Here is a 57671-nt window from a genome sequence, read left to right on the forward strand (position 1 = left end):
GAATTTTGTGTTAGTATAATACCGGAAACTTTGTCATTAACAACAATAGGTTCTAAAAAAATTGGAGAATTAATTAATATTGAAATTGATTTATATACTCAAATGACTGTAGATACAACAGAACGTTTAGTAAAAAATCACATTATTGATAAATATAAATAATTTAAATATTTTTTATAACATTTTATTTTTTATGCATGGAAGTTACACGTGAAAAATTATTTTCTATTTTTTATATCAAACATATTAGTTGATAACTTTATTTTAGTAAAGTTTCTTAGTTTATGTCCATTTACCGGAGCTTCAAATAAATTAGAAACTTCAATAGGTATTAGTTTGGCTACTACTTTTGTAGTTTTTATATCTACTATTTTTTTATGGTGTATTAACTTTTTAATTCTATCTCCTTTTAATTTAATTTATTTGAGAATTATTATATATATGTTGATAATTTCATTTTTTGTGCAATTTTTAGAAATAATTTTACGTAATACTAGTCCTTTTTTATATCGTATACTTGGTATTTTTTTACCACTAATTACAACTAATTGTGCGGTTTTAGCAATTCCTTTATTTTGTTTATATGAAAATTATACATTTTTTGAATCAATTATTTATGCTTGTAGTGCTTCTTTAGGTTTTTCTTTAGTTATTATCATATTTTCAAGTATTAGAGAACGTATATTATTATCTGATATTCCTGTTATATTTAATGGTTCTCCTATTATCCTTATTACTATAAGTTTAATTTCTATTTCTTTTATGGGTTTTAAAGGTTTAATAAGAATTTAATTATGTTTATAATAATTATTTTAGTTTTTTCGATACTGTCTTTTTTGTTAGGTTTAATACTATCATATACTGATTATATTTTTCCTGTAAAAACAGAAGCACTTGTAAATAAAGTTAATGATATATTACCTCAAAGTCAATGTGCACAATGTGGATATTCGGGATGCTATCCTTATGCAAAAGCAATAATAAATAAAAATGAAAAAATTAATAAGTGTGTTCCTGGAGGAGATGATTTACTAATTAAAATGAGTAAATTATTAAATTTAGATAAAAATTCAAAAGATGTAAATAATCATAATGCATCATTTGTATATACAAAAGTAAAGATTGATGAAATAAATTGTGTAGGATGTTCTAAATGTGTTTTATTTTGTCCAGTAGATGCAATAATTGGAGCTCCTAATTTTGTGCATACAGTAATACAAAATTCTTGTACTGGTTGTAATATTTGTATATTACATTGTCCCACTAATTGTATTAAAATAGTTGAAGAATAATATATTATGTTAATAATAAAACTTTTTTTAAAAAAATTATGGAATAATTTTAAATTTAATGTAATTAATAAAAAAAAAATATAATTTTTCAGGTGGAGTTAAATGTTTACCAATAAATCAAGACACAAATAAATATATTATTAACTATGTTCCTTATCCTACAAAATTTTTTATTTATGTAAAATATAATACTTTAAAAAAAAATATGTTAAGAGTGAAAATTAATCAAAAAGTATTATGTGGTGAACCTTTGACTTTTGGTGATTCATCAAGTGTTCCTATACATTCACCTACCTCTGGCTTGATTGAAAATGTAGAATTTTATTCTAAACACGTTGATTTAAATCAAGAAAACATCAAAATTACTATTATATCTGATCATTTAGAACAGTGGATTAGATTAAAAAAAATTAATAATTATAAATTATATTCACCTAAAAGTTTAATAAAAATTATCTATCAATTAGGTATAGTAGGTCTTGGAGGTGCTCAATTTTCTTCTGCTAAGAAGTTAATATTAAGTATCAATAAAGTACATACTTTAATTATAAATGCTGTTGAAAGTGATCCTTATATAACTGCAGATTATTCTTTAATGCATAATTATTTTAATGAAATATTTATAGGATGTGAAATTATATCTTGGATATCTAAAGTAGAAAAAATTTTAATTGTTATTCAAGAAGATAAAATTGAACTTATTTCAAAAATTCAATTACTAATTGAAAATAAAAAATTGTTCAAAATTTGTATTTTGAAAAAAAAATATCCTGGAGGTAGTAGTAAAATAATTATTAAATCTTTAACAGGAAAAGAAATTCCTAATGGAAAACATGCTATAGATATAGGATATCTTATTTTTAATATTTCTACTGTATATGCTATTAAAAGAGCTGTTATTAATGGAGAACCGTTAATTCATAGAATTATTAGTTTATATGATTATCAAAATAATTTATCAAAAAATTTTTTAATTAGAATAGGAACTCCTATAAATTTTTTTTTAAATTATTTAAAAATTGATAATAATTTAAATTATAAAATTTATCTAGGAGGGATGTTTATGAAAGATTTACTAACTAATTTAAATTATTCAATATCAAAAGATATGAATTCTATTTTAATAAAAAAATATAAAAAAAAAAATAAAAAACTGATTAATTATTCATGTATTAATTGTGGTTATTGTGTTCAAGTATGTCCAATTAATTTACTTCCTCAAAAATTATATTTATATTCTAAAAATAATAATCATAAAGATGCAAAAAAATCTTATATTATGGATTGTATTGAGTGTAGAATTTGTGAAAAAGTTTGTCCTAGTAATATTAATTTAGTTAAATATTTTAAAAATGAAAAAAAACAACAAAATAAAATAAAAATAGAAATCAATCAAAAAAAAATATTTTTTGATCTTTTTCAATTACGAGAAAAAAGAATTTTAAGTCAAAAAGAAAATATCTATAAAAATAAAAATTATTTTAATCATTTAAGTTTAATAGAATCTAATATTTTAGAAAAATTATCAACAAAAAAATTGATTAGCAATAAAGAAATTGAAAAAAATATCAGAAAAGAAATACTACGATCGTCAATAAAACGTGTAAAATTAAAAAATAAAATTTTATAATTCTAACTTTAAAACAATATAAATATGAATCTTTCTATATATAATAATTATACTGTAAAAGAAATTATGTTTTTTGTGATTATAGCCTCTATTCCAGCTATATTTACAGAATGTTATTTTTTTGGTTTCATTATATTAATACAAATATTATTATTTATAATATTTTCTTTAATTTTTGAAATAATTATATTGAAAATACGTCAAAAAAATATTAAAAATAATATATTAGATAATTCATCAATTGTAACTTCAGTTTTGTTGGGTTTAAGTATTCCTTGTACACTAACTTGGTGGATGATAATTATTGGTGCTTTTTTTTCTATTGTTGTTTCTAAACATTTGTATGGTGGGTTAGGACAAAATATATTTAATCCAGCTATGATTGGATATGCTGTATTATTAATATCTTTTCCTTTATATATGAGTTCTTGGAATAAAGAAAATACTAATTTATTTTCTTTAAATGATTTGAAAACTTCAATAAATAAAATTTTTTTTAAAACAAGTAAAAGTGATTTTTTAATTAGTAGTGATCCTGAAGATTTTACTGAAGCAACTCCTTTAAATGATCTTAAAAATAAATCTTATTATAATTATGATATTTCTTTAAAAAATTTAACATCACAAAACAAAAAAATAACTGTTTTTTCAGCTTATAATTATATTAATATAAGTTTTTTATTAGGTGGTTTTTTTTTATTATATAAAAAAATTATTTGTTGGCGTATTCCATTTAGTTTTTTATTTTCTTTCTTTTTTTTATCAGTGATTAATTTTTTATTTTCAATAAATCCTATTGTTTCTCCATTCTTTCATCTTTTTTCTGGTGGAACAATGATATGTGCATTTTTTATTGCTACTGATCCAGTTACTACCTCTTATAGCAATATAGGTAAAATTATTTTTGGTTCAATAGTTGGCTTATTAGTTTATATAATTCGAAATTATAGTGATTATCCAGATGGAGTGGCATTTTCAGTGTTATTTGGAAACATGTTAGTCCCATTAATAGATAATTTTTTAAAAACATCTGGATATGGTCATCGAGATATATGAAACATTTTATAAAAATATTAAAAAGTTCATTTATAATGAGCATTTTTTCTATTTTATCTTTATGTGTTGTTGAATATATAAATTATATTACGAAAAATCAAATAACAAATCAAAAAGAACAAGAAAAACAAATTTTTATTCAACAAGTCATACCACATGATCTTTATAATACTTACAAAGTAAAAAAATATTTAGTAAGTAATTCATTATTAGGAGATGCAAAAAAACATAGTTTGTGGATGCTTTTAAAGAACGAAACAGTAAAAATTGCTATTGTTGAAAGTACTGCTCCAGATGGATATTCTGGTTCAATTTATATATTAGTAGCAGCATACTTAAATGGAAAAATTATTGGTGTAAGAGTATTATCACATAAAGAAACTCCTGGAATTGGAGATAAAATTGATTTATCTATTTCTAATTGGATTACTAAATTTAAAAATTTAAGTGTTAAAAATGTTGAAGATAATCATGTATTATTAAAAAAATATGGCGGTGAAATCGAACAATTTACTGGTGCAACCATTACACCTCAAGCAGTTACAAATGCTATAAAAAGAACAGTAATTTTCATTAAGAAAATACCATTAATATTTTCTTTAGAGAGATAATAAATATATGAAATGGAATGATTTTTTTAAGAAAAGATTATGGTATAATAATTCTTCTTTAGTACAACTTTTAGGTTTGTGTCCAGTTTTAGCCATGACTACCAATGTAGTAAATTCAATCGGATTAGGTATTGCTACAACATTTATATTAACTATTACGAATACTATTATTTCTATGTTTAAATATATAATACCAAAAAATATTAGAATTCCTATTTTTATGTTAATTGTTTCTTCAACAGTTACTTGTATAGAAATGATACTGCATGCATATCAATTTAATTTATATAAATCGTTAGGTGTATTTATTCCATTAATTGTAACAAATTGTATTGTGATTGGTAGGGCAGAATCTATAGCTTATCAAAGTTCTATTTTAGTTTCTTTTTTTGATGGATTATTAACAGGTTTAGGATCAACATTAGCAATGTTCTGTATGGGTTCAATAAGAGAAATATTAGGCCATGGAACTTTTTTATTTGGGATAAATAAAATTTTTAATATTTTAGAAAATAATTACTTTTTTACTATATTAAATAGAAATGAAATAATGATTTTAGCTGTTTCTCCGCCAGGCGGTTTTTTAATTTTAGGTTTTTTAATTGCTTTTAAAAATTTTCTAGATAAACGAAAAAATAAAAAATATGAATGCAAAAAAACGTTATAAAATTTTATCATTATTCCAAAACAATTATCCAAATCCCAAAACAGAATTAATTTTTTCATCAAATTTTGAATTATTAATATCATTAATTTTATCTGCTCAGGCAACTGATATAGTAGTAAATAAAACAACTCGTGTTTTATTTAAAGTAGCTAATACGCCTGAAAGTATTTTACAATTAGGTATAGAGCAATTAAAATATTACATTAAAAGCGTTGGTTTATATAATACTAAAGCTGAAAATATTATTAAAACATCTTTTTTATTATTTCATAAATATCGAAATGAAATTCCTAATAATCGTGTTAAACTTGAATCTTTACCTGGTGTAGGAAGAAAAACAGCAAATATTATTTTAAATTTATTATTTAATAAAAAAACTATTGCTGTAGATACACATGTTTTTCGAGTTTCCAACCGAACTGGTTTTGCTATAGGAGACAATGTTATTAAAGTTGAAAAAAAATTAATGAAATTTGTTCCATCTATATTTAAAAGAAATGTTCATTTTTGGTTTGTTTATCATGGACGTTATATTTGTCAGGCAAGAAAAATACAATGTAATATTTGTTTGATAAGCAAATTTTGTGAATTTACGAATAACAAATTTATAATATAATATATGAATATATAAGTGATTATTGTAAGCGTTGTTTTACCTCTTCCAATTAGATCGTATTTTAACTATATATTACCATCTTCTATGGAACCTATAATTGGTGCTCGTGTTATTGTGCCATTTCGTTCAAAAAATGTTATAGGTATTATTATTTCAATTAATACTATAAAAAATATTAACATTAAAAACTTTAAATTTATTAAACGTATTATTGATAATGAGTCAATTTTTAATGTTTCATTATTAAATATTTTAATATGGTTGAGTAAATATTATCAATATCCTATAGGAAGTATATTTTCTTTAATTTTACCAAATATTTTAAGTTCTAAAGATATAGCATTAAGTAAAAATAAGATTTTTTTAAAAGATGATATAAATAAAGTTAATAAATTTATAATGAATAAAGTTTTTTTTGTAAGTAAAAAAAATTTATTTAAAATACGTCAAATATTAATCAAAAATTTTTTTATATCTTGGCTGATATCAGAAAAAAATTTATATACAAAAATAAAATTTTATTTAGGACTCTTTAAAGAAATTTTAAAAAAAAATTTACAAATTTTAATTATTGTACCTTTTATTAAAGATGTATATAGAACATTGTTTTTTTTAAAACAATATTTTAATATACCAATCGATATTATCCACTCTAATTTAAGTGACGAGATATTTTTTAATGTATGGATAAAAACTAAAAATGGACAAAATGCTATTGTTATAGGAACAAAAACAAGCATTTTTTTTCCTTTTTTAAAATTAGGTTTAATTATTATTTATGAAGAACACAATTTAATTTATAAAAATATAAAAAAATTTAGATTTAATATCAAAAATATAGCAATATTTCGAGCATATAAAGAAAATATACCTATTATTTTAGATTCAAACACACCTTCTGTAAAAACATTATATAATGTTGTTCAAAAAAAGATTTTTTGGATAAATTTTCATAAAAATCAAAGTTATTCAAATTTTCAACATCAAATTGTTAATTTAAAAAAAGAAAAAATAAGGGCTGGTTTGTCAGATACTTTAATTAATAATATTTTTGAAAACATAAAAAATAATTTTTCAGTTTTATTGATTTATAATTCTTCTAATTTTATTTTTTTAGGTTTAATTTGTAAACATTGTAGTTGGGTTCCTAAGTGCAATATTTGCGATGGTTACTATGAAGTTAATGAATATAGTAATATTGTATTTTGTAAATATTGTTTAATTAATTTTAGAAAACCATTATTTTGTTATAATTGTAATTTTTCTCCATTAACTGTATTTAATTTTGGTATAAGAAAAATTAAAAAAGATATAAAAAAAATATTTCCTAATATACCATTATTATTTTTAATAAGTTTAAAAAATAATATAAAAAAAATAACACATTTAAATTTTTTAAATTTTTCTATTGCTCATTTTGGAATTATTATTGCTACAGAAGAAATAGTGCAAAATTACTATTTTCCTAATGTACGACTAATTGGTTTAATTAATATTGATCATTACTTTTTTTCTTTAAATTTCCGTAATATTGAATATTTTGCTCAATTTTATTTTAATCTTATTAATTTAATACAAAAAAATTCAAAATTTTTAACTATATTGATTCAAACATCTATCCCAAATAATCAAGATTTAATAAATATATGTAATAAAAAATATTTATTTTGTGCTAGTAAAATATTAACTTTAAGAAAAAAGTATTTTTTACCCCCATGTAGTTATCAAGTTATTTTATATTTTTACAGTAAAGATTTTAAACAAAGCTACACGTTTTTTAAATTTATATATATTTTTTTAAAAAAACAATCTAAAAAAGATGGTATTTTATTATGGTTTGTAGGACCAGATCCTGTATTTAAAAAATTTAAAAAAAAATATTTCTATAAATTATTAATTCAATGTTCATCACGTATTTATTTACATAAAATATTACGAATGTCACTTGAAGCTTCAAATTATTTTACTATGTTTAATTATGTTAAATGGTTTATAGAGTTTGATTTGATTTAAATCAAAAATTTTATATATCTTATTTATTGATGTTCAAAAAAAAATGCAATAAAATATTAAAATAATTTAAATTTTTTATTTATTAACAAGGTTATTTAATGAATTATTTCAATTTAATCGACGAATTAAGACAAAGAAATTTAATCTACCATATTACCAATGAAAGTATCTTAAAAAAAAATATTGATCGTAATTTTATTTCACTTTATTGTGGTTTTGATCCCACTGAAGAAAGTTTACATGTAGGTCATCTTTTACCTTTAATCACTCTTAAACGATTTCAAATAATAGGTCATACTCCTGTTGTTTTAATTGGAGGCGGAACAAGTTTAATTGGAGATCCTAGTTTTAAAGAAAAAGAACGTTTATTAAACTTTAGTAATAACATTGATATATGGACAATTAAAATAAGCAAACAAATATCTTCTTTCTTAGATTTTAATTGTGGTAAAAATAGTGCAATTATATTAAATAATAAAACATGGTTTGAAAAAATTAATATTTTATCTTTTCTACGTGACATTGGGAAACATTTTTCCATTAATAGTATGATTAATAGAGAATCAGTAAAAAAACGCATAAAAACAATTGGTCAAGGAATTTCTTTTACAGAATTTTCATACAGTTTATTGCAAGCATATGACTTTTTTATGTTAAATAAAAAAAATCAAGTTTCTCTTCAAATCGGAGGATCAGATCAATGGGGTAATATTTCTTCAGGTATGCACTTAATCAATCGTATATTAAAAAAAGAAGTTTATGGTTTAACACTACCTTTATTAATACAATCTAATGGTATTAAATTTGGGAAAACAGAATCTGGAACTATTTGGTTAGATCCGCAAAAAACAACTCCGTATAAATTCTATCAGTTTTGGAAAAACATAGATGATTCTAATGTTTATAATTTTTTAAGATTGTTTACTTTTTTAGATTGTAATGAAATTAATGATAGAGAAGCAAAAAAATATAAAAATGATCAAATTATTAATGATAAATCTTATTTAGCTAAATATCTTACTTGTTTAGTACATGGTGAAGAGAATTTATTATCCGTAGAAAGAATTACAAACATACTTTTTTTAAAAAATATTAAGAATATAAAAAAATCTGATTTACAGCAACTTAAAAAAGATGGTATACCTTTTATTGAAGTATATAAAGTGAAAGATCTTCCAGAAGCATTAGTTTTGTGTTCATTAGCTCAATCTAGAACTCAAGCAAAAAACATGATAATATCTAATTCTATATCTATTAATACGAATAAAATTATAAATAAAAATCATGTTTTTCATGATAATGAAAAGTTGTTTAATCAATTTACTTTACTTTCAAGAGGTAAGAAACATCATTGTCTCATACATTGGAAATAAATTCAAATATCTATTAGTTAATCGAAAAACTTTCTCCACAACCGCAAAATTTATCTAATTTTGGATTAGAAAATTTAAATATTTGATTAATGTTATTTTTTATAAAATCAATTTTAATACCATCTACTAATGGAATGTCTTTTTTATCAATTTGTATTAAAATATTTTTATGAATAAAAGCTATGTTGTTTGCTTCTGATATATTCTTACTATTAATTAATTCCATGATATACCTAAAACCTGCACATCCAGATTTTTTTACAGTTATTTTTATTCCTTTATTATCTGTATTAAGATTAATTAAAAATAATATTTGTTTTATAGCATTTTGAGTAATTTTAATTCCTTTCAATTTATATTGATTAAATAGATAAGATTTGTTTTGTTTTTCTTTCATTTTTTCCTCTTTTATTAAATTTAATAAAAATAATATTTTTTAAATAAAAATGTAAATTATACTTATATTGTTTTTTATTTAAAGTTTGTTATTTTGCATATCATTATTTTTAAAAGTTTAATATTTTAATGTACAAATAATAAAGTTTTTAAATTATTTTATACTAATCATCTATAATATAAAGATATTTAAAAAAATATTGAGGTGAGACAACTATATGCAAAATCCAAAAGAAAAAATGGATTTATCGCAGTTTATTTTATCATTAATATTTATTATTGCCATAAGCATTGCAAGTTTTTTGATAATAAAACCATTTATGTTAGGATTTTTATGGGCTAGTACAATTGTTATTTCAACTTGGCCTCTTATGTTAAAAATACAAAAATTTTTAGGAGGTCAACGTTTAATTGCTGTTATTAGTATGATTATTATTTTGTTATTGTTATTTATTATTCCTATAGTACTTTTAGTAAATAGCTTGATTGCAACAAGTATTCCTCTTATCCATTGGTTTAGTTCAAATACTTTAGAATTTCCAGAATTAATTTGGCTTAGAGATATACCATTGATTGGAAAAAAAATTTTTATTAGTTATCAAGAATTATTAGATAGTGATGGAGCCGAATTAATTAAAGAAGTTAAGCCGTATATGGGTCGTACCACTGAGTTTTTTATTTTGCAAGCTAAAAATTTTGGATTATTTGTAATGCATTTAACTTTAATGTTGTTATTTAGTATCTTACTTTATTGGAATGGTGAAAAAATTAGTAATTTAGTACGTCAATTTGCATCTCGTATCCATGCTAAAAATGGCGACGCTATTATTTTACTTACAGTAAGAGCTATCAGATCAGTTGCATTAGGAGTTGTAGTAACAGCATTAATTCAAGCTTTTTTATCTGGTATCGGTTTGTTAATTTCAGGTGTTCCATATTGGACACTATTAATGATTTTAATTGTTTTTTCTTGTTTAATACAACTAGGTCCATTGCCTATTTTAATACCATCCATTATATGGCTTTATTGGCATAATGATACAACATGGGGGACATTGTTATTAATTTGGAGTTTTTTTGTGTTCATATTAGATAATATACTTCGACCTTTTTTAATACGAATGGGATCTGATTTACCGACGTTTTTGATTTTATCAGGAGTCATAGGTGGTTTGTTAAATTTTGGAATGATTGGATTATTTATTGGTCCAGTCGTTTTACTAATATTATATAGATTAATAATATTTTGGATATATGGTATTTCTATAAATTCATTTTTAAATAATATAAATATAAAATAAAATATGAATTAACACTTTTAAATTTTAAGTTGTAAAAATATATCAGTTAATTTAATCTAAAAAGACAGAATAAGCAATTTTAAAAAATAAATAAAAAAATTATGATATTATAAAAAATAATATAATTACGTTTAATATTTACTGAACAGAATATTAATAATCTTGTATAATTGTATGATTTTTAGGATTTTGTTTTCATTTTATTTCCTATTTTAAGCTTCTTTTGTTATGTTTAAAGTATACTATTATACTTCTTTTCTCTAATTTTATAATATTTTATTAAATATAATAAATTTATTAGAGATAAGTTTATGATTAATTAGTTTGTCGTGATTTTTATCACATCTTGATATTCTTTTTAGGATAAAAAATTCATTTAGAGAATAAAATGAAAAAAACAGATGAACTACGTACAATACGAATTGATCCATTAATTACTCCTTCTGAATTAGCAAAAAAATATGCTATTACTTCAGAAATTATGGATAATGTTATTATAACAAGGAAAAATATTGCCCGCATCATGACTGGTCAAGATTTACGTTTACTTGTTGTAATAGGCCCATGTTCTGTTCATGATCCTATAGCTGCAGTTGAATATGCTGATCGATTAAATGAGTTACGTAAAAAATATCAAGATCGTCTTGAAATTATAATGCGCACATATTTTGAAAAACCAAGAACAGTAGTAGGTTGGAAAGGATTAATTTCAGATCCAGATTTAAATGGTAGTTTTAGAGTGAATCACGGACTTTCTGTTGCTCGTAAATTATTATTAGATATTAATACTTTAGGAATGCCTGCTGCAACAGAATTTTTAGACATAGTAGTAGGTCAATTTATTGCAGATTTAATTAGCTGGGGTGCTATTGGTGCAAGAACTACTGAAAGTCAAATTCATAGAGAAATGGCTTCTGCACTTTCATGTCCCGTAGGATTTAAAAATGGAACTGATGGTAATATACGTATTGCAATAGATGCTATTAGAGCTTCAAAAGCTCGTCATTTATTTTTTGCACCAAATAAAGATGGACAAATGACTATTAATCATACTAGTGGAAATCCATATGGACATATTATTATGAGAGGTGGTAAATCTCCAAATTATCATTCTGAAGATATTGAATCAGCAATAAAATATTTACGTGAATTTAACTTAACTGAACATTTAATGATTGATTTTAGTCATGGCAACTGCTTAAAAGAACATATTCGTCAAAAAGATGTTGCAACTTCTGTTGCAAAGCAAATTTCATTAGGATCAAAAAATATATTTGGTGTAATGATTGAAAGTTTTTTAGAAGAAGGTTCTCAGATGGTATTAAAAGATAAACCATTAATATATGGTAAATCAATTACTGATTCATGTTTAAATTGGGAAGACAGTGTTTTAATTATTAAACAATTAGCAGATGCAGTAGATACTCGTTTTTAGCTTATATGCTAGTCAAAATTTTGACTAGCATGTTTTTATTAAGTTAAATAAATTCAATTTTATAAAATTAAATTTTTTATAAATTATTTAAAATAATCTTTAAAAAAAGGTTCATCAGAATGCCTGTAATAAGATTTTGTGATGGAAGTAAAGAAATTTATGAGCATTCTATTTCATTAAAAGAAATTTTAAAACATAAAAATCCTAATATAATTCAGTCTCTTATTTCTGTTACTGTTAATGGTAATTTTTCAAATTTAAATACTTTAATTACAGAAGACGCTTTTATATCATTTTTTAGAAAAAATGATCTTTCTGCATTAAATATTATTAGACATTCGTGTATACAACTCTTAAATTATTCAATTAAAACATTATGGCCATTATCTAAAATTGTAGAAGGTAAAATCATAAATAATGGTTTTTATTGTGATATTGATACAAAAAATAGAATTTTAGAAAAAGATCTTATTTTAATAGAAAAAAAAATGAAAGATCTTTTAAATAAAAAATATGATATTTTAAATAAAAAAGTATCTTTTGATAAAGCTTTAAAGGAATTTAAAAAACAATTACAGACATATAAAGTTGATTTAATAGAAAGTAATTTTTTCAAAAATGATGTAATTTCTTTGTATTATCATGAAAACTATATAGATTTTGATATTGGTATGCAGGTTTTTAATATAAAGTTTTGTAAATATTTTAAATTACAAAAAATTGGAGGCGTTTATTGGAAAGGTAATAATAAAAATAAAATGTTACAACGTATTTATGGTACTGCTTGGTCAAATCAAGAAGAATTAGATCAACATTTAAATTATATTAATGAAATAGAAAAAAGAGATCATAGAAAAATTAATAAATATTTAAAATTATATCATATGCAAGATGAGTCACCTGGTATGGTTTTTTGGCATAATAATGGTTGGATTGTTTTTAATGAATTAGAAAGTTTTGTTCGTGAAAAACTAAAAGAATATAACTATAAAGAAGTAAAAACGCCGTTATTAATAGATAAATCAATATGGGGGAAAAGCGGTCACTGGGATAATTACAAAGACGCTATTTTTACTACTTCATCAGAAAATAGAGAATATTGTATTAAACCCATGAATTGTCCTGGACATGTTCAAATTTTTAATATTGGATTAAAATCTTATCGAGATTTACCTATTCGTATGGCGGAATTTGGAAGTTGTCATAGAAATGAATTTTCAGGGGCTTTACATGGTCTTATGAGAGTTCGTAATTTTACTCAAGATGATGCTCATATATTTTGTACTCAAGAACAAATACAATTTGAAATAAATAATTGTATTAAAATGATATATGATTTATATAGTATATTTAATTTTAAAAAGATTATAGTAAAATGTTCAACTCGGCCACAAAAACGTATTGGTGATGATTTAATTTGGGATAAAGCAGAAAAAGATCTATCTGATGTTTTGATTAAAAACAATTTAGAGTTTGAATATCAAACTGGAGAAGGTGCTTTTTATGGTCCTAAAATTGAATTTGTTTTACAAGATTGTTTAGATAGAAACTGGCAATGTGGAACAATTCAGCTTGATTTTTACTTGCCAATTCGTTTAAATGCATTTTATATTAATGAAAATAATGAAAAATCTATTCCTATTATAATTCATCGAGCTATATTAGGTTCAATTGAACGTTTTATTGGAATACTAGTAGAAGAATGTGCTGGTAAATTACCAACTTGGTTATCTCCAACACAAGTTGTAGTAATTAGCATAAAAAGTATTCATTCTACTTATGTACAAAAAATAGTTAAAAAACTTAATTCAATAAATATTCGTGTTGAAGCAGATTTAAGAAATGAAAAAATAGGATTTAAAATTAGAGAACATAGTTTACGTCACATTCCATATATATTAATTTGTGGTGAAAAAGAAATTAAATATAACACAGTGTCTATTAGAAATAGAAACGGAAAGCATTTTGGAATGATTGATCTTGATTTTTTTATTAAAAAACTACAAAAAGAGATATTTACTCGTAGTTTTTTTCAAATGGAGGAATAAGGTATTAAAGTCGGAAAAAGAACTCAATTAACAAGACCAAATCGTATTAACAGTGAAATTCGTTCAATTAAAGTACGTCTTACAGGTGTTAACGGCGATCAATTGGGTATCGTTAATTTACGTGAAGCTTTAGAAAAAGCTGAAGAACTAGGTTTAGATTTAGTAGAAATTAGTCCTAATGCAGAACCTCCAGTTTGTCGTATTATGGATTATGGAAAATTTCTTTATGAAAAAAGTAAATCTTCTAAAGAACAGAAAAAAAAACAAAAAGTTATTCAAGTCAAAGAAATTAAATTTCGCCCTGGAACTGATGAAGGAGATTATCAAGTTAAATTACGTAATTTAATCCGTTTTTTAGAAGATGGTGATAAAGTTAAAATCACTTTACGGTTTAGAGGTCGTGAAATGGCTCATCAAAAAATAGGTGTAAATGTATTAAATAGGGTAAAAAATGATCTAATTGATTTAGCTGTTATTGAATCATTTCCATCTAAAATTGAAGGTCGGCAAATGATAATGGTTTTAGCACCAAAAAAGAAATAGTGATTTTAACTGGATGTATTCAAGAATAAAGATATAATTGCTTTTTTATAATTTAAAAGAAACATTATATGCCAAAAATTAAAACTTTAAAAAGTGCAGCAAAACGTTTTAAAAAAACTGCATCTGGTAAATTTAAACGTAAACAAGCAAATTTACGTCATATTTTAACAAAAAAAACAACAAGTAAAAAACGCCATCTTCGTCCTAAGATTTTAGTGTCTAAAGGAGATATGCATAAAGTTAAATTATTTTTACCTTATATATAAATTTATTTTTACTAAAATTGTATGAACAGGGGAGCGTATCAATGGCTCGTGTAAAACGCGGCGTGACTGCTCATGCTCGTCATAAAAAAGTTTTAAAACAAGCAAAAGGTTATTATGGAGCTCGTTCTCGTATTTACAGAGTAGCATGTCAAGCAGTAATTAAAGCTGGTCAATATGCTTATCGTGATAGACGTCAAAGAAAAAGACAATTTCGTCAATTATGGATTACAAGAATTAATGCTGCTGTTCGTCAAAGTCAACTTTCTTATAGTAAGTTTATTTATGGATTGAAAAAAGCTTCTATTAATATTGATCGTAAAATATTATCTGATATTGCTATATTTGATACTAATTCGTTTAATATTTTAATTAAAAAAGCAAAAGAAGCATTACTTTAATAAAAGAAGCATTAATTTAATTCAAATAAATTATTTCTAGTAAAAAAAGAAGGGGAAATTCATCTCCCCCTCAACTTATAAAATAGTTATTTTTAAATTTTGTATGATATTTTTTAGATGAAATAATCAATATATTTTATATTTTTAAAAATTCAATAAAACAAGCTTCCTTTAAGGAAGCTTTTTAATATCTTGGTAATATAAAATGCAATTAAAATATTAAAGAAAGAGTTAAAAATGTTAATGTTAAAAAAATTATGGGTTGTTATTACAAGTGAAATTAACAATGCTAATAGTATAGAAATACTAGATAAATTAAAAATTAAATACTTAGGTAAAAATGGTATCTTTAATAATTATATGCGAAATTTAAAAAATTTTTCTTTTGAAGAAAAAAAAGAATACAGTATTATTATTAATAGAATTAAAAAAAAAACAATATCTAAAATTTATGAAAAAAAAATTGAATTAAATAAATCTATTTTAAAAAAACGTATTGAAAATGAAAAAATTGATATATCTTTACCAGGTCGACGTTTTGAAAATGGTTCAATTCATCCTATAAATCATACTATTAATTGTATAAAAAATTTTTTTTATCAATTAGGATTTCAGTCAGTTAATGGTTTTGAAATAGAAGATGAATATCATAATTTTGATGCATTAAATATGCCTAAAAATCATCCTGCACGTGATAGTCATGATACCTTTTGGTTAGATAAGAATAGATTATTAAGAACTCAAACCTCTACTATGCAAATTCGTATTATGAAATTAGAAAAACCTCCAATGAGATTTATTTTCCCTGGAAAAGTATATAGAAATGATTATGATTCTACACATACACCTATGTTTCATCAAATAGAAGGCTTGATAGTTGAAAAAAATATTAATTTTTCTCATCTGAAATGGATTATATACAATTTTATATATAATTATTTTAACAAAAAAGTTGTTCTTAGATTTCGGCCTTCTTATTTTCCTTTTACTACGCCTTCTGCCGAAGTTGATATTATGACTGATTCTAAAAAATGGTTAGAAATTTTAGGTTGTGGTATGGTGCACCCCCTAGTTTTGAAAAATGTTAATATTAATTCTAATGTTTATTCTGCTTGTGCATTTGGATTAGGAGTAGAACGAATGACTATGTTACGTTATGGTATTTCAGATATTCGAACTTTTTTCGAAAACGATTTAAGGTTTATAAAACAATTTAAATATATTTAGTGAGATAAAATGAAATTTAGCGAAAAATGGTTACTTGAATGGGTTGATCCTAAAATAGATATCGTACTTTTAAGCAAACAAATTGTTAATTCTGGCATAGAAATCGAGTCTATTGATAAAATATCTCCATTATTTAATGGTGTAGTAGTTGGTAAAATAGTTTCTTGCACTGTACATCCTAAATTAAATAATTTAAAAATAGTTAAAGTTGATATAGGAAAAAAAAATTTATTAAATATTTTATGTGGAGCTTTAAATTGTCGCAATAAAATAAAAGTAGCAGTAGCTACTATTGGAAGCATATTACCTAATAATATAAAAATTACTTTAAAAAAGTTTGATGATGAAAATTCTGAAGGAATGTTGTGTTCTTTTTTTGAATTAGGTTTATTTAATAATAATAACAATATTATTGAATTTCCCAAAGAAACTCCTTTGGGAATGGATGTTAATGATTATTTTTTATTAGAAGATAATATTATAAAAGTAAATGTTCCACCTAATAGAGCAGATGCATTGAGTATTTTAGGAATGGCTCGGAATATAGCAGTTATAAATAATTTAAATATATCTCCATTAAAAGAAAAATATAATCCGATTACAAGTCAAAAGAAATTACCAATTTATGTTCATACTGAAAAAAAAGATATTAATTTTTTTGGAAGAATAATTAATAATATAAATATTAATATTGACACTCCATTTTGGATGAAAAAAAAGCTTTTTATGTGCGAAATGTTATCAGATAATGTGATAATTAATATTATTAATTATATTTTAATTGAAATAGGTCAACCATTAAATATATTAAACGCAGATGAAATAGATACATGTATTCAAATCAGACAAACGAATAAACAAGAATTTTTATATTTAAAAAATAATCTTAAAATAATATTAGATCAAGAAATGTTAGTATTTTCTGATAAATCAAAAATATTGTTTTTACCTGGTAATTTAAATTCTGATTTTTTGGAAGTTAATCAAAATACAAAAAATATATTTTTAATGTCATATTCAGTAGACAAAGAATCTTTATTTAATATTACAAAAAAGTTTGGTTCTAATAAAATTCTTAATTATTATAACCATGGTATTGATTTATCTTTACAAAAATATGCAATTGAATATGCTACAGAATTAATTATGAAAATATGCGCTGGAAATTCAGGCAATATTACATATTATATAGATAAAACTTCTTTAACGAATAAAAATAGAATTAAATTATATTATGAAAATGTTAATAAAATAGCTGGTTTTTTTATTGATTCTAAAATTATTTTAAATATTTTATTTCGTCTTAAATATGAAATAAAGGAAAATCAAGATTATTTAAATGTTGTACCACCCACTTGGAGATTCGATATATTAATAGAAGAAGATGTAATAGGTGATATTCTTCGAGTGTATGATTATAATAAAATTCCCTTAACTTCATTAAAAGAAAATTTTAAGTTTTTTAAACAAACAAATGATTTTCAAAAAGATTATATGTTAAATCAATTATCTACGTTACTTATACATAAAGGTTATCATGAAATAATTACTTATCCATTTATTGATCCAATTTTTCAAAAAAATATTTTTTCAATAAATGATAAAGAATTACTTATTTCTAATCCTATTTCTAAAGATTTTTCTTCTATGAGAAGATCATTATGGCCTGGTTTGATTAAGACTCTTTCTTATAATATAAATCGAAAACAAGATAGTATTCGTTTATTTGAACGAGGATTATGTTTTTTAATAGATGATAAAAAAAAACTTGGAGTCAACCAAAAAATGTTTTTAGGAGGAATAATTAGTGGATTTTATACTAAAGAAAATTGGTTTTCTAAAATAAGAAAAGTAGATTTTTATGATTTAAAAGGTGATATAGAATCTATATTAGAATTAATATGTGGTCTAAATCATTATGAAATTAAAAATGAAATAGTATTAGGATTGCATCCAAATCAAAGTGCAAAAATTTTTTTAAATGATAATTTTATTGGTAGTTTTGGTAAGATAGATCCAGTTTTAGAAGAAAAGTTAGATTTAAATAACAATATATTTTTATTTGAATTACTAATTGATGAAATTTTTGATTTTAAGAAACTCAACAAATTTAAAGTTAAAAAATGTTGTAAATATCCGAGCAGTCGTCGTGACATTTCAATATTAGTATCAGAGAATATTTTATATTCAGATATTATTAAAACATGTAGAGATTGTTTTTTAGATAAAAAAATAAATATTAATCTTTTTGATATTTATTCATCTAATAAATTTTCCAATAAAAAAAGTTTAGGAATTAGTTTTACTTTTCAAGATGAAAGAAAAACTTTAAAAGAAAATGAAATTAATTTAATGCTCGATCATTGTATAAAAACGTTAATAAATAAATTTCAAATTATTTTAAGGAAATAAATTTATGGTATTAACAAAAGCTAAAATTTCAGAAAATTTATTTGAAAGGTTAAAGTTAACCAAACGTGCTTCAAAAGATTTTGTAGAATTTTTTTTTGAAGAAGTAAGAAAATCTTTAGAAAATGGAGAAAATGTTAAATTATCTGGATTTGGCAATTTTCAATTAAAAAACAAAAAAGAACGTCCAGGGAGAAACCCAAAAACAGGTGAAAAAGTTATAATTACAAAAAGACGAGTTGTTACTTTTAAAGCAGGTCAAAAATTAAAAAATCGTGTTGAACATTGTTTTTTAAAAGCTAAATATTAATATTTTTTATTTAATTTTTTAAAAGAAATATAATATGAAACTTAGTAATTTTTCTTTTGAGGTACCAAAATCATTAATAGCATTTTATCCTTCTTGTATACGTAGTCAGTGTCGTTTACTGGTGATCAATGGTCATACAGGTAAAATAGATCACAAATTTTTTTTCAATATTATTAATGAAATTAATTCTGGTGACTTAGTTGTTTTTAATAACACAGAAGTTTTACCTGCTCGTTTATTTGGATTTAAAGAAAGTGGTGGAAAAGTTGAAGTTTTACTTGAAAAAGTATTAAACAATAATAATATACTTGCATATATCAAATCATCCAATCCAGTTAAAGTTAATTCAAATATTTTTTTTGGAAAATCTAACGAATTTAAAGGTTGTATAATTAATTATAAAGATCCATTTTATGAAATAAAATTTAATAATAAAATTTCATCTATTTATATTTTTAATAAAATTGGACACATACCATTACCGCCTTATATTAAAAGAAGTAATGTAAAATTAGATTCAAATTTATATCAAACCGTATATAAAAAACACTTAGGTTCTATTGCTGCACCAACTGCAGGTTTGCATTTTGATTTACCTTTATTACAAAAGTTATTTCAAAAAAAAGTCAATATTGGTTTTGTAACTTTACATATAGGAAGTGGTACATTTCAACCTGTTAGAACTATTCAAATAGAAAAACATATAATGCATACCGAACGAGTAAATGTTTCTTCAGATTTAATTGATAAAATTAAAATATGTAAAAAAAATGGAGGTCGTGTAATTGCAGTAGGAACTACCACATTACGAGCTTTAGAAAGTGCATATAATTCAATTTCTTGGCATAATAGAACAAGTTATTCAGATAATACTAATATTTTTATATATCCCGGTTACCAACACAACGTTGTTGATGCATTGATTACTAATTTTCATTTTCCAGAATCAACATTAATAATGTTAGTATCTTCTTTTTTAGGTTATAAAAATACTATTAATGCTTATTATGAGGCAATTAAAAAAAAATATCGTTTTTTTAGTTATGGTGATGCAATGTATATTACATATAATAAATTAGCTCCTTATGAGAAAATAAACAAATTCTAATTAAAAATAAAATTTTATTTATATTATGGTAAAAAAATGAAATTTCAAGTTATAAGTCAAGACAAGCAAGCAAGACATGGGGTTTTTTATTTTAACAATAGACGTATAGAAACACCTGTTTTTATGCCTGTTGGAACATACGGAACAGTAAAAAGTCTCAGTACTGAAGAAATTAAAAATACTGGGAGTGAAATTATTTTAGCTAATGCATTACACCTATATTTAAGACCAGGACAAGATATAATTAAACTGCATGGTAATTTACATAGTTTTATGAATTGGAATGGTCCGATACTTACTGATTCTGGTGGTTTTCAAATTTTTAGTCTTTCAAAATTTTGTAAAATTAATGAAGAAGGAGTGATTTTTAAAAATCATATTAATGGTAAAAAATTTTTTTTAACACCTGAACTTTCGATGGAAATTCAATTGAATTTAGGATCAAATATTATTATGGTTTTTGACGAGTGCATTTCTTATACCGTAGATTGGGAAAAAACAAAAAATGCAATGGAAAAATCCTTAAATTGGTCTAAAAGATGTCGAATATATTTTGATTTACATAAAAAAAATAATCATCTTTTATTTGGTATTATTCATGGAGGAATATATCCAAGTTTACGAGATATGTCTTTAAGTGAATTAGTTAAAATGAATTTTGATGGATATGCTATAGGTGGTTTGGCAGTAGGAGAATCTAAATTTGAAATGTATAAAATATTAGATCATATCACTCCTCAAATACCAATTAATAAACCAAGATATTTAATGGGAGTAGGAAAACCAGAAGATTTAATAGAAAGTGTATATCGTGGTGTAGATATGTTTGATTGTGTTCTTCCTACAAGAAATGCAAGAAATGGACATTTATTTGTAACTAATGGTATAATAAAAATTAGAAATAAAAAATATAAAAATGATTTATCTGTATTAGATGAAACATGTCTTTGTTATACTTGTAAAAATTATACGCGATCATATTTGCATCATTTAGATTCTTGTAATGAAATTTTAGGAGCTCGTTTAAATACTATACATAATGTACATTATTATCAAAAATTAATGTTGAATATAAGAAATGCAATTAAAGAAAAAAAATTTCATGATTTTATGCTGAATTTTTATAATGAGAAAAAATAAACTTATATTTATCAACATATACTAAGGAATCTTATAAAATGAGTATTTTAATTGAAAATGCTAATGCTGCAATTAATCAACCAATAGAGACTAGCTCTTACTCTTTTGTTATTATGTTAGTTGTTTTCTTGTTAATTTTTTATTTTATGCTTTTTCGTCCTCAACAAAAAAAAGAAAAAGAACGAAAAAATCTTATGAAACTAATTTCTTTAGGTGATGAAGTAATGACAACTAGTGGTTTATTAGGTCGTGTAAAAAACATCACAGAAAATGGATATATTTTATTAGAACTTAACGATACAAATGAGGTTTTCATAAAAAAAGATTTTATAGTTTCATTGCTTCCTAAAAACACTTTAGAATCTTTAAAAAAAAGCAAATAATTAAACAGTTTTAATTAAATATTTTTTAATATAAAAAAGAAAAATTTGCTATTTTTAAAAAAATTTTTTCTAGTTTTTTTAATAAAACTAATCTATTGTTTTTAATTTTAAGATCGTCATGATTTATTTGAACTTGGTTAAAAAAGTTATTTATAGGATTTTCAAGTTTTTTCAATCTTGATAAAATTATTTTATAATTTTTTTCTATAAATAATTTTTTTGTATCATTTTTAAATTTTTGTATTGATTTAAGTAGGTTTTTCTCTTCTTCTTTTTGCATTAAATTAATATTAATTTTAATATTGTTTAAATCTTTATTATATATTTTTAATAAATTAGATACTCTTTTAATTATTAAAAAAGTTGATTGTGAAGATTCTTGTTTTTTAAAATCTGATATTGCCATAATCCTTTGATCTATATCTAAAATTTCTGTTGTTTCAGAAAATAACACTGATTGAATAACTTTGGTATTATATCCCTTTTTTTGATAAAATGATAATAGTCTTAATTTAAAAAATTTTATAATCTTATTAGATATTAATATATAATCTAAATTTATTTTATTATAAATTTTAAGACTATTAAAAATTAAAAAATTTAAATCTAAATTTATTTTTTTATTAATAATAATACGTATTATACCTAGTGTCATTCTTCTTAAACCGAATGGATCTTTATTTGATAATGGTATTTGATTAATTGAAAACATACCACATAAAGTATCTATTTTATCAGCAATTGATAATATGCATCCAATTATACTAGATGGGAGTGTGTCTTCAGAAAAAGACGGTAAATATTGTTCTTTGATAGATAAAGCAATTTCATATTTTTCTTGATTTTTTAAAGCATAATACATTCCAATTATTCCTTGTAAATCTGGAAATTCGCACACCATATCTGTAATAAGATCACATTTTGATAAAATTGCAGCTTTTGTTAAGTTCGCTTTATTGCTATTTGGGGATATTATGTTTACAAGAGATTTTAATCGCATAGTTTTATCATATAATGTTCCTAAATTTTTATAAAATAAAACTTTTTTTAATAATGGCAGATAATCTAATAATTTTTTTTGGTTGTCTTTTTTTAAAAAAAACAATATATCAGATAGTCTGGATTTCATAACTTTTTCATACCCATATATAATATGACTGTTATTTTTTGGTGTAATATTAGTTATAAAAATAAAATTTGGTAAAATTTTTTCATCTTTGTATATTGTAAAACATTTTTGTTGTTTTTCTATGATATAAATCAGAATTTCACTAGGTATACATTTAATATAATCTATTTCAAAAGTACCTAAAAAAGCTTTTGGAGATTCAACTATTGAATTTATTTCCTCTAGCAGTGAATAGTTTATTTTAATATATCCATTCATCTTTTTAGCAATTTCTTTTATTTCTTTTTTAATTTTTTCTTTACGTGCCTCATATTCAGCAATTATGTAACTATGCTCAAATAATATAAATGGATATTCTTGAACATGATTAAGATATATTTTTTTTTCTTTATATGAAAGATGATTGTGAAGTTTATTTGTAGAGTTAATATTAAAAATTTTATTGTCAATTTTTCTATCATCTAACATCATTAAAATATTTCGAATAGGACGAAAGAATTTACTATTATTTTCATCCCATCGCATTAAATTTTTGACATTAATTTTTTTTAATGCTTTTTCTGTCATTTTAGGAAGTAATATTTCAATTTTTTCTTGTTTTTGTTTTTCATAATATACAAGCCATTCACCTTTTTCATTTTTTAATTTTTTTGCTATATTTAATTTAATTCCAAGATGATTAGCCCAAGAATGTGCAAATTTTGTTGGATTTCCATCTTCATTAAAAGCGTTTTTTAAAGAAGGCCCTTTTTTAAGAATTATTTTTGTTTTTTCAGAAGTATCAATATCTAAAATTTTTAATGCTAATCTTCTAGGAGTAGCGAAATAATCAATTTTTTTGTATTTGATGTGACATGATTTTAATTCATTAATGAAGTTTTCATAAAATAAAATAATCAAGTTATGTAATATTTTAGCGGGTAATTCTTCTGTTCCTATTTCAACTAAAAATGTTTGTTTCATTATTTTGCTCTTTTTAATTTAACGAAAATTTTAATTTTGTATTGAATCTAAATATTTTTTGGCTATGTTTTTAGTTATTTTTCGAATCTTTAAAATATAATTTTGTCGTTCACTAGAAGATATGGCTTTTCTAGAATCTAATAAGTTAAATATATGATTTGCTTGTAATATTTTTTCATATCCTACTAATAGTAATGGTTCTTTTAAGTTTATTAAACTATCTGCTTCTAATATATATTTATCAAAATATTCAAATAATAAATTAATATTTGAATATTCAAAATTGTATTTTGATTGTTCTATTTCATTTTTTTTAAAAATATCACCATAAGTAATGGTTTGGAAGTTGTTTGAATCCCAAGTTAAATCATATACATTTGATTTATTTTGGATGTGCATTGCTATTCTTTCTAATCCATAGGTAATTTCTATAGTTATAGGATTACATTCTATTGCTCCCACTTGTTGAAAGTAAGTAAATTGGGTAATTTCCATTCCATTAAGCCAAACTTCCCATCCAATACCCCATGCACCTAATGTTGGATTTTCCCAATTATCTTCTATAAAACGTATATCATTATTTTTTTCATCTATTTTAAGTAAGTTTAATGATTCTAAATACATATTTTGAATATTTTCGACAGGAGGTTTAATAATAACTTGAAATTGGTAGTAATTTTGTAAACGATTTGGATTTTGTCCATATCGACCGTCCGTTGGACGTCGACAACATTGTATATAAGCTGCTTTAATAGGTTTACTTCCAAGTGCACCAAAAAATGTTACATTATGGAATGTTCCTGCTCCTATTGGTAAATCTAATGGTTGAAAAATAGTACATTCTTGTTTTTTCCAGTATTTTTTCAGCGTTTGAACCAAGTTATAAAAAGTATTCTGATAATTTTGCATTCTATACCTTTAAGAAGCACATTGTTTTTATTATGATATATATATTATATATAACTATATTATATATAACTATATTATATATAATGATATTTATAATCTATATATTTTATAAAGAGTTTTTGAAAAATATAATTTTCAACATTTAAGGAGAATTTTAAACATGATTAAAATTAGTAAAGAAGCTCTTTTAGTACGTAGTGCTTTATTATCAAAAGGACTAGAAAATCCTATTTTAAAAGAATACAATGATATAAAAGAAAAAGAAAGAGAATTATTAATTGCTAAATATATATATAAAATCATGTGTGTTTTAAATTTAGACGTAAAAAATGATAGTTTAAAACAAACTCCTACTCGAATATCAAAAATGTATAATAATGAAATTTTTTCAGGTTTAGATTATAAAAATTTTCCGAAGATTACTTTAATAGATAATATAATAAAATCTAATGATATGATTCTTATTCGTGATATTATATTAATAAGTACTTGTGAACATCATTTTATCACTATATACGGGAAAGCTACTATTGCATATATTCCTAAAAAAAAAATTATCGGATTATCAAAAATAAATAGAATTGTACAATTTTATTCAAAACGACCACAAATTCAAGAACGTTTGACTAAACAAATCTTAGTAGTCTTACAAATTTTACTTGAAACTAAAGATGTTGCAATTATTGTTCATATGGATCATTTTTGTGTTAAAGCACGTGGTGTATGTGATGTTAATAGTGTTACAATTACTTCATGTTTAGAAGGTTGGTTTAAAACAAAAAAAAGTGTTCGTGATGAATTTTTCTTAAAAAATAATATGTAAAATAAATATATTTGATTGATTAAAACGTTATTTTTCAGTATTATATATTTTAAATTTACAAAAATTTTAATATTTGAATTAATTTTTATTATCATAAAATTTAATGGAAAATAATATGAAATATATTGGTGCTCATGTTAGTTCTGCTGGTGGTTTAGAAAAAGCAGTATTTCGAGCATTTCAATTAAAATCTACAACTTTTTCGTTTTTTACTAAAAATCAGTTGCAATGGTCTTCAATTCCTTTAAATACAATAGATATAGATAATTTTAAAAAAGCTTGTATTAAATATAATTTCTCTTTTAAAAAAATTTTACCTCATAGTAGTTATTTAATTAATTTAGGTCATCCTGATGATCATTTATTAAATAAATCTCGTGTAGCATTAATTAATGAAATAAATCGTTGTGATGAATTGGGATTACGTTTTTTAAATTTTCATCCAGGTAGTCATTTAAATCAAATTTCAGAAAAAAATTGTTTATCAAGAATTTCTGATTCAATTAACATAGCTTTAGATAAAACAAAAAATGTAGTAGCTGTTATAGAAAATACTGCAGGACAAGGTACTAATGTTGGATATCGTTTTGAGCATTTATCTGATATTATCAATAAAATAGATGATCAATCTAGAGTTGGAGTTTGCCTTGATACTTGTCATATGTTTTCAGCAGGATATGATTTAAGAACAAAAGAAAATTGTGAAAATACATTTGATAAATTTTTTAATTTAGTAGAGTTGAAATATTTAAAAGGTTTTCATTTAAATGATTCGAAACGAGATTTTAATAGTCGTATTGATCGACATGAAAGTTTAGGATTAGGAAAAATTGGAACATTTGTTTTTGAATGGATTGTTATGAATAAAAATTTTCAAGAAATACCCATGATATTGGAAACTAGCAATCCTAAAATATGGGATAAAGAAATTAGCTGGTTAAAATCATTAAAATAAATTAATATTTTTATGTATACAGAGGATATATTATGTTAGTTATTAATGCAGAAATAAGAGAAAAAAAAGGAAAAAGTTTTAGTAGAAAATTACGTTTTAAAAATAAATTGCCTGGTATTTTGTATGGTTTAAATAAACATTCTATATCTTTGACATTAGATCATAATTCTGTTTTTAATCTTCAAAAAAAAATTGATTTTTATAATAAAACATTGTTATTGTTAATTAATAATAGAGAATATAAAGTTAAAGTACAATCAGTTCAACGGCACGTATTTAAATTAAAATTATTACATATTGATTTTTTATATATTTAATTTTTTTTAAAATACTATAGTATAGTTGATAAAACTTTTCTAAAAATTAACATTGTTGGATGAAATTGTATTAATATCAATCCAATAAATCCGCATGTTAGGATTATTAATGATATATATCCAATGTTTTTTTGAAAAATATTCATATTATCTTTGTTTTTTATTTTTCTTATTTTCCACCATTTTAATGATAACCACACTCCGATCCAGATTAAAATAGCAATAATTAATAGGAACCATTTAAAATTATTATTGTCAGAATTTGTAGGTATATTAATCGTTACACCTGCAATAATTCCAGGGAAAAAATATACTGGAGGCCATAATATACAACCTATTAAACTAGGTAAAATAAATTTTTTTAATGGTAATTTTAACATACCTGAAACCATAGGAACCAGTGGTCTAGTTGGACCTATAAAACGGCCAATTAGTATTGTCAACATACTATGTTTATGCAATAAAACTGTAGTTTTTTCAAGTATTTTATGATGTTTTTTTAAAAAAGAAAGATTATATAGCCAATTTTTAAAGTATAGTCCAATATAATATGATAACCAATCTCCTAATAAACATCCTATAATTCCAGCCATCCAACAGGGGTAAAAGAGTAATTTCCCATTACCGATGAATGTACCTAATGTTGCCATGAATACTATTCCAGGAAGTAATAGTCCAATCAATGCAAGAGATTCTAAAAAAGAAACTATGCCTACTATACATAGTGAATATATTAAAGAATGTGTTATTAAAGTTGTTAACCAATATTCCATAAATATCCATTTTTTATTTTATATTAATTTTAATATATTATTTTTTAAGTTTTCTATTTACACTTTATATTTTTTTTTAAAAAATCTCAAGAAAATATTTTAAATTTTATTATTAACAGTTAATAAATTTAAAAATTTTTTTGAAGATAAAAAATTATGTATTAGAATATCATTATGATAGTAAACTCGTTATAATAAAAAATTTAAAAATAAAGAAGAATAACAATGAGAGTGTTTTTTATTTTAATTTTATATTTATTTTCAATTTTTTTTTCAAATTGTTTTTCGAAAAATTTTGAAATTGATAAAATTGTTGCTGTTGTAAATAATCAAGTTATATTAAATAGTGATATCAACCAAATTCTTTTTTATCTAAAACAAGAAAAAAACATTATTACGGTACCTTTAAAAATTAATTTTTTAACAGATAAAATATTAGAGAAATTAATTATAGATACATTGATTTTAGAAGAAGCAAAGAAATTCAATATTATAGTTTCTAATGATCAAGTAGATAATATGCTTAGAAATATTGCTTTTAAAAACCATATTACTTTTGATGAATTTAAAAAAAATATTATCAAAAATAATACCAATGATTTTTTTAATTATGAAGATTATATAAAAAATATTAAAAAATCATTGAAAATTAAAATATTACAAGATTATATATTAAAAAATAGTATTCATATCACTAAAAAAGAAATATATTTTTTACTACATAATAAAATAAAAGAACAAAACGATCTTAAAAAAGTTAGTTTAAAGTGTATTGTTTTACCTTTTTTAAAAAAAGAAAATTCTAAATTAATTAAAAATAAAAAAATACTAGTTAATAATCTATTTAAAGTTATTAATGATAATTCTAATTTTGATGATTTTTATGAAAATTTCAAGAAAAATAAAAATGTTTTTTTAACAGAAAATATATCATTAAAACCTTTAAAAGGTTTAAAAAAATTATTTTCTAATAAATTATATATTTCTAAAAGAAATGAAGTATTAGGTCCTATTTTAGGTAAAAAAGGTTGGTATATTGTAAAAGTTGAGAATATTAAAAATAATAGTTTAAACAAAACTAACAAAACTACCACTGAATTTCATATTCAGCACTGTTTAGTACATCCTTCAACTATTTTAAGTGATGAACAAGCAAAAAAAGATATTTTTGCAATTTATAATGATATAAAAACAAAACATTATAGCTTTGAATATGCTGTAAGCAATTTCTCTCATGATATTAATTCATCTCATAAAAAAGGCGATTTAGGCTGGATTTCAAATAAATCATTTGATCGTTCTTTTAAAAATACTTTAAAAAATCTAAATGAAAATGAAATTAGCAAACCAATTAAATCTAAATTTGGATGGCATATAATTAAATTATTAAAAAAACGTCGAATAAATGAGCATTGGAAATTAGAAAAAGAAAAAATCTATGAAACTTTATTACAACGTAAAATAAAATTAGAAAAAATTAATTGGATTAACAAACTCAAAAATTCATCATATATAAATATTTTTTAAATTATTAAATTGATCATAAAAATTTTAACAAATTCTATAATATTAAAATTAATAAAAATTTAAATGAGAAAACATATTCCCCTAAAAAAATTTAGTCAAAATTTTCTTATAGATTCTTCTATAGTTAAAAAAATAGTTGAATTTATTAATCCGCAATTAAATGAAATATTAGTTGAAATTGGTCCAGGACTTGCTGCATTAACTCGACCTGTTTGTAATTTAATAGATGAATTAATTGTAATTGAAATCGATAAATATTTATTAGAAAGATTAAAAAAATGTTCATTTTACTCAAAATTGATAATATTTTATCAAGATGCTGTAAAATTTAATTATTTAAAATTGTTTAATAAAAAAGATAGATTAATTCGGGTTTTTGGTAATTTACCATATCATGTCGCTACGTCTTTAATATTAAATTTATTTAAAAATATTAAAATTATTAAAGATATGAATTTTATGTTACAAAAAGAAGTTGCTGAACGCTTAGTTGCCCTACCGGGAAGTAAATCATATGGTCGTTTGAGTATTATTGCTCAATATTACTGTAATATAAAAATATTATTAGACGTTTCACCGAAATGTTTTAGACCAGTTCCTAAAGTAGATTCAATATTTTTAAATTTAACGCCTTATACTAATTTTTATCCTTATTTCACTCATAATGTAAAAGTTCTTAGTTATATTACAAATTTAGCTTTTCAAAAACGTAGAAAAATATTAAAAAATAGTTTAGGGAAATTATTTTCTGAAAAAGTTTTAACAACATTAAATATTAATCCACAAGAAAGACCAGAAAATATTTCTATATTGCAATACTGTCAGTTATCTAATTACATCATAGAAAATAATATATATTGCAAGTCTATTTCTATTTGAATATATATTACTTATACTTTAAGAGAAATAAAATGAGCATTTATTTTATTAGTGATATTCATGGTTGTTATAAAGAATTAAAACTACTTTTAAAAAAATCACATTTTAATATTAATAATGATTATTTATGGATTGCAGGTGATTTAGTTTCGAGGGGAAGAAATTCATTAGAGGTTATGAGGTATTTATATTCTATAAAAGATAGGATAAAAGTAGTACTTGGAAATCATGATCTAAATTTAATTGCAGTTTATTCTGGTATTCAAAAAAATAAAAAAGAAAATTATTTCGATGATTTTTTATCTGCTCACGATAGTGATCAATTAATTAATTGGTTACGTTCTCAATCTATTTTAAAAATTGATAAAAAACAAAAAATTATTATGGTACATGCAGGAATAAGTCCTCAATTAAATTTACAAGTAGCTCAAGAATGTTCTTTAGAAATTGAAGCATGTTTATTAAGTAATAATTACCCTTTATTTTTAAAGTCTGTTTTAAATAACAAAATAAGTTATTGGGATTCTAATTACAAAAAAATTGATCAATTACGATATGGTATTAATGTTTTTACACGTATAAGATATTGTTATCCTGATGGAAAGTTAAATCTTACATGTAAACAATCTCCTAGCATCGTTAAATATCCATTATTACCATGGTTTCTTATATCAAATGAATATATAAAAAAATATTCTATTATTTTTGGACATTGGTCATCTTTGAAGGGAACAAATGTACCATCTCAATTTTTTCCATTAGATCATGGGTGCTGTTGGGGTGGAGAATTATCAATATTACGATGGGAAGATAAAAAATATTTCCATCAATCTTATCAAAGATGAATACATAACATAAATATTTAATGACTATCTATCTAACTAATATTTCGAAACAGAAATCATAATCATGTTGGCTATCTTTAAAAAAATTTTGCTTAAATATTGTTTTCCAATTTTTAAATAATTTGTATTTTGGAAAATAAGAATCTCCAATAATATTACAATTTACATGAGTTAAATATAATTTATTAGCATAAAACAACATTTGTTTATATATTTTACCTCCTCCAATAATCATGATTTCTTCATTTTGATTATATTTTGAGTATACAGTGGAGATTATAGCATTATTAATTGAATTTACCCATATAACATTTTTGTTAATTATTTTTTTTCGACTAATAACTATGTTATTTCGCGCAGGTAAAGCATTGATGAGAGATTCCCAAGTTAAACGTCCCATAATAATATTTTTATATATTGTGTTTTTTTTAAACCATTTTAAATCTTCTGGGAGTTTCCAAGGTATTTTATTTTTGTTACCAATAACTAAATTATTAGAAATAGCTGCTATTAAACTAATTTTCATGTCATTAAAATTTTTAAGAGTTATAAATATGTTTTACAACATATTTATAAAAAGTATTTTATTTAAAATAAGTTTAATGTTTTAAATTTATTTTTTTATGAATTTCTTGTAATGATATAATATTTTTTATTGGGTCTTCATTCAACGCCATTACTGTAGCGAATGCACCATTAATAGTTGTATCATAGTGAACCCTATATTGTAAAGCACTTCGGCAGATTAATTTTGCATCCTTCATACCTTGATGACATGATGTTGTATTTACAATATATGCGTACTCTCCATTTTTCAAACGATCTTGTATATGAGGTCTACCTTCATATACTTTATTTACTAATCTAGAAATAATTCCAGATTTTTTTAAGGCTTTAGAAGTACCTCTAGTAGCATCAATTTTAAATCCAAACTTTTGTAATTTGACTGCTAAATTTACAATATTTTTTTTATCATTATCTCGTACTGATAGCAATACACGTCCTGATTTTTTCATGTTAGTATGAGCGCCAAGCATAGCTTTAGAAAATGCTTCTGAAAAATTTTTTCCAATGCCCATTACTTCCCCTGTAGATCTCATTTCTGGTCCCAATATAGGATCAACACCTTGAAATTTGTCAAAAGGTAAAACAGCTTCTTTGACTGAAAAGAACGATGGAATAATTTCTTTTGTGAAACCTTGTTCGTCTAATTTTTTACCACACATAACACGTACAGAAATTTTTGCAAGTGCCAATCCTGTCGCTTTTGATACAAATGGAACTGTTCGAGCAGCTCTTGGATTTACTTCAAGAATATATATTTCATTATTTTTAATTGCAAATTGGACATTCATTAATCCCTTTACAGATAATTCAAATGCTAATTTTTTAACTTGTTTTCTAATTTTATCTTGAATTTTTCTTGTTAATGTATATGCTGGTAAAGAACATGCTGAATCTCCAGAATGTACTCCGGCTTGTTCAATGTGTTCCATAATACCTCCTATTAATACTGTTTTTCCATCACAGATAGCATCAACATCAACTTCTGTTGCATAATTTAAATATTGATCTAGTAAAATTGGAGTAGTATTTTTTTCTTTTAGTGTTGTTTTAAAATATTGATCTAATTCAGATGGTTCATAAACAATTTCCATTGCTCTACCCCCTAATACATAAGATGGTCGAACCATAATAGGGTAGCCAATTTGAAATGCTTTTTGATGAGCTTCTTTTAAATTTAAAACAGTAGCGTTTAAAGGTTGTTTTAAATTTAATTTTGTTACAATTTTTTGAAAACGATTACGATCTTCTGCTTTATCAATAGAATCTGGTTTAGTTCCAATGATTGGTATTCCTTCTTTTTCAAACGCCTTTGCTAATTTTAATGGTGTTTGTCCACCATATTGAATAATTACTCCGTAAGGTTGTTCGATTTTAACTATTTCTAAAACATTTTCTAATGTAATAGGTTCAAAGTAGAGTCTGTCAGATATATCATAATCTGTAGATACTGTTTCTGGATTACAATTAATCATAATTGCTTCAAAACCATCTTCTCTTAATGCTTGTGCAGCATGTACACAACAATAATCAAATTCTATTCCTTGTCCTATTCTGTTAGGACCCCCTCCTATTATAATAATTTTTTTATTATTCTTTGTCGGATTTGCTTCACATTCATCTTCCCAGGTAGAATACATATACGCTGTTTCAGTGGAAAATTCAGCTGAACATGTATCAATTCTTTTATAAACAGGATGTAATTTTAATTTATATCGAAGATTACGTATGTCATTTTCTTTTTTATTTGTTAATATTGCTATGCGTAAATCTGAAAAACCTTTTCTTTTAATAAAATATAAAAATTTATAACTTAACCCGATAAATCCATTTTTTTTAATTTTTTCTTCTAAAATAATTATTTCTTGAATTTGTATGAGAAACCAAGGATCAATAGATGTTAATTCAAAAACATCGTCTATAGACATTCCTAATCTAAATGCATCACCGATATACCAAATTCTGTCTGCACCGGCTTCTTTTAGTTCATGTCTAATTTTTATTAAACATTTTGGATCTGATATAGATATTTTAGAATTGAAGCCACTTACTCCAATTTCTAATCCCCGAATAGCTTTTTGGATTGACTCCTGAAAGGTTCTTCCTATTGCCATTACTTCTCCAACAGATTTCATTTGAGTAGTCAATCTATCATTACATCCTAAAAATTTTTCAAAATTAAATCTGGGTATTTTAGTTACTATATAATCTATTGATGGTTCAAAAGACGCTGTTGTATTTGTACCTGTAATATCATTAGCAAGCTCGTCTAATGTATATCCTACTGCTAATTTAGCAGCAATTTTTGCAATTGGAAATCCTGTAGCTTTAGATGCTAATGCAGAAGATCGAGAAACTCTAGGATTCATTTCAATAACTATCATGCGACCATTTTTTGGATTAATTGCAAATTGTACATTCGAACCTCCAGTTTCTACTCCGATTTCTTCTAAAATAGCCATAGATGCATTTCGCATAATCTGGTATTCTTTATCAGTTAAAGTTTGTGCTGGAGCTACAGTAATTGAATCCCCGGTATGAATTCCCATAGGATCTAAATTTTCAATAGAACATACAATAATACAATTATTGTTTTTATCTCGTACAACTTCCATTTCATATTCTTTCCAACCGATTAATGATTCATCAATTAATAATTCAGTAGTAGGAGATAATTTTAATCCTCTTTCACAAATTTCTTCAAATTCTTCTTGGTTATAAGCAATGCCGCCACCACTTCCACCCATGGTAAAAGAAGGTCTAATAATACATGGAAATCCTACATTTTTTACTACAGATAATGCTTCTTTAATATTATGTGCAATACCACATTTTGCAGTTTTTAGATTAATTTTTTTCATTGAATATTCAAATAATTTTCTATCTTCTGCCTTATTAATTGCATCAATCGTAGCACCTATAATTTTAACATTAAACTTTTTTAGTATTCCTCTTCGATTTAGTTCTAAAGCACAATTAAGTGCTGTTTGACCCCCCATTGTAGGAAGCAATGCATCTGGACGTTCTTTAATTATAATTTTTCTTACTATTTTCCAGTGAATAGGCTCAATATATGTAGAATCTGCCATATATGGATCAGTCATAATAGTAGCAGGATTTGAATTAACAAGAATAATTTTATAACCTTCTTCATGTAATGCTTTACATGCTTGTGCACCTGAATAATCAAATTCACATGCTTGTCCAATTACAATAGGACCTGCACCGAGAATTAAGATAGATTTTATATCAGTAGATTTAGGCATTTTTTTTCCCTAATTAATTACTGAGTTTTGTTTGATTAAGTAATTTTATAAAATGATCAAATAAATAGGATGCATCATGTGGACCAGGGCTAGCTTCTGGATGCCCTTGAAAGCTAAAAGCTAGTTTATCAGTGAGAGATAATCCTTGTAGAGTACCATCAAAAAGTGAAGTATGTGTTATAGAAATATTATTTGGCATCTCTTTTGTATCAACAGTAAAACTATGATTTTGTGACGTAATAATGACACGATTTGTTTTGAGTTCTCTTACTGGATGATTACCTCCATGGTGACCGAATTTCATTTTAATAATATTAGCTCCACTAGCTAATGCGAGTAGTTGATGTCCTAAACATATGCCAAACATTGGAATATTAGCTTTTAAAAAATCTTGAATAGATTTAATTGCATAATGACACGGTCTTGGATCACCTGGTCCATTAGATAAAAAAATTCCGTCAGGAGATAAATTTAATACTGTTTTTGAACTTGTTTTAGCAGGTACTATAGTTAAATAACATCCTCGATCTACTAACATACGTAATATATTTCGTTTGACACCAAAATCATATACAATAATATGGAATATATTTTTTTTTTCAGAACATGTTTTTTTTTTGTTAATGTTAAAACTACCCTGATTCCAATGATAAATATTTTTAGTAGTTACTTTTTTAGCTAAATCTAATCCTTGTAAACTTAAGCAATTTTTAGCTTTTTCATGTGCTATAATATAGTTTTCTTTTTTATTTTCTATAATACACCCATTTTGTGATCCCTTTGTTCGTAAAATTCTTGTTAATTTTCTTGTATCAATATCAGATATTGCGATAATATTATTTTCTTTTAAATAATCAGAAAAGCTTTTTTCACTACGAAAATTACTCGATATAGGAGACATGTCACGAATGATTAAACCTCTTATGTGGACTTTAGAGGATTCTTCATCATTTTTATTCGTACCAATGTTTCCAATATGAGGATGAGTTAGTGTTACAATTTGATGTGAGTAAGAAGGATCAGTGATTATTTCTTGGTATCCAGTAATTGATGTGTTAAAAACAACTTCTCCTACAGTTGTTCCTTTAGCTCCAATAGAACGTCCATGAAATCTAGTGCCATCTTCTAAAACTAATACTGCTTCTTGTCCCAAAACATCCTCCAAAAAATTTTTTTAATATTGATTGAGTTACAAATAATAAGTAAAATATTTTGAAAAATTAAATTTTAACTAAAATTAATATTTTTGTCTATTTATCGTGATAAATATTTTATACATTTTAGTTTTAAAAGTTTATTTTTTAAAAAATATAAAATTAATATAATTATTCTCAAAATACACGATTTATAACATGTTTTTTAACAAATCTTTCATAGTAAATAATCCTTTATTTTTCGAAACAACCCAAATAGCTGATTGAATCGCGCCTTTTGCAAAAGATTTTCTATTGAAAGCTGTATGAGTAATATTAATTTCTTCTTCAGAATTTGTAAATATTACAGAGTGTTTCCCAATAATATTTCCTGATCTTATACTAGAAAATCCAATTTTTTTTGGTTCTCTAATTTTTGTAAATCCTTTTTTATGATATAAAGAACTTTTATTTAAATCCCATTTCATAATTTTTGATATAGTTTCTCCAATTGTTATTGCAGTTCCTGAAGGAATATCAATTTTATTACGATGATGAAATTCTATAATATCAATATCAGAATTATTTCCTAAAATTTTAGTAGTTTTTTTAACTAATTCACAAAGCAAATTTACACCTATACTGAAATTTGATGCTGCTAAAATAGCAATATTTTTTGAATATAATTCGATGGTTTTTATTTCTGTATTTGAAAATCCAGTAGTGCCAATAATTATTTTTTTTTGAAATGTATTACAATATTCTAAATATTTTAATGTTGCACTGGGACATGTAAAATCAATTAAAACATCAAAATCATTTTTATTAATATTTAAATGATCCTTAATAAGAACTCCTATATTTCCTATTCCGATTTCTTTTCCAATATCACAATTAATTAATGGATGATGTTTTTTTACTATAGCTGCAGTTAGACAAGTATTTTTGTTTTTTTGTATTTCTTTAACTAACATTTGCCCCATTCGACCTAAAGGGCCAGTAATTGCAATACGAGTTATTTTTTTATTCATATTTTTCAACTTGATAAAAATGTTAAATGTTTAGGTATATTAAAATTTATTTTTTCTTCAGTTCCTAAAACTTCCTTCGTTTTTTTAGCTCCTATTTTTTGTAAATATTTAATTACTTGTGTTACTAAAAATTCTGGTGCAGATGCTCCTGCTGTAATACCAATATATTTTATATTTTTTATCCAATTTACTTGAATATCTTGAAATGATTCAATTTGTTTAGTACATACTCCAGTTTCTTCTCCTATTTCAGCAAGACGATTAGAATTTGAAGAATTTTTAGATCCTATAACAAATATCATATCAACTATTTTTGATAATTTAATAACTGCATTTTGTCGATTAGTTGTTGCATAACATATATCTTCTTTTTTAGGACCAGAAATGTGTGGGAATTTGTTTTTTAAAGATTCAATAATAGCTTTAGTATATGTAATAGATAATGTTGTTTGTGTGAAGTAATTTAATTTTTTACTGTTTTTTTCAATTGATAGTTTATCGACATCTTCTATTGATTCAATAAGATGTATTTTACCATTTTTATTGTTATATTGTCCTATTGTTCCGATTACTTCAGGGTGTCCTTTATGACCAATAAAAATAGTTTCTATGTTTTTTTTGCTTGCTTTTTCAACTTCCTTGTGTACCTTTGTAACTAAAGGGCAAGTTGCATTTAAAATTATTAATTGTTTTTTTATAGCTTTTTTTTCGGTTTTTTTTGAAACCCCATGAGCAGAAAAAACTACTATTGAATTGTTTGGAATATCTGAAATTTTTTCAACAAAAACAACTCCTTTTTTACGTAATTGTTGTATAACATATTGATTATGTACTAATTCATGTTTAACATAAATAGTTTTTTTATAAATTTTTAATGCATTTTCAACAATTAAAATAGCTCTTTTAACACCTGCACAAAAACCTCTTGGATTAGCTAATAAAATATCCACTTATGTGAAGCCTCAAAAAAAATTTATATTAAAGTAATATATTTTATTGTAAAATTTTTAAAAAAATAATAAATTTATTGTTTTTTAATAATTTTATATGTATTTTTTATATATATAACTACTCCAATAAAAATACTACAATCAGATATATTGAATGTGGCAAAATGCCAATTATCAATGTGTATATCAATGAAATCTATAACAAATCCATAGTAAATACGATCAATTAAGTTCCCCATGGCTCCTGCAATAATAAGGCAATAAGCTAATTTTTTATCTCTTTTGTTTGATTTCAAAATTTTTTTAAATATTATTAATATAATAATTATACTTAATATTGACAAAAAAAATCTATTCCATAAATTTTCATTTGATAAAATGCTAAAAGCAACTCCATAATTATGTACATGAAATAAATTTAATACTGATACAATTTTTTTTGTTTCATATAAGTTTAAATTATTAAAAACTAAATATTTAGAAAGAATATCTAACATTAAAAAAAATATTGTGATTAAAAAATATTTTTTATGCATTTGTTTCATATAAAAATTCGTTTTTCACCGTCACCTTGTGTATTGGAAATGCAACGTGTACAAATATTGTAGGTCTGTTTATTGGTAATAGGAATATTATAATGCCAACATCTTTCACATTTTTTATCCTGACTTTTTTCTAAAGATATTTTGCATTTAGAAAATAAAAAACTTTGTTTGATATTTTTTGGCGCTTTTTCATAATCTTCAACTACAACATAAGATGTTAAAAATATAAATTTTAATTCCTTTCCTAAGACATCTAATTTTTCTTTTATTTCAGGTTTTACATATAATATAATAGATGCTTCTAATGAATTTTTTATTTTGTTATTTTTTATTTCTTTTTCTATAAATTTATTTATTTCATTTTTAATTTCTATTAATTGATTCCAAAATTGATGATTAAATAAATCATTATTTAATTTAAATAATTTATTAAACCATTCTTCTGTAAATACATATTTTGAATTTTTTCCAGGTAAATATTCCCATATTTCATTAGCAGTAAATGATAATATAGGTGATATCCATCTAACAAGTGCATGAAGTATATAATATATTGCTGTTTGACAACTTCTTCTTTCTAAACTGTTTTTTTGTAAAGTGTATTGTCTATCTTTTATAACATCTAGATAAAAAGATCCCATTTCAATAGAACAAAAATGCATTAATCGTTGTATTACACCATGGAAGTTGTACTTATTATAAAGTAGAATAATCTCTTCTTGTAGTATTTTTGTATGTGAAACAGCCCATTGATCTAAATAAATCATTTTTTCTTTTGGAATAATATTTTTGTTTGGATCGAAATCATTAATATTAGCTAACATAAAACGTGCTGTATTTCTTATTCTTCGATAGATATCTGATGTTCTTTTTAAGATTTCTTCAGAAATAGTAATATCATTAGAATAATTTGAGGAAGCAACCCAAAGTCTTAAAATATCTGCACCTAGCGTATTTATTATGTCGTTAGGACTAATAGTATTACCTATAGATTTAGACATTTTTTGTCCTTTCCCATCTACTACAAAACCATGTGTTAAAACTTCAGAATAAGGTGCTTTTTGGTTAATTAACATAGATATCATTAACGATGACATAAACCAACCTCTATGTTGATCAGAACCTTCTAAGAACATATCTGCATGATTTTTCATATTTTTATTATTTTTATATTTTATTGATCTATGAGTGCTTCCTGATTCAAACCATACATCTAATATATCAAAATTTTGATTATATAAATTAAATTCTTCACCTAATATTTCTTTTAAATTGATATTCCACCATGCTTGAATACCTTCTAATTTTACTTTTTTAATAATTTTTTTCATTATTAAAGAATTTTTAGGATGTATTTGATTTGTTTTTTTATTTATAAAAACAGATATTGGTACTCCCCATTGTCTTTGTCTTGAAATACACCAATCAGGTCTGTTTTTAATCATTTCTTCAATTTTCGATTTTCCCCATTTAGGGATCCAAGAAACTTTTTTAATTTCTTTAATAGTATTAAAACGCAAATGATTTTTATTAATATTAATAAACCATTGTGGAGTTGCTCGAAATATAATAGGATATTTATGTCTCCAGCAATGCGGATAGCTATGATTTAATAATGCATGATGTAATAAACAATTATTATCAATTAATAATTGAATAATTATTTGATTAGCTCTGAAAATATTAATACCATCTAATTTTGGGTGTATATTTTTTTTAAAATTACCTTTTTCATTAATCAAGTTTATTGTATTAATATTGTATTTTTGACAAACAATATAATCATCTTCTCCATGATCTGGAGATGTATGAATTGCACCTGTTCCTGCTTCAGGAGTTACATGTGTTCCTAAGATTACAGGTAATAAAATATTTTTTAAAAATGGATGTGAAAATTTTATACCTTCTAATTTTTTACCTTCAGTAGAAAATAAACACTTCCAATTTTTTATTTTTAAATGATTAACAGTATTTTTTACAAGTTCTTTGGCTATAATTAAATTATATTTTTTGGTTTCAATAAGATCATACTTAAAATCCGGATGAATTGTGATAGCTTGACTAGATGGTAAAGTCCATGGAGTAGTTGTCCAAATAGGCAGATATGTTTCTTTATTATTTAATATATAAGTATTAAAAATTTTTTTTAAATTTTCATCATTACTTTTCATTGCAACGAAAATAGCGTCTGATTTTTTATTAAAATATTCGATTTCTGCATCAGATAAAGATGATTGACATTTTAAACACCAATGTACCGGTTTAAAATCTCTATATAAATATTTTTTTTCAATAATTTTAGAAAGTGTTTTTATTATATTTGCTTCGTTTTTATAATCCATTGTAAGATGGGAATTTTCCCAATCTCCAATTACACCTAATCTAATAAAATCTTTTTTTTGTTTTTTTACTTGATTTTTTGCATATGTTCGACATTTTTCTTGAAATGTTGAAGTATTTATTGTTGTTTTAAGAATTCCAAGTTTTTCTTCAACTTTTTGCTCAATAGGTAGTCCATGACAATCCCATGATGGTATATAAGGTGCATCAAAACCAGATAAATTTTTTGATTTAATGATTATATCTTTTAATATTTTGTTTACGGCGTGTCCAATATGAATATTACCATTTGCATATGGAGGGCCATCGTGCAGAAAAAATATTTTTTTGTTTTCTTTATTTTTTCTAATCATCTTATAAAGATTATTTTCATGCCAATTTTTTAAGATTTTAGGTTCTTTTTCAGTTAAATTAGCTCTCATAGAAAATTTTGTTTTAGGTAAATTTAAAGTTTTTTTGTAATCATGCATAATTTTATCTTTATTGTTTAAGTTCACAATGAAAATTTCTAAAATATTTTTTAGAAGTTTCAATATCTTTAGCAATTTGTTTTTTTAATCTTGGTATTGATGAAAAAAAATGTTCATTTCTTATTTTTTTATGTAAAAAAACTTCTATTTTTTTATGATATAAATTGATATTTATATCAAATAAATGTACTTCAAGAATTTTATTTTTTGAATTTTGAATATAACTGGGTTTTATGCCTATATTACATATTCCAAAATACGTTTTTTTATAATTAACTGTAACAGCATATACACCCTTATTAATAGAAATATTTTTATGTAATTTTATATTAGCTGTGGGATAACCTAGTGTTCTTCCTATTTGATCACCATAAACAACACGGCCAAATATACTAAATGGTCTTCCAAGTAATAATTTTGCTAATTTAACATTATTTTCTAATAAATATTTTCTAATGTTAGTACTACTAACTTTAATATTATTTTTATATACTGACTTAATAGTGAGAACATTAAATTTATATTTTTTACTAGCTTCTTTTAGAAGTAAAACATTTCCATTTTTTTTACAACCAAACTTGAAATCTTCACCAATAATAATAAATTTTATATTTAATTTATCAATTAATATTTTAATAATAAAATCTTCTGCAGTAAGATTTGAAAAAAAATTGTTAAATTTAATACATAAAACTATATCAATTTTGTGTAATTGAATATATTTTATTTTTTCACGAAATTTCGTAATTCTTTTAGGAGGGTTTTGGCTCTTTAAAAATTCCAATGGTTGTGGTTCAAATAAAATTATTATTGTTGGTATTTTGTTTGTTTTACCTATTTTATATAATGTATAAAGTAATTTTTGATGTCCTAAATGTACTCCATCAAAATTTCCTATGCTTACTGCCGAATTAGAATTTATTTTCTTTAGATTATGAATGCCTCGTATAATCCTCATTATTAAATTAACCTGATTAAATAAAGTAAAAATATATCATAAAATTTATTAATAATAACAGTTGTTTTATAAGGTATAATATTAATATAATCTATTATCTTTGCTACTGATTTTTATTTTTTTTTGTACTATATTTTTTATACTTTATCATTTTAAATATCTAGGAGTCAAAATTGGCAAATATTAAATCATCTAAAAAAGATTCAATAGTATCTGAACAACGTCGCAAAAAAAATACAAGTCAACGTTCGAAAGTTCGTACTTTTATTAAAAAAGTTCGATTAGCTATTGTTTCTAAAGATAAAAGTAAAGCGGAAGACGCTTTTAAAAGTATGCAACCTATTATTGATAAATATGCAACTAAGGGTTTAATACATAAAAATAAAGCTGCAAGGCATAAATCTATTTTATTATCACAAATTAAAAAATTAATTTTAAATTAGTTTTTTTATATAGTATTGCCTCTAAAAGAAGCAATACTTTATAGTATTTTATTTTGTTAAATCGTCAAAAAATCTTTTTACTCCATCGAAAAATCTTTTGGAACGAGGTGTATTTTTTTCACCTTTAAAACCGTTTAAACTTTTTCCTAATTCATTTAAAAGATATTTTTGTTGTTCATTAAGATTTACTGGCGTTTCTACTACTACGCGACATAATAAGTCACCTTGTTTCCTGTTTTGAACTGACTTTACACCTCGGCCTTTAATACGAAAAAGTTTTCCTGATTGTGTTTCAGATGGTATTTTTAATTTAACACGACCATCTAATGTTGGAACTTCGATTTCTCCTCCTAATGCTGCCATAGTGAAGTTAATTGGTACTTCACAGTAAAGATTGTTTTCCTCTCTTTCAAAAATAAGATGTTTACTGACAGTAATTTGCACATAAAGATCACCTGATTGTGCACCATTGATACCAGCTTCTCCCTCATTATTTAATCGAATGCGATCATTAGTGTCTACACCAGGTGGAATTTTTACCGATAATATTTTATTAGTTTTAATTCTTCCTTGTCCTTTACATATATTGCATGGATCTTTGATTATAGTTCCTTGTTCATTGCATGTAGGACAAGATTGTTGAACTGTAAAAAATCCTTTTCTCATATGTATTTGACCTCTTCCATGGCAAGTAGTGCAATGCTGAGGTTTACTTCCTTTTCTAGCTCCAGTTCCATAACAATTTTGGCATTTTTGAAATGTTGGAATACGTATTTCTTTTATTGTTCCTTTTACAGCTTCTTCCAATGAAATATCCATATTATAGCATAAATCAGCTCCTTTTTTTACCCTTTGATTCCTATTTCCGCCGAAAATATCTCCGAAAACATCTCCAAAAATATCACCAAAATCTGTAGAACTAGTAAAAGTACTGTAAGTTGTATTTTGATTATGACCATTTTCAAAAGCTGCATGCCCATATTGATCATATGCATTTCTTTTTTCTTGATTAATTAAAACTTCATAAGCTTCTTTTATTTCTTTAAATTTATTTTCAGCATTTTTATCACCTTGATTTCTATCAGGATGATATTTCATTGCTAATTTTTTATAAGCTTTTTTAATTTCACGTTCTTCAGCTGATTTAGAGACTCCTAAAATTTGATAGTAATCTTTTTTTCCCATTATTACTCTTCCTGCTTTTAAAATAATTACACGGGCGTAGATATTTTTCTACGCCCGTGCTAGTTTTTAGACGGTTATAATTATTTTTTAGGATCTTTTATTTCTTCAAATTCTGCATCTACAACATTTTCATCTTTTTTTGATGTAGATGTTTTATTTTCATTATTTATATTTTCTTCTGACTGTTTTTGATTAATTTCAGTTAGCTTAGATGAAATTTTTAAGAGATTTTGTATGTTTTTTTCGATTTCAGATTTACTTTCTCCTTTTAATGATTGTTCTAATTCATCTATAGCTGATTGTATTGTGTTTTGATCTTCAACTTTAATTTTTGTTTTGTTTTCATTTAGTTGTTTTTTTGTACTATGAATTAGTTGGTCACCTTGATTACGTATTTGAATTAATTCTTCAAATTTACGATCTGCTTCAGAGTTTGCTTCTGCATCATTGATCATTTTTTTAATTTCTGATTCATTTAGTCCAGACGAGGCTTTAATAGTAATTTTTTGTTCTTTACCAGTTTTTTTATCTTTTGCTGAAACATGTAATATCCCATCGGAATCAATATCAAATGTTACTTCGATTTGAGCTGTTCCTCTAGGTGCAGGTTCAATGCCATCTAAGTTAAATTGACCCAAAGACTTATTGTCTGAAGCTCTTTTTCTTTCACCCTGTAGTACATGTATTGTTACTGCTGATTGATTATCTTCTGCTGTTGAAAAAACTTGACTATGTTTTGTAGGAATTGTAGTGTTTTTGTTAATAAGTGCTGTCATTACACCACCCATAGTTTCAATTCCCAAGGATAATGGAGTTACATCAAGAAGTAAAACATCTTTAACATCACCTGAAAGAACGCCTCCTTGAACTGCAGCTCCAACTGCTACTGCTTCATCTGGATTAACATCTTTTCTAGGTTCTTTTCCAAAAAAATCAGCTACTTTAGATTGAACCATAGGCATTCTTGTTTGACCACCTACTAATATTACATCATGAATATCTGAAATTGATAAGCCTGCATCTTTCAATGCTACTTTCAGTGGTTCAATAGATCTTAATACTAAATCTTCTACTAAAGATTCAAGTTTTGAACGAGTAACTTTAATGTTTAAATGTTTTGGACCATTAGAATCTGCTGTGATATATGGTAAATTTACGTCTGTTTGCTGTGCTGATGATAGCTCAATTTTAGCTTTTTCTGCAGATTCCTTTAGTCTTTGCATCGCTAGTGAATCATTTCGTAAATCAATACCTTGCTCTTTTTTGAATTCATTTACTAAATAATTAATTAGTCTACTATCAAAATCTTCTCCTCCAAGATGTGTATCACCATTGGTTGCAAGTACTTCAAATGTTTTTTCTTTATCTACATCATCTATTTCAATAATTGATATGTCAAAAGTTCCACCACCTAAATCATAAACAGCGATGGTTCGATTTCCTTTGCCTTTATCTAAACCATATGCAAGTGCTGCAGCTGTAGGTTCATTTATGATTCTCTTAACTTCTAAACCAGCAATTCTACCTGCATCTTTAGTCGCTTGTCGTTGAGCATCATTAAAATAAGCAGGTACTGTAATTACAGCTTCATTTATTGATTCTCCTAAATAATCTTCTGCAGTTTTTTTCATTTTTTTTAAAACTTCTGCAGAAATTTGAGGAGGAGCCATTTTTTTTCTTTTTACATCAATCCACGCATCTCCATTTTCAGAATTAATGATATTATATGGCATAATTTTTATATCACGTTGCACTTCTTCATCTTTAAATTTCCGACCAATTAAACGTTTTATAGCAAATAAAGTATTTTTTGGGTTTGTAATAGCCTGACGTTTAGCAGGTTGTCCTACTAATACTTCACCTTCTTGAGTATATGCAATGATTGAAGGCGTAGTACGATCTCCTTCTGCATTTTCTAAAACACGAGGTTTGTTGCCGTCCATAATAGCAACACAAGAGTTGGTTGTTCCCAAGTCGATACCAATAATTTTACCCATTGTATTTCTCCTATTTTTGATAAATTGGGTGTTCAACCTTTATGTAACCATTTTTTTGGCTTGAATTAGCGACATAGGATTGTATTTTCATATTTATCTATCAGTGTTGTGATTATTAGATGGGGTCTTTTTTTAAGTCATCAAGGTCTGAGTCTAAAAAAAATGAGTTTTTCAATTTTCTGATTAAATCGAATATAATTTTGTTTGCTAAACATAATTTATTATTTTACATTTTTGATGTATATTGAATTTTGGTACTTTTATAAAATTACTTATTGAACCTTTATAATGTTAATCTTATTTATTGTATTAATTTAAAATAGTTTTTGAGGTTATCTGATGTTAATGGTGAATATATTTGATAATAAAGAATATTTATCTTTTTTTTGTTTTATATTTTTTTCTTTGTTTTTTTGTGTTTTTATGTTGTTTTTAAGTTCATTATTAGGAGGTAAATCATTATCAAGATATAAACATACTCCGTTTGAATCAGGTATAGCACCAGTAGGAGATACACATTTACATTTTTCTGTTAAGTTTTATTTAGTTGCTATGTTTTTTGTAATATTTGATATGGAAGCTCTTTATTTATACGTGTGGTCTGTTAGCATAGTTGAAACAGGTTGGACAGGATTTATTGAAGCTTTTATATTTATTTTATTTCTTTTGTTATCATTGTTTTATTTGGTTCGCATTAAAGCATTAAATTGGACACATAAATAAAATATTTAAATTCATTATATTTAGGATATAATTTGATGAAATATAAAATGAATTATACTTTAACTAGAGCTGAAACAAAAAAATCTGATAAAAAATATCCCAAAGAAGTTACTCATCTTTCAACAGATCCAGTAAAAAATTATTTAAAAAAAAATATTTTTTTAGGTAAAATTAATCAGTTACTTAATAAATTAGTAAATTGGGGACGAAAAAATTCTCTTTGGCCTTATAATTTTGGATTATCTTGTTGTTATGTAGAAATGGTCACTGCTTTTACCTCTACACATGATATAGCTCGTTTTGGTTCTGAAGTATTAAGGGCGTCTCCAAGACAAGCTGATGTTATGGTAATTGCAGGTACACCTTTTATTAAAATGGCTCCTATTATTCAAAGATTATATGACCAAATGTTAGAACCTAAATGGGTAATTTCTATGGGTGCATGTGCTAATTCTGGGGGAATGTATGACATTTATTCTGTAGTTCAAGGAGTAGATAAATTTTTACCAGTAGATATTTATATTCCTGGTTGCCCACCTAGGCCAGAAGCATATATACATGCTTTAACATTATTACAAAATTCAATTAATGAAGAAAGAAGACCACTATCTTGGGTAGTCGGAGAACAAGGTATATATAGAAAAAAAATGCTTTCAGAAAAGGTAAAAAAAAGAAGTAAAAGAATTTCCATTGTTAATCTTCCAACATCAGAAAAAATTTAATCTTTTAATATTTAAAATAATATCTTATTTAAAAATGATAAAAATTTAAAAAATATTTAATTTTTTAAAATCAATTACAATGAGAAATCCATGATAGATGAAAAAAGTAGTGTTTTAAATAAAAATATTGAGAAAGATAATTTAAATGATTTGGTTTTTAAAAAACTATTTAATAATTTTGGAAAAGATTTTTGTATTGTTCAAAAAACTAAAACTGGTTTTCCAATAATTTGGTTAAATAAAAATTTATTATTACAAGTTATTAAATGTTTATTTAATTCATCTTATTCTTATAATATGCTTTTTGATTTGCATGGTGTTGATGAACGTTTTCGATTACATAGAGAAAACTTGCCTCATGCAGATTTTTCAGTTTTTTATCATTTAATATCTATTAAATATAACATTGATTTTATGATAAAAGTACCCTTATTAGAAAAAGATTTAATTTTATCAACGTGTACTAATTTATTTCCTAATGCTAATTGGTATGAAAGAGAAACATGGGAAATGTTTGGTATTGTTTTTAAGAATCATCCAAATTTAACTCGTATTATTATGCCGCATACATGGAAAGGACATCCATTAAGAAAAGATTTTCCAGCAAGAGCTACTGAATTTAAAGCTTTTTTCTTAAATGAAGAAAAAGAAGATTTAGAAATGGATAGTCTAATATTTAAGCCTGAATTATGGGGAATGAAGCGAAAAAATGAAAATGTGGATTTTATGTTTCTAAATTTAGGTCCTAATCATCCTTCTGCTCATGGTGCTTTTAGAATTGTTTTGCAGTTAGATGGTGAAAATATTGTTGATTGTGTCCCTGATATAGGATATCACCATCGGGGAGCAGAAAAAATGGCAGAACGTCAATCTTGGCATAGTTATATTCCATATACAGATAGAATTGAATATTTAGGTGGTTGTGTTAATGAAATGCCTTATATTTTAGCAATAGAAAAATTAGCTAATATTACGGTTCCAGAAAAAGTAGAAGTTATTCGAGTAATGTTATCTGAATTATTTCGTATTAATAGTCATTTATTATATATTTCTACTTTTATCCAGGATGTTGGATGTATGACACCTGTTTTTTTTGCTTTTACGGATCGTCAAAAAATTTATGATTTAATTGAAGCAATAACTGGAGCAAGAATGCATCCTGCTTGGTTTCGTATTGGCGGAGTAGCTAATGATCTTCCAAAAGGATGGGATACTTTATTAAAGAATTTTCTTAAATGGATGCCTAAAAGGTTAAAATATTATATAGATGTAGCTTTAAAAAATACTATTTTAATTAATCGTTCTAAAGGGATTGCTAAATATTCTCAAAAAGAAGCTTTAGAATGGGGTATAACAGGAGCTGGTTTACGTGCTACAGGTTTAGATTTTGACGTAAGAAAATGGAGACCATATTCTGGCTATCAAAATTATACTTTTGAAATACCAATTGGTAATGGAACAAGTGATTGCTATTCTAGAGTAATGATCAAAGTAGAAGAAATTTATCAAAGTCTCTCAATTTTAAAACAATGTTTAAATAATATGCCTGAGGGTCCTTTTAAAGCTGATCATCCATTGACTACACCTCCTCCTAAAGAAAACGTACTTAAAGACATTGATAGTATGATTACTCATTTTTTACAGGTATCATGGGGTCCAGTGATTCCAAACAATGAAAGTTTTCAAATGATTGAAGCAACTAAAGGTATTAATAGCTATTATTTAATTAGTGATGGAGGTACTATGAGTTATAGAACAAGAATACGTACGCCTAGTTTTGCACATTTACAGCAAATACCTTCAGTAATTCGTGGAAGTTTAATATCCGATTTAATTGTGTATTTAGGCAGTATAGATTTTGTTATGTCAGACGTGGATAGATAATTATGAAGAAAAAAAAAAACAATTACGAGAAATTTCTACGACATTTATATTAAGTTCCTTTGAAATTGATGAAATAGAAAAGCAAAAAAAATATTATGAAAATTATAGAGCAATTATAATAGAAGCATTGAAAATTGTTCAGAAAAAACGTGGTTGGGTGCCTGATTCTGCTATTGTTGAAATTGCAAAAATACTTAATATAAGTTCAAGTGATATAGAAAGTGTAGCAACTTTTTATAGTCAAATTTATCGACAACCTGTAGGACGTAATATAATTCGTTATTGTGATAGCGTAGTTTGTTATTTAATGGGTTATCAAAAAATTAAAAAAGTATTAGAAAATCACTTATCAATTAAGAAAGGTGATACTACTTTAGATAAACGATTTACATTATTGCCAGTTTGTTGTTTAGGTAACTGTGACAAAAGCCCGACTATAATGATCAATGAAGATTTATATTCTAAATTAACTCCAGAATCTACAATAAATTTACTGGAATCGTATAAATGAATAAAAAAAATATTCGTATTGAAGAGACTCACCCACTGACATGGAGAATACGAAATGATAAAAAAACTGTTTGGATCGAAGAATATTCTAATAAAAATGGTTATGTTGCTTTTAAAAAAGCAATACATGAAATAACTCCAAAAAATATTGTTAATTTAATTAAAGAATCTGGTTTAAAAGGAAGAGGAGGTGCTGGTTTTTCTACTGGGTTAAAATGGAGTTTAATGCCAGATATTATTAATCATAAAGAACATCGTTATTTACTATGTAATGCAGATGAGATGGAACCAGGTACTTATAAAGATAGATTTTTAATAGAGCAGTTGCCTCACCAGTTAATTGAAGGAATATTATTGTCTGCTTTTGCAATACAAGCTACTCGTGGTTATATTTTTTTGCGAGGAGAATATATTCAAGGTGAACATATTTTAAAAAAAGCTATACAAGAAGCAATCAATTTTGGTTATATTGGTTTAAATATTCTCAATAGTGGTTTTAGTTTCGATCTGTTTTTACATACTGGAGCTGGTCGTTATATTTGTGGCGAGGAAACTGCTTTGATTAATTCATTAGAAGGTCGAAGAGCGAATCCTAGATCTAAACCTCCGTTTCCTGCAACTTTTGGATTATGGGGAAAACCTACTTGTGTGAATAATGTTGAAACTTTATCTAATATTCCATCAATTATATTAAATGGTGTTGATTGGTATAAAAATTTATCTAAAAGTTCTGATGCTGGTACTAAATTAATGGGTTTTTCAGGAAGAGTTAATAATCCTGGTGTTTGGGAATTTCCTTTTGGTATCACTGCTCGTGAGATTCTAGAAGATTATGCGCTTGGCATGAAATCAGGTTATTCTTTAAAAGCATGGCAACCAGGTGGTGCAGGTACAGATTTTCTAACTGCAAAACACTTAGATTTATCTATGGATTTTAATACTATTTCAAAAGCAGGTAGTCGTTTAGGAACAGGATTAGCTATGGCAGTTGACAATCAAATTAATATGGTTTCATTAGTCTATAATATAGAAAAATTTTTTGCTCGAGAATCATGTGGATTATGTACACCTTGTAGAGATGGATTACCTTGGATTGTTAAAATATTACATAGTTTAAAAAACAAAAAAGGTCAAATTAATGACATAAAAAATTTAGAGCAATTATGTTTTTCTTTAAGTCCAGGAAAAACATTTTGTGCACATGCACCAGGAGCAATTGAACCGTTACAAAGTGCTATGAAGTATTTTCGTTCAGAATTTGAAGATGGAATTGATATAAAACAATCAAATTTAAATAAAAATATTATCGGGATTCAATCTAATAAATTTAACTTAAATCTTTAATTTTAAATTTATTCTTAAAAAGTTTTGGAATATTCTATTATGTCTAAAATTTATATCAATAATAAAAAATATTATGTAAGTGAATCTGATAATTTGTTAAAAGTATGTCTTTCAATTGGATTGGATATTCCTTATTTTTGTTGGCACCCTGAATTGGGTAGTATAGGATCTTGTCGACAATGCGCTGTAACACAATATCATGATTTTTCAGATTCTCAAGGAAGATTAATTATGTCTTGTATGACTCCTATAACAAATGGATCTATTATTTCCACTAATGATACAATATCACAAACATTTAGAAAAAATATAGTTGAACTTTTATTAACTAATCATCCTCATGATTGTCCTGTATGTGAGGAGGGTGGTAATTGTCATTTACAAGACATGACAGTAATAAATAAACACTATTCTAGAAATTATCGTTTTTTAAAAAGAACACATAAAAATCAATATCTAGGGCCATTTATTAAACACGAAATGAATCGTTGTATTAGTTGTTATCGTTGTGTTAGATATTATAAAGATTATGCAGACGGAAATGATTTAAATGTTTATGGTGCTAATAGTAATATTTATTTTGGACGTATAGAAGATGGAGTTCTGGAAAACGAACATTCAGGTAATTTAGTAGAAATATGTCCGACTGGAGTATTTACTGATAAAACACATTCAAAAAAATATAATCGAAAATGGGATATGCAATATGCTCCCAGTATATGTCAAAATTGCAGTGTAGGTTGTAATATTAGTATAGGAGAGCGATATGGTGAAATACGTCGTATAGAAAACCGATATCATCAAAATATAAATCATTATTTTATTTGTGATTTAGGACGTTTTGGATATTCACAAAATTATTTAAAAAAACGTCCGAAAAATCCTTCTTATGTAGTTAATAATAAGTTAAATATATTAAATTTTAATGATGCAATAGAAAAGAGTGTAAATTTTTTTCAACATTATAAAAACGTAATTGGTGTTGGTTCTGTACGTACTAGTATAGAAAACAATTTTGCATTACAAGAATTAGTAGGGGAAAAAAATTTTTCTCATGGCATGTCAATTAAAGAAGAGTCTTGTGTCAATTTAATTTTAAGTGTTTTAAAAAATAATGAGTTTTATATACCTTCTTTAAAAGAAATTGAAAGTTATGATGTTATTTTAATTATAGGAGAAGATTTAACACAAACCTCTCCTCGTGTTGCTTTAGCAGTTCGTCAAGCTATTAAAAAAAGAGCTAAAGATATAGCTGTATTGAATGGAATTCCTAAATGGAATGCTTCTGTTGTATCTAGTATTGCAGAAAATTATAAAAATTCTTTATTTATTACTCATACACATGAAACTAAATTAGATGATATTTCTGAATGGTGTTATTTTGGTTCAACATATGATCAATCAAAGTTTGGTTCTGCAATAGCATATAATTTAGATCCAACACTTCCAATTGTTCAAGGTTTAAATTCTTATTTACTTGAAAAAGCCTCTCTTATTTCAAAAAAATTGCTTAATGCAAAAAAAACATTAATTATTTCAGGTACACATTCATTCAGTACATCTATTATAAAAACAGCTATTAATATAGCTATATCTATTAAAAAGAAAAAAGCTAATCATGTTGCTATGACTTTTTTAACTTCTTCTGCAAATACGTTAGGTTTAGCATTAATTGGAGGTATTTCAATAGAAGAAGCATTTAAACAACTTACTGAAAAAAAAGCAGATGCTGTAATATTTATGGAATACGATTTATATCGTTATATTTCTAAATATAATTGTGATATTTTTTTTAAAAATAAAAAAAATATTTTATCGATAGATCACCAATATACTAAAACTTATAAAAGTTCTGCAATTAATTTGCCCTGTCTGAATTTTTCAGAAAGTTCTGGAACCATAATAAATTTTGAAGGTAGAGCTCAGCGTTTTTTTCAAGTTTATGATCCAATGTTTTTTGATAAAGAAAACTGTCTTTATGAGAGTTGGAAATGGCTACATTTAATTAAATGTAAATCTTTAAATAAAAAGATATCTTGGTTTAATTTAGACGATGTTATTTTATCCTATACTAATAAATATGCTATATTTAAAAACATAAAAATATATTTACCTAATGCTGATTTCCGAATAAATAATCAAAAAGTTGCTCGATCTCCTAATCGTTATAGTGGTCGAACAGCCTTAAAATCTCATATTAATATTCATGAATCTTCACAACCCAAAGATATCAATACTATGTTTTCTTTTTCAATGGAAGGTTTTAATCAACCCCATAAAGCTTTTTCATATATTCCATTTGCTTGGTTTCCTGGTTGGAATTCACCACAAGCATGGAATAAATTTCAAGTAGAAGTTGGAAAAGAATTAATATCTGGAGATTCAGGTATTCGTTTATTTCAAGATAATAAAAAAATTTTAGATGCTTATTTGAATTTTAAAAATACTATTCAAAAAAAATGCTGGTATATAATTCCTTATTATAATATTTTTGGTAATGAAGAATTAACACAATATTCAGATACTATTCAAAAAAATATACCATTACCATATGTTTTAATTAGTGAAGCAGATGGGTTAGAAATAGGTTTAAAAAAACATTCTGTAATAGAATTTTATTGTTTAAATAAAATTTTTCGCTTAAATATACGATTTTCTAAGAATTTAAATAATAAACAAATTGGATTACCTATAGGAAGAAAAGGTTTTCCTATTGATCTTGTTGGAAAGAAAATCAAATATATAAGGGAATTTGTTAAATGAAATACTTTGGAATAGATATATTCGAAATATTTTTAATTTTTTTAAAAATTATGTCATTTGTTGTTTTAATTGTATTTTTTTCAGCAATGCTCAGTATTTTTGAACGTCGATTATTAGCATTTTTTCAAAATAGACATGGTCCTAATCGTGTTGGTTATTTTGGTAGTTTGCAATTATGTGCTGATATGATTAAAATTTTATTTAAAGAAGATTGGGTTCCAAAATTCAGTAAAAAATTTATATTTATTTTGTCTCCAGTTATATCTTTTGTTTCTTTATTATTCATAATTCCAATAATTCCATTTATTCCTAACCGTCCATTAATTAATTTAAATATAGGAATATTATTTTTTTTAATGATGGCAGGTTTATCTGTATATGCAATATTATTTGCGGGGTGGTCTAGTCATAATAAATATGCTTTGTTAGGAGCGATTCGCGCTTCTGCTCAAACTTTAAGTTATGAAGTTTTTTTAGGTTTGTCATTAATGGGTGTTGTTGCTCAATCAGGTTCGTTTAATATACTTGATATTATAAATCATCAACAAAAAATATGGAATATTATACCTCAATTTTTTGGGTTTTTATCTTTTTTTATAGCTGGATTAGCTGTTTGTCATAGACATCCATTTGACCAACCTGAATCTGAACAAGAATTAGCTGATGGTTATCATATTGAATATTCTGGTATGAAGTTTGGTTTCTTTTTTATCGGAGAATATATTTCTATTGTTGCTATTTCATCTTTAATAACAGCATGTTTTTTAGGTGGATGTTTCGGTTTTGGAAAGCCTAGTTTTTTTTGGTTTTTTATTAAAATGATGTTTTTTATTATTTTATTTATTTTAATTAGGGCATCTTTACCAAGACCAAGATATGATCAGATGTTGTCTTTTGGATGGAAAATATGTTTACCGTTAACATTGTTAAACTTACTTGTAACAGCTTTTTTTGTATTAATATAAACTATGTTAAAAGAGATTTAATTTATGAATTTAAAAAAAGTCATTATTGGATTTTTTACACAAATAAGAAGTATTTGTATGATTTTTTTGAATATATTTTCTAAATCTGAGACTAAATTGTATCCAGAAGAAAAAGTTTATTTACCTCCTAGATATCGTGGTCGTATTATATTAACAAAAAATCTAGATGGAGATGAGCGTTGTGTTGCATGTAATTTATGTGCAGCAGTTTGTCCGGTCGATTGTATTTCTTTACAAAAATCTGAAAAAATAGGTGGTCGTTGGTATCCTGAATTTTTTAGAATTAATTTTTCTCGTTGTATTTTTTGTGGTTTATGTGAAGAAGCTTGTCCTACTGCTGCTATTCAATTAACTTCAGATTTTGAATTATCAGATTTTGAAAGGAGTAATTTAATATATGAAAAAAAAGATCTATTAATTTCTGGTCCTGGAAAATATCCTGATTATGATTTTTATAATTTTTCTGGTGTACTTATTAATGGTAAAAAAACAGGTGAAACAAATATAGAATCATTGCCTGTTAATGTAAAAACTTTATTACCATAAATAAAAAGGAGATTATTAAATGAATTTTGTTTTTTATACATGTTCTTTCATAGCGATTATTTCTACTTTTTTAGTAGTTATCCAGAAAAATGCAGTTTATTCTTTGATATATTTAATAATTTCATTGTTATCAATATCAGGTGTTTTTTTTACCATTGGTGCTTTTTTTGCAGGTGCACTTGAAGTTATTATATACGCGGGAGCAATTATAGTTTTATTTGTTTTTGTAATAATGACACTTAATCTTGGTCAAAAAGATGAAATAAAAGAAAAAAAATATTTACATCCTATTTTTTGGATTTTTCCAAGTATTTTAACATTGATTTTATTTATATCAATGACATATGTTATTTTTTTTCTTAAAAAACAAAAAATAAACTTTTTTTTAATGAACACTAAGATTATAGGTATTAGCTTATTTGGTCCTTATTTATTATTAGTTGAACTTTCATCTTTTCTTTTATTATCTGCCTTAATTGTGGTTTTTCATATTGGCACTGAAAAAAAATTAAATTCAAAAAAATAATCATAACTTATTAATTTCATAAGGATAACGATTTATGATTTCTTTGTTTCATGGTTTATTTTTGTCATTAATATTATTTATTTTGGGTTTAACATCTCTTATAGTTCGTCGTAATGTGTTATTTATGTTAATTGGTTTAGAAATTATGATGAATGCTGCTGCATTAGCCTTAGTTGTAGTCAGTACATATTGGAAGCAACCAGATGGATATATAATGTACATTCTTGCTATTACATTAGCAGGTTCGGAAGCTAGTATAGCATTGGCATTATTACTTCAATTATATAGAAATAAAAAAACATTAAACATTAATGTTTTAAGTGAGATGAGTGGATGAATATTATTTTTTTAATAATTTTATTTCCATTAATTGGTTTCTTTATTTTATCTTTTTCACAGGGACTTCTTTCTAAAAGAAATATATCTAATATAGGGGTTTTTTCTATATTTTTATCTTTTCTTGTTACTACTTTTTATAGTATAACTTTTCTTAATTATTCTTCTAAATTTTTGGTTCAAACATTATGGCATTGGATAAATATTAATACAGTTAGAATAGATTGTAATTTGATTTTAGATGGTTTATCTTTAAGTATGTTAGAAGTTGTTACAGGAGTTGGTTTATTAATACACATTTTTTCTGTTTGGTATATGAAAGATAAAGAAGGATATTCGCGTTTTTTTTCTTATACTAATTTATTTATAGCAAGTATGTCTTTATTAGTGTTGGCAGATAATTTAATATTTATGTATATTGGATGGGAAGGTGTTAGTATATGTTCTTATTTATTAATTGGTTTTTATTATAAAAATATTATTAATAATAAATTTGCGTTAAAAGCTTTTATTTTGACACGAATTTCCGATATATTTTTAATTATTTCAATTTTTTTAATATATGAAAAATATGGTACGTTTAATTTTCAAAGAATTAGTTTTTTGTCAAATTTTATTTATACAGATACTGGAAGCATAAGTTTAATAACATTACTTTTATTAATTGGTGTAATTGGTAAATCAGCACAATTTCCATTACAAACTTGGTTATCAGATGCTATGGTTGGACCATCTCCTGTTTCTGCTTTAATTCATGCTGCAACTATGGTAACAGTAGGTGTTTATTTAATAGCTCGAACACATTTTTTATTTTTATTAACGCCTGACATATTATATTTAATAAGTTTTATTGGTGTTTTAACAATAGTATTTTCTAGTTTTTCTGCATTAGTTCAGACAGATATAAAACGTATTCTTGCATATTCTACTATGAGTCAAATAGGATATATGTTTTTATCATTAGGTGTAAAAGCATGGTCTGCTGCAATTACACATTTAGCTATGCATGCTATTTTTAAAACATTATTATTTTTATCGTCTGGTTCTTTGATTATATTATGTAAAAATGAAAAAAATATATTTAAAATTTCTCAAATGAACATAAAT

General features: G+C 24.4%; 54 protein-coding genes (2 of these 54 running past the window's edge). 40 read left to right on the forward strand and 14 right to left on the reverse strand.

Annotated features, from left to right (window positions below; translation table 11 throughout):
* The 10 genes from D9V64_RS00565 to tyrS form a co-directional block, all read left to right on the forward strand.
* Positions 1-162 carry the end of a riboflavin synthase subunit alpha gene (locus D9V64_RS00565; protein WP_158366301.1) on the forward strand. 465 nt of this gene lie to the left of the window's left edge, so the window shows 162 of its 627 coding nt (coding positions 466-627); its start codon lies off the left edge, out of view; it ends in the stop codon at positions 160-162.
* A 48-nt stretch (positions 163-210) separates the two neighbouring features.
* Positions 211-792, forward strand: coding sequence for an electron transport complex subunit RsxA (gene rsxA / locus D9V64_RS00570; protein ID WP_158366302.1), 582 nt, complete (start codon positions 211-213; stop codon positions 790-792).
* A gap of 2 nt (positions 793-794) precedes the next feature.
* Entirely contained in the window at positions 795-1292 is a 498-nt protein-coding gene (locus D9V64_RS00575) for an RnfABCDGE type electron transport complex subunit B (protein ID WP_158366303.1), read from the forward strand.
* 67 nt (positions 1293-1359) lie between these two features.
* Positions 1360-2922, forward strand: a complete 1563-nt coding sequence (rsxC, locus tag D9V64_RS00580; RefSeq protein ID WP_158366304.1) for an electron transport complex subunit RsxC — start codon at positions 1360-1362, stop codon at positions 2920-2922.
* Between the two features lie 24 nt (positions 2923-2946).
* A complete protein-coding gene (locus tag D9V64_RS00585) occupies positions 2947-3978 on the forward strand; it encodes an RnfABCDGE type electron transport complex subunit D (protein WP_158366305.1) in 1032 nt (343 codons plus the stop codon).
* A complete protein-coding gene (gene rsxG, locus D9V64_RS00590; RefSeq protein WP_158366306.1) occupies positions 3975-4589 on the forward strand; it encodes an electron transport complex subunit RsxG in 615 nt (204 codons plus the stop codon). The genes D9V64_RS00585 and rsxG overlap by 4 nt, the downstream gene beginning before the upstream one ends.
* Before the next feature lie 7 nt (positions 4590-4596).
* Positions 4597-5256, forward strand: a complete 660-nt coding sequence (locus D9V64_RS00595; RefSeq protein ID WP_158366307.1) for an electron transport complex subunit E — start codon at positions 4597-4599, stop codon at positions 5254-5256.
* Positions 5234-5872 (forward strand): endonuclease III, encoded by a 639-nt coding sequence (gene nth, locus D9V64_RS00600; protein WP_158366308.1) that lies wholly within the window; start codon positions 5234-5236, stop codon positions 5870-5872. The genes D9V64_RS00595 and nth overlap by 23 nt, the downstream gene beginning before the upstream one ends.
* 15 nt (positions 5873-5887) lie before the next feature.
* The gene (gene priA / locus D9V64_RS00605; RefSeq protein WP_158366309.1) at positions 5888-7885 is read left to right on the forward strand and encodes a primosomal protein N'; all 1998 of its coding nucleotides are present in this window, start codon (positions 5888-5890) and stop codon (positions 7883-7885) included.
* Between the two features lie 98 nt (positions 7886-7983).
* Positions 7984-9258 (forward strand): tyrosine--tRNA ligase, encoded by a 1275-nt coding sequence (gene tyrS / locus D9V64_RS00610; protein ID WP_158366310.1) that lies wholly within the window; start codon positions 7984-7986, stop codon positions 9256-9258.
* Between the two features lie 13 nt (positions 9259-9271).
* Here tyrS and D9V64_RS00615 read toward each other — a convergent pair whose 3' ends face one another.
* Entirely contained in the window at positions 9272-9655 is a 384-nt protein-coding gene (locus tag D9V64_RS00615; RefSeq protein ID WP_158366311.1) for a HesB/IscA family protein, read from the reverse strand.
* A gap of 217 nt (positions 9656-9872) precedes the next feature.
* Between D9V64_RS00615 and ydiK the strand changes: the two genes are divergently transcribed.
* The 12 genes from ydiK to yajC all read left to right on the forward strand — a co-directional run bounded on the left by ydiK (position 9873) and on the right by yajC (position 22222).
* Positions 9873-10955 (forward strand): AI-2E family transporter YdiK, encoded by a 1083-nt coding sequence (gene ydiK, locus D9V64_RS00620; protein WP_158366312.1) that lies wholly within the window; start codon positions 9873-9875, stop codon positions 10953-10955.
* Between the two features lie 388 nt (positions 10956-11343).
* Positions 11344-12390 (forward strand): 3-deoxy-7-phosphoheptulonate synthase, encoded by a 1047-nt coding sequence (locus D9V64_RS00625; RefSeq protein WP_158366313.1) that lies wholly within the window; start codon positions 11344-11346, stop codon positions 12388-12390.
* A 119-nt stretch (positions 12391-12509) separates the two neighbouring features.
* Complete coding sequence (gene thrS / locus D9V64_RS00630) at positions 12510-14438, forward strand: threonine--tRNA ligase (RefSeq protein ID WP_158366314.1); 1929 nt, start codon at positions 12510-12512, stop codon at positions 14436-14438.
* A gap of 3 nt (positions 14439-14441) precedes the next feature.
* Entirely contained in the window at positions 14442-14981 is a 540-nt protein-coding gene (gene infC / locus D9V64_RS00635) for a translation initiation factor IF-3 (protein WP_158366315.1), read from the forward strand.
* Positions 14982-15049: 68 nt separating this feature from the next.
* Entirely contained in the window at positions 15050-15247 is a 198-nt protein-coding gene (rpmI, locus tag D9V64_RS00640; protein WP_158366316.1) for a 50S ribosomal protein L35, read from the forward strand.
* Positions 15248-15288: 41 nt separating this feature from the next.
* The gene (gene rplT, locus D9V64_RS00645; protein WP_158366317.1) at positions 15289-15645 is read left to right on the forward strand and encodes a 50S ribosomal protein L20; all 357 of its coding nucleotides are present in this window, start codon (positions 15289-15291) and stop codon (positions 15643-15645) included.
* 237 nt (positions 15646-15882) lie between these two features.
* Positions 15883-16872 carry a phenylalanine--tRNA ligase subunit alpha gene (gene pheS, locus D9V64_RS00650; protein ID WP_158366318.1) on the forward strand — a complete coding sequence of 330 codons (990 nt, stop codon included), beginning with the start codon at positions 15883-15885 and terminating at the stop codon, positions 16870-16872.
* Positions 16873-16881: 9 nt separating this feature from the next.
* Positions 16882-19284, forward strand: coding sequence for a phenylalanine--tRNA ligase subunit beta (pheT, locus tag D9V64_RS00655; RefSeq protein WP_158366319.1), 2403 nt, complete (start codon positions 16882-16884; stop codon positions 19282-19284).
* Positions 19285-19288: 4 nt separating this feature from the next.
* On the forward strand, positions 19289-19591 hold the full coding sequence (locus D9V64_RS00660; RefSeq protein WP_158366320.1) for an integration host factor subunit alpha: 303 nt from the start codon (positions 19289-19291) through the stop codon (positions 19589-19591).
* Positions 19592-19625: 34 nt separating this feature from the next.
* Positions 19626-20699: a tRNA preQ1(34) S-adenosylmethionine ribosyltransferase-isomerase QueA gene (queA, locus tag D9V64_RS00665; protein WP_158366321.1), complete on the forward strand. Its 1074-nt coding sequence runs from the start codon at positions 19626-19628 to the stop codon at positions 20697-20699.
* Between the two features lie 36 nt (positions 20700-20735).
* The gene (gene tgt, locus D9V64_RS00670) at positions 20736-21839 is read left to right on the forward strand and encodes a tRNA guanosine(34) transglycosylase Tgt (protein ID WP_158366323.1); all 1104 of its coding nucleotides are present in this window, start codon (positions 20736-20738) and stop codon (positions 21837-21839) included.
* A 38-nt stretch (positions 21840-21877) separates the two neighbouring features.
* Positions 21878-22222 (forward strand): preprotein translocase subunit YajC, encoded by a 345-nt coding sequence (gene yajC / locus D9V64_RS00675; RefSeq protein ID WP_158366325.1) that lies wholly within the window; start codon positions 21878-21880, stop codon positions 22220-22222.
* A gap of 25 nt (positions 22223-22247) precedes the next feature.
* Here yajC and glyS read toward each other — a convergent pair whose 3' ends face one another.
* Together glyS and glyQ are read right to left on the reverse strand one after the other, a co-directional pair.
* The gene (glyS, locus tag D9V64_RS00680; protein WP_261979783.1) at positions 22248-24314 is read right to left on the reverse strand and encodes a glycine--tRNA ligase subunit beta; all 2067 of its coding nucleotides are present in this window, start codon (positions 24312-24314) and stop codon (positions 22248-22250) included.
* Between the two features lie 30 nt (positions 24315-24344).
* A complete protein-coding gene (gene glyQ / locus D9V64_RS00685) occupies positions 24345-25223 on the reverse strand; it encodes a glycine--tRNA ligase subunit alpha (RefSeq protein WP_158366329.1) in 879 nt (292 codons plus the stop codon).
* A gap of 160 nt (positions 25224-25383) precedes the next feature.
* Between glyQ and folE the strand changes: the two genes are divergently transcribed.
* The 3 genes from folE (at position 25384) to rplY (ending at position 27318) form a co-directional block, all read left to right on the forward strand.
* Entirely contained in the window at positions 25384-26046 is a 663-nt protein-coding gene (gene folE, locus D9V64_RS00690) for a GTP cyclohydrolase I FolE (RefSeq protein ID WP_158366331.1), read from the forward strand.
* 115 nt (positions 26047-26161) lie between these two features.
* Positions 26162-27001, forward strand: coding sequence for a deoxyribonuclease IV (gene nfo / locus D9V64_RS00695; protein ID WP_158366334.1), 840 nt, complete (start codon positions 26162-26164; stop codon positions 26999-27001).
* 32 nt (positions 27002-27033) lie between these two features.
* Entirely contained in the window at positions 27034-27318 is a 285-nt protein-coding gene (rplY, locus tag D9V64_RS00700; RefSeq protein WP_158366336.1) for a 50S ribosomal protein L25, read from the forward strand.
* Positions 27319-27332: 14 nt separating this feature from the next.
* Here the strand turns inward: rplY and D9V64_RS00705 are convergent, their stop codons facing one another.
* On the reverse strand, positions 27333-28091 hold the full coding sequence (locus tag D9V64_RS00705) for a DedA family protein (protein WP_158366338.1): 759 nt from the start codon (positions 28089-28091) through the stop codon (positions 27333-27335).
* A 225-nt stretch (positions 28092-28316) separates the two neighbouring features.
* Here D9V64_RS00705 and D9V64_RS00710 point away from each other — a divergent pair, with 225 nt between their 5' ends.
* From D9V64_RS00710 to D9V64_RS00720, 3 genes are all read left to right on the forward strand, one after another.
* Positions 28317-29618, forward strand: a complete 1302-nt coding sequence (locus D9V64_RS00710) for a peptidylprolyl isomerase (protein WP_158366340.1) — start codon at positions 28317-28319, stop codon at positions 29616-29618.
* Positions 29619-29681: 63 nt separating this feature from the next.
* A complete protein-coding gene (rsmA, locus tag D9V64_RS00715) occupies positions 29682-30497 on the forward strand; it encodes a 16S rRNA (adenine(1518)-N(6)/adenine(1519)-N(6))-dimethyltransferase RsmA (protein ID WP_158366342.1) in 816 nt (271 codons plus the stop codon).
* 32 nt (positions 30498-30529) lie between these two features.
* Positions 30530-31342 carry a symmetrical bis(5'-nucleosyl)-tetraphosphatase gene (locus D9V64_RS00720; protein WP_158366344.1) on the forward strand — a complete coding sequence of 271 codons (813 nt, stop codon included), beginning with the start codon at positions 30530-30532 and terminating at the stop codon, positions 31340-31342.
* Between the two features lie 28 nt (positions 31343-31370).
* Here the strand turns inward: D9V64_RS00720 and folA are convergent, their stop codons facing one another.
* The 8 genes from folA to ribF all read right to left on the reverse strand — a co-directional run bounded on the left by folA (position 31371) and on the right by ribF (position 42599).
* The gene (gene folA, locus D9V64_RS00725) at positions 31371-31868 is read right to left on the reverse strand and encodes a type 3 dihydrofolate reductase (RefSeq protein WP_158366346.1); all 498 of its coding nucleotides are present in this window, start codon (positions 31866-31868) and stop codon (positions 31371-31373) included.
* A 73-nt stretch (positions 31869-31941) separates the two neighbouring features.
* The gene (gene carB, locus D9V64_RS00730) at positions 31942-35172 is read right to left on the reverse strand and encodes a carbamoyl-phosphate synthase large subunit (protein WP_158366348.1); all 3231 of its coding nucleotides are present in this window, start codon (positions 35170-35172) and stop codon (positions 31942-31944) included.
* Between the two features lie 13 nt (positions 35173-35185).
* Positions 35186-36325, reverse strand: coding sequence for a glutamine-hydrolyzing carbamoyl-phosphate synthase small subunit (gene carA, locus D9V64_RS00735; protein ID WP_410051766.1), 1140 nt, complete (start codon positions 36323-36325; stop codon positions 35186-35188).
* Positions 36326-36517: 192 nt separating this feature from the next.
* Entirely contained in the window at positions 36518-37336 is an 819-nt protein-coding gene (dapB, locus tag D9V64_RS00740; RefSeq protein WP_158366352.1) for a 4-hydroxy-tetrahydrodipicolinate reductase, read from the reverse strand.
* Between the two features lie 5 nt (positions 37337-37341).
* Entirely contained in the window at positions 37342-38286 is a 945-nt protein-coding gene (ispH, locus tag D9V64_RS00745; RefSeq protein ID WP_158366354.1) for a 4-hydroxy-3-methylbut-2-enyl diphosphate reductase, read from the reverse strand.
* A gap of 74 nt (positions 38287-38360) precedes the next feature.
* Positions 38361-38831: a signal peptidase II gene (gene lspA / locus D9V64_RS00750; RefSeq protein WP_158366356.1), complete on the reverse strand. Its 471-nt coding sequence runs from the start codon at positions 38829-38831 to the stop codon at positions 38361-38363.
* Positions 38828-41641: an isoleucine--tRNA ligase gene (gene ileS / locus D9V64_RS00755; protein WP_158367251.1), complete on the reverse strand. Its 2814-nt coding sequence runs from the start codon at positions 41639-41641 to the stop codon at positions 38828-38830. Before ileS ends, lspA begins: the two co-directional genes overlap by 4 nt.
* A 10-nt stretch (positions 41642-41651) precedes the next feature.
* On the reverse strand, positions 41652-42599 hold the full coding sequence (gene ribF / locus D9V64_RS00760) for a bifunctional riboflavin kinase/FAD synthetase (protein ID WP_158366358.1): 948 nt from the start codon (positions 42597-42599) through the stop codon (positions 41652-41654).
* A gap of 173 nt (positions 42600-42772) precedes the next feature.
* Between ribF and rpsT the strand changes: the two genes are divergently transcribed.
* Positions 42773-43042, forward strand: a complete 270-nt coding sequence (gene rpsT, locus D9V64_RS00765) for a 30S ribosomal protein S20 (RefSeq protein WP_158366360.1) — start codon at positions 42773-42775, stop codon at positions 43040-43042.
* Positions 43043-43090: 48 nt separating this feature from the next.
* Here rpsT and dnaJ read toward each other — a convergent pair whose 3' ends face one another.
* Positions 43091-44227 (reverse strand): molecular chaperone DnaJ, encoded by a 1137-nt coding sequence (gene dnaJ / locus D9V64_RS00770; protein ID WP_158366362.1) that lies wholly within the window; start codon positions 44225-44227, stop codon positions 43091-43093.
* An 80-nt stretch (positions 44228-44307) separates the two neighbouring features.
* Complete coding sequence (gene dnaK / locus D9V64_RS00775; protein ID WP_158366364.1) at positions 44308-46224, reverse strand: molecular chaperone DnaK; 1917 nt, start codon at positions 46222-46224, stop codon at positions 44308-44310.
* Between the two features lie 345 nt (positions 46225-46569).
* On the opposite strand from dnaK, the gene ndhC reads away from it, so the two are divergent.
* From ndhC to nuoL, 11 genes are all read left to right on the forward strand, one after another.
* Positions 46570-46947: an NADH-quinone oxidoreductase subunit A gene (gene ndhC, locus D9V64_RS00780; protein WP_158367254.1), complete on the forward strand. Its 378-nt coding sequence runs from the start codon at positions 46570-46572 to the stop codon at positions 46945-46947.
* 47 nt (positions 46948-46994) lie between these two features.
* Positions 46995-47669: an NADH-quinone oxidoreductase subunit B gene (locus tag D9V64_RS00785; RefSeq protein ID WP_158367257.1), complete on the forward strand. Its 675-nt coding sequence runs from the start codon at positions 46995-46997 to the stop codon at positions 47667-47669.
* 90 nt (positions 47670-47759) lie between these two features.
* Positions 47760-49553 carry an NADH-quinone oxidoreductase subunit C/D gene (gene nuoC / locus D9V64_RS00790; RefSeq protein ID WP_158366366.1) on the forward strand — a complete coding sequence of 598 codons (1794 nt, stop codon included), beginning with the start codon at positions 47760-47762 and terminating at the stop codon, positions 49551-49553.
* 31 nt (positions 49554-49584) lie between these two features.
* Positions 49585-50064, forward strand: a complete 480-nt coding sequence (gene nuoE / locus D9V64_RS00795) for an NADH-quinone oxidoreductase subunit NuoE (protein WP_158367260.1) — start codon at positions 49585-49587, stop codon at positions 50062-50064.
* Positions 50061-51407 carry an NADH-quinone oxidoreductase subunit NuoF gene (gene nuoF, locus D9V64_RS00800; protein WP_158366369.1) on the forward strand — a complete coding sequence of 449 codons (1347 nt, stop codon included), beginning with the start codon at positions 50061-50063 and terminating at the stop codon, positions 51405-51407. The genes nuoE and nuoF overlap by 4 nt, the downstream gene beginning before the upstream one ends.
* Positions 51408-51446: 39 nt before the next feature.
* The gene (gene nuoG / locus D9V64_RS00805; RefSeq protein ID WP_158366371.1) at positions 51447-54170 is read left to right on the forward strand and encodes an NADH-quinone oxidoreductase subunit NuoG; all 2724 of its coding nucleotides are present in this window, start codon (positions 51447-51449) and stop codon (positions 54168-54170) included.
* A complete protein-coding gene (gene nuoH / locus D9V64_RS00810; RefSeq protein WP_158366373.1) occupies positions 54167-55135 on the forward strand; it encodes an NADH-quinone oxidoreductase subunit NuoH in 969 nt (322 codons plus the stop codon). The genes nuoG and nuoH overlap by 4 nt, the downstream gene beginning before the upstream one ends.
* Before the next feature lie 24 nt (positions 55136-55159).
* Positions 55160-55702, forward strand: a complete 543-nt coding sequence (gene nuoI / locus D9V64_RS00815) for an NADH-quinone oxidoreductase subunit NuoI (RefSeq protein ID WP_158366375.1) — start codon at positions 55160-55162, stop codon at positions 55700-55702.
* A 19-nt stretch (positions 55703-55721) separates the two neighbouring features.
* Positions 55722-56228, forward strand: a complete 507-nt coding sequence (gene nuoJ / locus D9V64_RS00820) for an NADH-quinone oxidoreductase subunit J (RefSeq protein WP_158366377.1) — start codon at positions 55722-55724, stop codon at positions 56226-56228.
* Positions 56229-56262: 34 nt separating this feature from the next.
* Positions 56263-56565, forward strand: coding sequence for an NADH-quinone oxidoreductase subunit NuoK (gene nuoK, locus D9V64_RS00825; protein ID WP_158366379.1), 303 nt, complete (start codon positions 56263-56265; stop codon positions 56563-56565).
* On the forward strand, positions 56562-57671 hold the 5' portion of the coding sequence (gene nuoL / locus D9V64_RS00830; RefSeq protein WP_158366381.1) for an NADH-quinone oxidoreductase subunit L. Its footprint extends 723 nt past the window's final position; only the first 1110 of its 1833 coding nucleotides appear in the window; the start codon lies at positions 56562-56564; its stop codon lies beyond the right edge, outside the window. Before nuoK ends, nuoL begins: the two co-directional genes overlap by 4 nt.

Source organism: Buchnera aphidicola (Aphis nerii) (genome assembly GCF_005083105.1).
GTDB lineage: Bacteria > Pseudomonadota > Gammaproteobacteria > Enterobacterales > Enterobacteriaceae > Buchnera > Buchnera aphidicola_AS.

Coding starts and splice junctions, on each gene's coding strand:
- D9V64_RS00575 (WP_158366303.1), top strand. CDS start 795: ATGTTTATAATAATTATTTTAGTTTTTTCGATACTGTCTTTTTTGTTA.
- D9V64_RS00585 (WP_158366305.1), top strand. CDS start 2,947: ATGAATCTTTCTATATATAATAATTATACTGTAAAAGAAATTATGTTT.
- rsxG (WP_158366306.1), top strand. CDS start 3,975: ATGAAACATTTTATAAAAATATTAAAAAGTTCATTTATAATGAGCATT.
- D9V64_RS00595 (WP_158366307.1), top strand. CDS start 4,597: ATGAAATGGAATGATTTTTTTAAGAAAAGATTATGGTATAATAATTCT.
- nth (WP_158366308.1), top strand. CDS start 5,234: ATGAATGCAAAAAAACGTTATAAAATTTTATCATTATTCCAAAACAAT.
- tyrS (WP_158366310.1), top strand. CDS start 7,984: ATGAATTATTTCAATTTAATCGACGAATTAAGACAAAGAAATTTAATC.
- D9V64_RS00615 (WP_158366311.1), bottom strand. CDS start 9,655: ATGAAAGAAAAACAAAACAAATCTTATCTATTTAATCAATATAAATTG.
- ydiK (WP_158366312.1), top strand. CDS start 9,873: ATGCAAAATCCAAAAGAAAAAATGGATTTATCGCAGTTTATTTTATCA.
- D9V64_RS00625 (WP_158366313.1), top strand. CDS start 11,344: ATGAAAAAAACAGATGAACTACGTACAATACGAATTGATCCATTAATT.
- thrS (WP_158366314.1), top strand. CDS start 12,510: ATGCCTGTAATAAGATTTTGTGATGGAAGTAAAGAAATTTATGAGCAT.
- rpmI (WP_158366316.1), top strand. CDS start 15,050: ATGCCAAAAATTAAAACTTTAAAAAGTGCAGCAAAACGTTTTAAAAAA.
- rplT (WP_158366317.1), top strand. CDS start 15,289: ATGGCTCGTGTAAAACGCGGCGTGACTGCTCATGCTCGTCATAAAAAA.
- pheS (WP_158366318.1), top strand. CDS start 15,883: ATGTTAATGTTAAAAAAATTATGGGTTGTTATTACAAGTGAAATTAAC.
- pheT (WP_158366319.1), top strand. CDS start 16,882: ATGAAATTTAGCGAAAAATGGTTACTTGAATGGGTTGATCCTAAAATA.
- D9V64_RS00660 (WP_158366320.1), top strand. CDS start 19,289: ATGGTATTAACAAAAGCTAAAATTTCAGAAAATTTATTTGAAAGGTTA.
- queA (WP_158366321.1), top strand. CDS start 19,626: ATGAAACTTAGTAATTTTTCTTTTGAGGTACCAAAATCATTAATAGCA.
- tgt (WP_158366323.1), top strand. CDS start 20,736: ATGAAATTTCAAGTTATAAGTCAAGACAAGCAAGCAAGACATGGGGTT.
- yajC (WP_158366325.1), top strand. CDS start 21,878: ATGAGTATTTTAATTGAAAATGCTAATGCTGCAATTAATCAACCAATA.
- glyS (WP_261979783.1), bottom strand. CDS start 24,314: ATGAAACAAACATTTTTAGTTGAAATAGGAACAGAAGAATTACCCGCT.
- glyQ (WP_158366329.1), bottom strand. CDS start 25,223: ATGCAAAATTATCAGAATACTTTTTATAACTTGGTTCAAACGCTGAAA.
- folE (WP_158366331.1), top strand. CDS start 25,384: ATGATTAAAATTAGTAAAGAAGCTCTTTTAGTACGTAGTGCTTTATTA.
- nfo (WP_158366334.1), top strand. CDS start 26,162: ATGAAATATATTGGTGCTCATGTTAGTTCTGCTGGTGGTTTAGAAAAA.
- rplY (WP_158366336.1), top strand. CDS start 27,034: ATGTTAGTTATTAATGCAGAAATAAGAGAAAAAAAAGGAAAAAGTTTT.
- D9V64_RS00705 (WP_158366338.1), bottom strand. CDS start 28,091: ATGGAATATTGGTTAACAACTTTAATAACACATTCTTTAATATATTCA.
- D9V64_RS00710 (WP_158366340.1), top strand. CDS start 28,317: ATGAGAGTGTTTTTTATTTTAATTTTATATTTATTTTCAATTTTTTTT.
- rsmA (WP_158366342.1), top strand. CDS start 29,682: ATGAGAAAACATATTCCCCTAAAAAAATTTAGTCAAAATTTTCTTATA.
- D9V64_RS00720 (WP_158366344.1), top strand. CDS start 30,530: ATGAGCATTTATTTTATTAGTGATATTCATGGTTGTTATAAAGAATTA.
- folA (WP_158366346.1), bottom strand. CDS start 31,868: ATGAAAATTAGTTTAATAGCAGCTATTTCTAATAATTTAGTTATTGGT.
- carB (WP_158366348.1), bottom strand. CDS start 35,172: ATGCCTAAATCTACTGATATAAAATCTATCTTAATTCTCGGTGCAGGT.
- dapB (WP_158366352.1), bottom strand. CDS start 37,336: ATGAATAAAAAAATAACTCGTATTGCAATTACTGGCCCTTTAGGTCGA.
- lspA (WP_158366356.1), bottom strand. CDS start 38,831: ATGAAACAAATGCATAAAAAATATTTTTTAATCACAATATTTTTTTTA.
- ileS (WP_158367251.1), bottom strand. CDS start 41,641: ATGCATGATTACAAAAAAACTTTAAATTTACCTAAAACAAAATTTTCT.
- ribF (WP_158366358.1), bottom strand. CDS start 42,599: ATGAGGATTATACGAGGCATTCATAATCTAAAGAAAATAAATTCTAAT.
- dnaJ (WP_158366362.1), bottom strand. CDS start 44,227: ATGGGAAAAAAAGATTACTATCAAATTTTAGGAGTCTCTAAATCAGCT.
- dnaK (WP_158366364.1), bottom strand. CDS start 46,224: ATGGGTAAAATTATTGGTATCGACTTGGGAACAACCAACTCTTGTGTT.
- ndhC (WP_158367254.1), top strand. CDS start 46,570: ATGGTGAATATATTTGATAATAAAGAATATTTATCTTTTTTTTGTTTT.
- D9V64_RS00785 (WP_158367257.1), top strand. CDS start 46,995: ATGAATTATACTTTAACTAGAGCTGAAACAAAAAAATCTGATAAAAAA.
- nuoC (WP_158366366.1), top strand. CDS start 47,760: ATGATAGATGAAAAAAGTAGTGTTTTAAATAAAAATATTGAGAAAGAT.
- nuoF (WP_158366369.1), top strand. CDS start 50,061: ATGAATAAAAAAAATATTCGTATTGAAGAGACTCACCCACTGACATGG.
- nuoG (WP_158366371.1), top strand. CDS start 51,447: ATGTCTAAAATTTATATCAATAATAAAAAATATTATGTAAGTGAATCT.
- nuoH (WP_158366373.1), top strand. CDS start 54,167: ATGAAATACTTTGGAATAGATATATTCGAAATATTTTTAATTTTTTTA.
- nuoI (WP_158366375.1), top strand. CDS start 55,160: ATGAATTTAAAAAAAGTCATTATTGGATTTTTTACACAAATAAGAAGT.
- nuoJ (WP_158366377.1), top strand. CDS start 55,722: ATGAATTTTGTTTTTTATACATGTTCTTTCATAGCGATTATTTCTACT.
- nuoK (WP_158366379.1), top strand. CDS start 56,263: ATGATTTCTTTGTTTCATGGTTTATTTTTGTCATTAATATTATTTATT.